The organism is Paenibacillus sp. JNUCC-31 (genome assembly GCF_014844075.1).
Taxonomy (GTDB): domain Bacteria; phylum Bacillota; class Bacilli; order Paenibacillales; family Paenibacillaceae; genus Paenibacillus.
On record NZ_CP062165.1, the window covers coordinates 4,842,273 to 4,899,943 of the forward strand.

At 47.2% G+C, this 57,671-nt stretch carries 51 protein-coding genes and 1 pseudogene (2 of these 52 cut by a window edge); 30 read left to right on the plus strand and 22 right to left on the minus strand.

What is annotated here, in order from left to right:
- The 6 genes from JNUCC31_RS20960 to JNUCC31_RS20985 all read left to right on the plus strand — a co-directional run.
- Positions 1–100: the end of an STM3941 family protein gene (locus JNUCC31_RS20960; protein ID WP_192264346.1), read on the plus strand. Its footprint begins 452 nt before the window's first position; only the last 100 of its 552 coding nucleotides appear in the window; the start codon falls outside the window, past its left edge; the stop codon is at positions 98–100.
- A gap of 57 nt (positions 101–157) precedes the next feature.
- Positions 158–1,024, plus strand: a complete 867-nt coding sequence (locus JNUCC31_RS20965; RefSeq protein ID WP_192264348.1) for an aldo/keto reductase — start codon at positions 158–160, stop codon at positions 1,022–1,024.
- A 182-nt stretch (positions 1,025–1,206) separates the two neighbouring features.
- The gene (locus JNUCC31_RS20970) at positions 1,207–1,617 is read left to right on the plus strand and encodes a GntR family transcriptional regulator (protein ID WP_192264350.1); all 411 of its coding nucleotides are present in this window, start codon (positions 1,207–1,209) and stop codon (positions 1,615–1,617) included.
- Positions 1,610–2,308 carry an ABC transporter ATP-binding protein gene (locus tag JNUCC31_RS20975; RefSeq protein ID WP_192264354.1) on the plus strand — a complete coding sequence of 233 codons (699 nt, stop codon included), beginning with the start codon at positions 1,610–1,612 and terminating at the stop codon, positions 2,306–2,308. The genes JNUCC31_RS20970 and JNUCC31_RS20975 overlap by 8 nt, the downstream gene beginning before the upstream one ends.
- Entirely contained in the window at positions 2,305–3,045 is a 741-nt protein-coding gene (locus JNUCC31_RS20980; protein WP_192264357.1) for a hypothetical protein, read from the plus strand. The genes JNUCC31_RS20975 and JNUCC31_RS20980 overlap by 4 nt, the downstream gene beginning before the upstream one ends.
- Before the next feature lie 147 nt (positions 3,046–3,192).
- Entirely contained in the window at positions 3,193–3,690 is a 498-nt protein-coding gene (locus tag JNUCC31_RS20985) for an LURP-one-related/scramblase family protein (protein WP_192264360.1), read from the plus strand.
- A 120-nt stretch (positions 3,691–3,810) separates the two neighbouring features.
- Here the strand turns inward: JNUCC31_RS20985 and JNUCC31_RS20990 are convergent, their stop codons facing one another.
- Together JNUCC31_RS20990 and JNUCC31_RS20995 are read right to left on the minus strand one after the other, a co-directional pair.
- A complete protein-coding gene (locus JNUCC31_RS20990) occupies positions 3,811–4,704 on the minus strand; it encodes a WYL domain-containing protein (RefSeq protein ID WP_192264363.1) in 894 nt (297 codons plus the stop codon).
- Positions 4,652–6,007 (minus strand): helix-turn-helix transcriptional regulator, encoded by a 1,356-nt coding sequence (locus JNUCC31_RS20995; RefSeq protein WP_192264368.1) that lies wholly within the window; start codon positions 6,005–6,007, stop codon positions 4,652–4,654. Before JNUCC31_RS20995 ends, JNUCC31_RS20990 begins: the two co-directional genes overlap by 53 nt.
- Before the next feature lie 423 nt (positions 6,008–6,430).
- Between JNUCC31_RS20995 and JNUCC31_RS21000 the strand changes: the two genes are divergently transcribed.
- The 3 genes from JNUCC31_RS21000 to JNUCC31_RS21010 all read left to right on the plus strand — a co-directional run bounded on the left by JNUCC31_RS21000 (position 6,431) and on the right by JNUCC31_RS21010 (position 9,370).
- The gene (locus JNUCC31_RS21000; protein WP_192264371.1) at positions 6,431–7,924 is read left to right on the plus strand and encodes a TROVE domain-containing protein; all 1,494 of its coding nucleotides are present in this window, start codon (positions 6,431–6,433) and stop codon (positions 7,922–7,924) included.
- Between the two features lie 79 nt (positions 7,925–8,003).
- On the plus strand, positions 8,004–8,810 hold the full coding sequence (locus JNUCC31_RS21005) for a nucleotidyltransferase domain-containing protein (protein WP_192264374.1): 807 nt from the start codon (positions 8,004–8,006) through the stop codon (positions 8,808–8,810).
- A 308-nt stretch (positions 8,811–9,118) separates the two neighbouring features.
- A complete protein-coding gene (locus JNUCC31_RS21010) occupies positions 9,119–9,370 on the plus strand; it encodes an RNA-binding protein (RefSeq protein WP_192264376.1) in 252 nt (83 codons plus the stop codon).
- Between the two features lie 184 nt (positions 9,371–9,554).
- Here the strand turns inward: JNUCC31_RS21010 and JNUCC31_RS21015 are convergent, their stop codons facing one another.
- On the minus strand, positions 9,555–10,475 hold the full coding sequence (locus JNUCC31_RS21015; protein WP_192273203.1) for an AEC family transporter: 921 nt from the start codon (positions 10,473–10,475) through the stop codon (positions 9,555–9,557).
- Positions 10,476–10,596: 121 nt separating this feature from the next.
- Here JNUCC31_RS21015 and JNUCC31_RS21020 point away from each other — a divergent pair, with 121 nt between their 5' ends.
- The 3 genes from JNUCC31_RS21020 (at position 10,597) to JNUCC31_RS21030 (ending at position 13,504) form a co-directional block, all read left to right on the plus strand.
- Complete coding sequence (locus tag JNUCC31_RS21020; protein WP_192264379.1) at positions 10,597–11,112, plus strand: mismatch-specific DNA-glycosylase; 516 nt, start codon at positions 10,597–10,599, stop codon at positions 11,110–11,112.
- 228 nt (positions 11,113–11,340) lie between these two features.
- Positions 11,341–11,913 (plus strand): RNA polymerase sigma factor, encoded by a 573-nt coding sequence (locus tag JNUCC31_RS21025; protein ID WP_192264382.1) that lies wholly within the window; start codon positions 11,341–11,343, stop codon positions 11,911–11,913.
- Positions 11,894–13,504, plus strand: a complete 1,611-nt coding sequence (locus tag JNUCC31_RS21030) for a DUF4179 domain-containing protein (protein WP_192264385.1) — start codon at positions 11,894–11,896, stop codon at positions 13,502–13,504. Before JNUCC31_RS21025 ends, JNUCC31_RS21030 begins: the two co-directional genes overlap by 20 nt.
- Positions 13,505–13,671: 167 nt before the next feature.
- Here the strand turns inward: JNUCC31_RS21030 and JNUCC31_RS21035 are convergent, their stop codons facing one another.
- Entirely contained in the window at positions 13,672–14,730 is a 1,059-nt protein-coding gene (locus JNUCC31_RS21035; RefSeq protein ID WP_192264388.1) for a LacI family DNA-binding transcriptional regulator, read from the minus strand.
- 264 nt (positions 14,731–14,994) lie between these two features.
- Between JNUCC31_RS21035 and JNUCC31_RS21040 the strand changes: the two are divergent.
- A pseudogene (locus tag JNUCC31_RS21040) lies at positions 14,995–16,313 on the plus strand (glycoside hydrolase family 125 protein).
- Positions 16,314–16,622: 309 nt separating this feature from the next.
- Here the strand turns inward: JNUCC31_RS21040 and JNUCC31_RS21045 are convergent.
- Positions 16,623–17,678: a Gfo/Idh/MocA family protein gene (locus JNUCC31_RS21045; RefSeq protein WP_192264391.1), complete on the minus strand. Its 1,056-nt coding sequence runs from the start codon at positions 17,676–17,678 to the stop codon at positions 16,623–16,625.
- A 74-nt stretch (positions 17,679–17,752) separates the two neighbouring features.
- On the minus strand, positions 17,753–18,640 hold the full coding sequence (locus tag JNUCC31_RS21050) for a sugar phosphate isomerase/epimerase family protein (protein ID WP_192264394.1): 888 nt from the start codon (positions 18,638–18,640) through the stop codon (positions 17,753–17,755).
- A 130-nt stretch (positions 18,641–18,770) separates the two neighbouring features.
- Here JNUCC31_RS21050 and JNUCC31_RS21055 point away from each other — a divergent pair, with 130 nt between their 5' ends.
- A complete protein-coding gene (locus tag JNUCC31_RS21055) occupies positions 18,771–19,658 on the plus strand; it encodes a helix-turn-helix transcriptional regulator (protein ID WP_192264398.1) in 888 nt (295 codons plus the stop codon).
- Positions 19,659–19,774: 116 nt separating this feature from the next.
- Here JNUCC31_RS21055 and JNUCC31_RS21060 read toward each other — a convergent pair whose 3' ends face one another.
- Positions 19,775–20,458: a serine/threonine protein kinase gene (locus tag JNUCC31_RS21060; RefSeq protein WP_192264402.1), complete on the minus strand. Its 684-nt coding sequence runs from the start codon at positions 20,456–20,458 to the stop codon at positions 19,775–19,777.
- A 361-nt stretch (positions 20,459–20,819) separates the two neighbouring features.
- Here JNUCC31_RS21060 and JNUCC31_RS21065 point away from each other — a divergent pair, with 361 nt between their 5' ends.
- A complete protein-coding gene (locus JNUCC31_RS21065; protein ID WP_192264405.1) occupies positions 20,820–21,737 on the plus strand; it encodes a PD-(D/E)XK nuclease family protein in 918 nt (305 codons plus the stop codon).
- 157 nt (positions 21,738–21,894) lie between these two features.
- Here JNUCC31_RS21065 and ald read toward each other — a convergent pair whose 3' ends face one another.
- Entirely contained in the window at positions 21,895–23,028 is a 1,134-nt protein-coding gene (gene ald / locus JNUCC31_RS21070) for an alanine dehydrogenase (protein WP_192264408.1), read from the minus strand.
- 190 nt (positions 23,029–23,218) lie between these two features.
- Between ald and JNUCC31_RS21075 the strand changes: the two genes are divergently transcribed.
- The 3 genes from JNUCC31_RS21075 (at position 23,219) to JNUCC31_RS21085 (ending at position 29,488) form a co-directional block, all read left to right on the plus strand.
- Entirely contained in the window at positions 23,219–24,889 is a 1,671-nt protein-coding gene (locus JNUCC31_RS21075) for a PucR family transcriptional regulator (protein WP_192264411.1), read from the plus strand.
- 690 nt (positions 24,890–25,579) lie between these two features.
- Positions 25,580–27,649: an nSTAND1 domain-containing NTPase gene (locus JNUCC31_RS21080; protein ID WP_192264413.1), complete on the plus strand. Its 2,070-nt coding sequence runs from the start codon at positions 25,580–25,582 to the stop codon at positions 27,647–27,649.
- Positions 27,650–28,327: 678 nt separating this feature from the next.
- The gene (locus JNUCC31_RS21085; RefSeq protein ID WP_192264415.1) at positions 28,328–29,488 is read left to right on the plus strand and encodes a hypothetical protein; all 1,161 of its coding nucleotides are present in this window, start codon (positions 28,328–28,330) and stop codon (positions 29,486–29,488) included.
- 79 nt (positions 29,489–29,567) lie between these two features.
- Here the strand turns inward: JNUCC31_RS21085 and JNUCC31_RS21090 are convergent, their stop codons facing one another.
- Positions 29,568–31,220 carry a sigma-54 interaction domain-containing protein gene (locus JNUCC31_RS21090; protein WP_323374336.1) on the minus strand — a complete coding sequence of 551 codons (1,653 nt, stop codon included), beginning with the start codon at positions 31,218–31,220 and terminating at the stop codon, positions 29,568–29,570.
- Positions 31,221–31,854: 634 nt separating this feature from the next.
- Entirely contained in the window at positions 31,855–32,778 is a 924-nt protein-coding gene (locus JNUCC31_RS21095; RefSeq protein ID WP_192264419.1) for a proline dehydrogenase family protein, read from the minus strand.
- A gap of 243 nt (positions 32,779–33,021) precedes the next feature.
- Here JNUCC31_RS21095 and pruA point away from each other — a divergent pair, with 243 nt between their 5' ends.
- Together pruA and rpoN are read left to right on the plus strand one after the other, a co-directional pair.
- A complete protein-coding gene (pruA, locus tag JNUCC31_RS21100; RefSeq protein WP_192264421.1) occupies positions 33,022–34,569 on the plus strand; it encodes an L-glutamate gamma-semialdehyde dehydrogenase in 1,548 nt (515 codons plus the stop codon).
- Positions 34,570–34,692: 123 nt separating this feature from the next.
- Complete coding sequence (gene rpoN / locus JNUCC31_RS21105) at positions 34,693–35,997, plus strand: RNA polymerase factor sigma-54 (protein ID WP_192264424.1); 1,305 nt, start codon at positions 34,693–34,695, stop codon at positions 35,995–35,997.
- 114 nt (positions 35,998–36,111) lie between these two features.
- Here the strand turns inward: rpoN and JNUCC31_RS21110 are convergent, their stop codons facing one another.
- Entirely contained in the window at positions 36,112–37,545 is a 1,434-nt protein-coding gene (locus JNUCC31_RS21110) for an aspartate ammonia-lyase (protein ID WP_192264427.1), read from the minus strand.
- Between the two features lie 324 nt (positions 37,546–37,869).
- Between JNUCC31_RS21110 and JNUCC31_RS21115 the strand changes: the two genes are divergently transcribed.
- The 3 genes from JNUCC31_RS21115 to JNUCC31_RS21125 all read left to right on the plus strand — a co-directional run bounded on the left by JNUCC31_RS21115 (position 37,870) and on the right by JNUCC31_RS21125 (position 41,145).
- Positions 37,870–39,147 (plus strand): methyl-accepting chemotaxis protein, encoded by a 1,278-nt coding sequence (locus JNUCC31_RS21115; protein WP_192264430.1) that lies wholly within the window; start codon positions 37,870–37,872, stop codon positions 39,145–39,147.
- A 202-nt stretch (positions 39,148–39,349) separates the two neighbouring features.
- Complete coding sequence (locus JNUCC31_RS21120; protein ID WP_192264433.1) at positions 39,350–40,195, plus strand: hypothetical protein; 846 nt, start codon at positions 39,350–39,352, stop codon at positions 40,193–40,195.
- A 242-nt stretch (positions 40,196–40,437) separates the two neighbouring features.
- Positions 40,438–41,145, plus strand: a complete 708-nt coding sequence (locus tag JNUCC31_RS21125; protein WP_192264436.1) for a stalk domain-containing protein — start codon at positions 40,438–40,440, stop codon at positions 41,143–41,145.
- Between the two features lie 108 nt (positions 41,146–41,253).
- Here JNUCC31_RS21125 and JNUCC31_RS21130 read toward each other — a convergent pair whose 3' ends face one another.
- The gene (locus JNUCC31_RS21130; protein ID WP_192264439.1) at positions 41,254–42,228 is read right to left on the minus strand and encodes a ring-cleaving dioxygenase; all 975 of its coding nucleotides are present in this window, start codon (positions 42,226–42,228) and stop codon (positions 41,254–41,256) included.
- A gap of 292 nt (positions 42,229–42,520) precedes the next feature.
- Here JNUCC31_RS21130 and JNUCC31_RS21135 point away from each other — a divergent pair, with 292 nt between their 5' ends.
- Positions 42,521–43,282 carry a YwaF family protein gene (locus JNUCC31_RS21135; protein WP_192264442.1) on the plus strand — a complete coding sequence of 254 codons (762 nt, stop codon included), beginning with the start codon at positions 42,521–42,523 and terminating at the stop codon, positions 43,280–43,282.
- A gap of 164 nt (positions 43,283–43,446) precedes the next feature.
- Here the strand turns inward: JNUCC31_RS21135 and JNUCC31_RS21140 are convergent, their stop codons facing one another.
- From JNUCC31_RS21140 to JNUCC31_RS21150, 3 genes are all read right to left on the minus strand, one after another.
- Complete coding sequence (locus JNUCC31_RS21140) at positions 43,447–44,241, minus strand: SDR family oxidoreductase (RefSeq protein ID WP_192264445.1); 795 nt, start codon at positions 44,239–44,241, stop codon at positions 43,447–43,449.
- 155 nt (positions 44,242–44,396) lie between these two features.
- A complete protein-coding gene (locus JNUCC31_RS21145) occupies positions 44,397–44,654 on the minus strand; it encodes a YqkE family protein (protein WP_192264448.1) in 258 nt (85 codons plus the stop codon).
- Between the two features lie 493 nt (positions 44,655–45,147).
- Entirely contained in the window at positions 45,148–45,795 is a 648-nt protein-coding gene (locus JNUCC31_RS21150; protein ID WP_192264452.1) for a peptidylprolyl isomerase, read from the minus strand.
- 255 nt (positions 45,796–46,050) lie between these two features.
- On the opposite strand from JNUCC31_RS21150, the gene JNUCC31_RS21155 reads away from it, so the two are divergent.
- Complete coding sequence (locus JNUCC31_RS21155; protein ID WP_192273205.1) at positions 46,051–47,262, plus strand: MFS transporter; 1,212 nt, start codon at positions 46,051–46,053, stop codon at positions 47,260–47,262.
- A gap of 188 nt (positions 47,263–47,450) precedes the next feature.
- On the opposite strand, the gene JNUCC31_RS21160 is transcribed toward JNUCC31_RS21155, so the two are convergent.
- The 3 genes from JNUCC31_RS21160 to JNUCC31_RS21170 form a co-directional block, all read right to left on the minus strand.
- Entirely contained in the window at positions 47,451–47,651 is a 201-nt protein-coding gene (locus tag JNUCC31_RS21160; RefSeq protein ID WP_192264455.1) for a hypothetical protein, read from the minus strand.
- Between the two features lie 29 nt (positions 47,652–47,680).
- Positions 47,681–48,064, minus strand: a complete 384-nt coding sequence (locus tag JNUCC31_RS21165; RefSeq protein ID WP_192273547.1) for a hypothetical protein — start codon at positions 48,062–48,064, stop codon at positions 47,681–47,683.
- Between the two features lie 82 nt (positions 48,065–48,146).
- Entirely contained in the window at positions 48,147–48,308 is a 162-nt protein-coding gene (locus JNUCC31_RS21170) for a hypothetical protein (protein ID WP_192264458.1), read from the minus strand.
- Between the two features lie 110 nt (positions 48,309–48,418).
- Between JNUCC31_RS21170 and JNUCC31_RS21175 the strand changes: the two genes are divergently transcribed.
- Both JNUCC31_RS21175 and JNUCC31_RS21180 read left to right on the plus strand, forming a co-directional pair.
- Positions 48,419–48,736: a hypothetical protein gene (locus JNUCC31_RS21175; protein ID WP_228469155.1), complete on the plus strand. Its 318-nt coding sequence runs from the start codon at positions 48,419–48,421 to the stop codon at positions 48,734–48,736.
- A gap of 164 nt (positions 48,737–48,900) precedes the next feature.
- Positions 48,901–50,802, plus strand: a complete 1,902-nt coding sequence (locus JNUCC31_RS21180; RefSeq protein ID WP_192264464.1) for a sensor histidine kinase — start codon at positions 48,901–48,903, stop codon at positions 50,800–50,802.
- A 76-nt stretch (positions 50,803–50,878) separates the two neighbouring features.
- On the opposite strand, the gene JNUCC31_RS21185 is transcribed toward JNUCC31_RS21180, so the two are convergent.
- Both JNUCC31_RS21185 and JNUCC31_RS21190 read right to left on the minus strand, forming a co-directional pair.
- Positions 50,879–51,121: an NHLP leader peptide family RiPP precursor gene (locus JNUCC31_RS21185; RefSeq protein WP_192264468.1), complete on the minus strand. Its 243-nt coding sequence runs from the start codon at positions 51,119–51,121 to the stop codon at positions 50,879–50,881.
- A gap of 54 nt (positions 51,122–51,175) precedes the next feature.
- Positions 51,176–52,123 (minus strand): hypothetical protein, encoded by a 948-nt coding sequence (locus JNUCC31_RS21190; protein ID WP_192264471.1) that lies wholly within the window; start codon positions 52,121–52,123, stop codon positions 51,176–51,178.
- 220 nt (positions 52,124–52,343) lie between these two features.
- Between JNUCC31_RS21190 and JNUCC31_RS21195 the strand changes: the two genes are divergently transcribed.
- Complete coding sequence (locus JNUCC31_RS21195; protein WP_192264474.1) at positions 52,344–53,081, plus strand: hypothetical protein; 738 nt, start codon at positions 52,344–52,346, stop codon at positions 53,079–53,081.
- Positions 53,082–53,134: 53 nt separating this feature from the next.
- Here the strand turns inward: JNUCC31_RS21195 and JNUCC31_RS21200 are convergent, their stop codons facing one another.
- Together JNUCC31_RS21200 and JNUCC31_RS21205 are read right to left on the minus strand one after the other, a co-directional pair.
- Positions 53,135–54,388 carry an acyltransferase gene (locus JNUCC31_RS21200; protein ID WP_192264477.1) on the minus strand — a complete coding sequence of 418 codons (1,254 nt, stop codon included), beginning with the start codon at positions 54,386–54,388 and terminating at the stop codon, positions 53,135–53,137.
- Positions 54,389–54,548: 160 nt separating this feature from the next.
- On the minus strand, positions 54,549–55,553 hold the full coding sequence (locus JNUCC31_RS21205; protein WP_192264480.1) for an LCP family protein: 1,005 nt from the start codon (positions 55,551–55,553) through the stop codon (positions 54,549–54,551).
- A gap of 191 nt (positions 55,554–55,744) precedes the next feature.
- Between JNUCC31_RS21205 and JNUCC31_RS21210 the strand changes: the two genes are divergently transcribed.
- Both JNUCC31_RS21210 and JNUCC31_RS21215 read left to right on the plus strand, forming a co-directional pair.
- Positions 55,745–56,296, plus strand: coding sequence for an undecaprenyl-diphosphatase (locus JNUCC31_RS21210; RefSeq protein ID WP_192264483.1), 552 nt, complete (start codon positions 55,745–55,747; stop codon positions 56,294–56,296).
- Between the two features lie 194 nt (positions 56,297–56,490).
- Positions 56,491–57,671: the 5' portion of a methyl-accepting chemotaxis protein gene (locus JNUCC31_RS21215; RefSeq protein ID WP_228469157.1), read on the plus strand. It continues 556 nt past the right edge of the window; 1,181 of the gene's 1,737 nt are visible here — the first part of the coding sequence; it begins with the start codon at positions 56,491–56,493; its stop codon lies beyond the right edge, outside the window.

Here is a 57,671-nt window from a genome sequence, read left to right on the forward strand (position 1 = left end):
TCAGAATAACCTCACCCTGCCACTGGATCAGCTGTATATCCTGATGGTGGAGCGTTGGAAGCGTGCTAATGAGGGGGGACAAGGAAGAGATGAGCTATGATCGGTTTAATAATGAATAAATAGGGATGATGAGTATTCTCGGATTGGAGGAATACAGATGATACATGGAAATCAGACGCGCACGATCCAGCTACCCGATGGGACAACACTGCCTGCAATCGGACAGGGAACATGGAACATGGGTGAGAAGCAATCCAGTCGGAGAGAAGAAGTTCAGGCACTGCGTTATGGTATTGAACGTGGAATGACGGTGATTGACACCGCTGAGATGTATGCAGAAGGCGGGGCAGAAGAGGTAACTGGTGAGGCGATAGTGGACTGTCGGGATGATGTATTCCTGGTATCCAAGGTGTATCCTCATCATGCGGATCGGAAGCAAATGATCACCGCTTGTGAGCGCAGCCTATCACGTCTGGGTACAGATCGCCTGGATCTGTACTTGCTGCACTGGCGTGGAGGTGTGCCGTTGGAAGAGACGGTCGAAGCCATGGAACAGTTGAAACAATCAGGCAAAATTCTGCGCTGGGGTGTCTCGAATCTGGACACAGAGGACATGCAGGAACTATGGAACATTCCTGGTGGTCATCAATGTGCCGTGAATCAGGTGCTGTATCATGCAGCTTCTCGTGGTATTGAATATGAACTGCTTCCCTGGCTGAGGGAGCGTCATGTTCCGTTCATGGCGTATTGTCCACTGGCACAAGGGGGGAGGCTTCGCAAAGAATTGATGGAACATTCAGTCATCCGTGAGATTGCGAAGGATCGAGGGGTCAGCCCTTCACAAATTGCGTTATCCTGGGTTATCAGGGATGGAGACGTAATGGCAATTCCCAAGGCTGTGCAGCTGGATCATGTTGCAGAGAACGCTGCAGCGATGGACGTTATTTTGAGCCAAGATGAAGTGGTTCGGTTGAATGAGGCATTCCCTCCACCGGAGGGCAAAATGCCTTTGGATATCGTGTAGATACCTTCTGGCTAGATCAATCACATCATACAATGAATTTTTCATGAGTAGCATCAAGAGCAGATCTCGGGATCTGCTCTTTTTTTTGCATATATATCAAAATAATTAAATGGGCTTTACAATACCATAACACTAGTGTACTATGTAACTAACACACAGATACAGAGAGGAGCGAAAACATTGTGAGCATCGAATTTGACAACAACTTGCCAATCTATCTGCAGATCATGCAGTACATCAAAAGACAGATTGTGACCGGGGTACTTAAGGCAGGCGATAAAATTCCTTCGGTTCGTGAGCTCGCGGCCGAATTACAGATCAATCCCAATACGGTACAACGGACATTTCAGGAGTTGGAGCGGGAAGAAGTGGTTGAAACGAAGCGAGGTCTGGGCCGATACGTGACAAGTGAGGAGTCGAAAATTATGACGATCAAAAAAGAGATGGCTGGTGAATTGTTGGAGCGTTTTCTGACAGGAATGCAGGAACTGGGCATTGAAGAACAGGATATCGTAACGATCGTGGCTGATGCTGTTTCAGAAGGAAAGCAATCACAGCATCGCGATGGAAGAGGAGGAGCAGTGAATGAGTAATATTCTTGAGCTGAACCATGTAAGCAAAATGTATGGAGGTGAGAAGGCCCTTCATGACATCACGCTTGATATCGCACCAGGCCGAATTGTAGGGCTGCTCGGCAGTAACGGCAGCGGCAAAAGTACGCTGATGAAGCTGGCTGCAGGATTGCTGCATCCCAGCAGTGGAGATGTTCGTGTCACGGGAAAAGCGGTTGGGTTGGAAACGAAGTCGTTGGTATCCTTTATGCCGGACCGCCCGTTGACCGAGAACTGGATGAAGGTACGGGACGCGGTTGCTTATTACCGCGATTTCTACGCTGATTTTGATGAAGCCAAAGCCAGAGAGATGCTTGATTTCATGAAGCTTGAAGAGGGAGAGCGGGTTCGACACTTGTCCAAGGGCATGAATGAACGCCTGCAACTGACACTGGCTCTTTCCCGCAAGGCTCGTCTCTATTTGCTGGATGAACCGATCGGCGGAGTGGACCCAGTTGCCCGGGGCAAAATTCTGGACGCCATTGTGAAGTTCTATGACGAAGACAGCAGTCTCATCATCTCTACACATCTCGTAACGGATATTGAACGGATTTTTGATGAAGTGATCTTCATCCGTGAAGGCGAATTGGTGATGCGGGAAGAAGTGGAGACACTGCGACTCAAGTACGGTAAAAGTGTGGATGAGATGTTCAAGGAGGTCTATGCGGAATGATGACATTGCTGAAGTATGACTTTAGAAGGAATTGGAATACGCTGTTGGCTGGGCTCGCTGTATTGATAATTGTTCAAATTGGGCTGGCATTGTTTTTTTCTGAAGTATCAGGGAGTATTATAGGCATTATTGCATATGTCGGAGCAGGTGTGGCCATTTATGTGAAAATGATCAAGACCTACAGGTCCAATATCCGTTCGTATAATCGCCGTCTTGTACCTGTAAAAGGACTGTCTCACATCTTGTCTCCGATCATATTCGGAACACTCTGCTGGCTGGGTCTAATAGTTGTTGCCGCCATTCACTACTTTATTTATAGTGCAACGCACACAGGCATAAACTTTGCCAGCTACATGAACGTTTCGGGCATTCATCTTTCGGAGATTCTTAATTTGCTGCTGTTTCTCTGGTGGGTAGCTTTGTTCAGTATCATAATCATCTTTCTCTCTATCTCCATTGGAGGCAGCTTCCGCTTTAAAACAGGACCTTGGATTAGTATTGTCGCATTTTTCCTACTCATCAATCTTATTAGCTGGCTGGAGAATCTCATCTTCTCGGGTCGCTTTAACCCAAACGAATTGTTTCAGTTCACGGAAGAAAGTACAGGGCTCTCCATTACGTCCAATCGAATCATATGGTCAGATGGAACATGGGCGAATATCATCTTTGAAATCATTGTGGCTGTGATTTTGGTTGGCGTTGCTGTATACCTGAATAATAAAAAAGTTGAAGTCTAATTTTAAGGTTAAGGTTAAGGTTCTGTCAGTTGAAGTTGAACTGGCAGATCTTTTTTATTTGAAGCAATTCCCAGTTCTTATACGTAAATAGGGATATATGTCTTTTACAATAAGGGAGAAGGTTTATTTCCTGTAAGGAGGGATTCCATGGAACTCTATTTTAGAGATAATTTCTTTAATGCGGGGTACACGGAGATTATGAACCATGAACAGGAACAGGCAGGTCATCTCGATTTGAAAAGTGCCTTTGGCTCATCGCTGGATGTATTTGATAACTCGGGGCTGATCTGCAGCGGTAAATTTTGCATGTTAAGTAACCGTTGGGATGTGACTTCAGCCGATGGAAGGGAATGGGGCGTTTTACGGGCGAGGATGAGCTTTTTCAGTAAAAAGTATGAGTACGATGCTGGAACGCGTGGGGTATATGAGGTTTCCGCTCCGGCGTTTTCACAGGAATATGATATTACCGGGATGGGCGGCAAAATCGTGGCAAGTTTCAGGCGTACAAGTGGTTGGTTCGGTTCAGGGGCTTTTGTGTTAGACAACCAATCAGAACATCTGGATACGTATGAATTGATTGCAGTTGTGATGGGCGTGCATGCAATTAACAAAAGAAGAAATTCCGCTGCCGGCAGCGGCGCGTAAGCTAATCATCAAAAGGGGTGTCCCGTCATCTTCATGACTATGGGGTAGCCCCCTTTGTGTATTATGGAAAATTAAATTATTGGAAAATCATCAGCAAATGGTTGGCAGAAAAAGATGACTTTATGCAGAGTCACTACCATCTACCTTAATGAAAGGCTCCTCCCCTTGCTGGCTCCGCACTCCTCCATAAGTCCGTTCAGACTGTACTTCAGGCTCGGATTCAGCATAACGTGCCAATACCTTGGCGGCAGTCTCCGACATTCGCTCTCGCAGCAAAGCATGGTCTGCAATCCGTACCCGTTTGCCCAGAAAACGCATTTTGGACAGCACATAATCCATCTCATTCCGCGGAATGGTCAAATCAATGCGGTACGTCTGCTGTGCTTCCACATATTCCACCTGCTTCTCGAAGCAGGAGAAGGCATACAGAATACGCGACAACTCCTGATTAAATTCCGGCAGGACTTCGATCGTCACGGTCGTCTTCCGATTTTCCGTTAATATAGCGATTTGAGCAGTGTATTGAGAAGCGATTTCGGGTTGAATGGGCTGGGCTTCCGCAGCAATAATACTGTGCAGCTTGGTCGACATCAGCTTGTTGTAGAGTGGAGCATACCAGAGCACGTACCATTCCTTTTTAACCATGGAATATTCGAGCTTGTAGGGGAATCCAAACTGATCCTGGCTGATTCGCCCATTGCGGCCACGTCCTGTCAAACGAAACCCCTGCTGATGCAGAATGATCTGCCGTAACGGTTTGAGCAGCGGGTGAAAGACGCTATTTTCTTCACTTTTGGCTTTTTCGGTGAGGTAATCCTGAAGATCCAAATTTTGCTCTGCCTCCAGCATGGCATGCATTTTGTGCAACGTATCAGGATTCAGCGCTTCTAGTGCGGCAGGGTGATTCAGCATCATGCGCAGCCAGGCCCGTTCTTGTGAAGTCCAGGTGAACAGTCCGGTTTCATTCAATCTGGTCATCATCTGGTAGTTGAACATCTTCTCGAACAGATTCATAATATTGCGCTATCTCCTTCCATTCCTTAATCATCTCCTGACGCAGCCTATGGGGTGCAATCACCTCGCAGCTTGAACCAAAGCTCCGAAGCCACGGCTTAATCTCGGTGGTACCGTTGACTTGAATTTCATACAGAAAGGTTTGTTCCGTTTCGGGTGTAATCGTTCCCCATTGACCTTGCAAACGTACCCGATCCAGAATGAAGTTACGCTGACCATCCCGTGGATGGAAGAATCGGGCTTGAACCGTTACCGTGTTCCCCGTATCCACCAGCCAGCTGTAGCGGCTGATCTCGGCCCACTGCTGCTTCAGTTCGTGCATATATTCGTCTTCGACCGAATCCTGTTCCTCCAGCTGTGTAATGCCTTCCATCCGGAATTTTACAAAGCCACGGCGTCCCTGATATCCAATCACATACCAGCGGCCATACTGATGGTCATAGACGACTTCCAGCGGTACGATCCGATTGGATCGTCCTCCTGCTTCCCGTTCAAAGCGTGGATTCGTATTCTGCGAGCTGTAACTGGATGGTCTTTTGGGTGAATAATAGAGAAACTGGACATGTTTTCGCTGGCGAATCGCACTAAGCAGGGTGTACAGATGTGCCTCGTCCAGAATGCGTGAATAATAGTGGTATTTGTATATAAATGGTTCGGTGGCTTCTTCCTGCGGATAGTTTGCGGTTATGGCTTTTTTGAGACTGTCCCGCAATAAATATCCCTGGACGGACGGAACCTGGGTGTTCGCCATGATATCCACAAAATCATACAGCTCCAGCTGTTCTTCCACGGTTAGCCCCGTGAGTACGTCCTGCTGCAAGAGATAACGATAAGGCCTGCCTCCGGGTTCCTTGCGGATCACCCCGACCTCTTCCAGATACTTCAGATCAGAGCGAATCGTCTTTTCGTCAGGCAGCGCCAGATCGTCTAGCAGGTCAGCGCAGCAGGCGTCCAGCAGTTCCATCGCGGTCAGGGCTTTATCCTGTAAGGTATGCAAAAGGACGGAAAGACGCTGAACCTCAGTCTCTTTCATCGACTTGGCACGAAAAAGGAAGAGCAGCAGGGGTTCTGCGGATTCCCCGTATTGGAAGCGCACGAGATCTGCCATCTCTTTGCTGTGTTCCGAACCGGTGCGTTGGTCCACAACAGTCTGCATGATTTCTTTTAATCGGCGTTGGGTTTTATCAAAGGTATGTACGGATATGCCGAGTCGTTCGGCATACTGTTTGCGGTTATATGCACCGCTCGTCAGGGACAACATGCGCAGAAACTGAATTTCTTTGTCAAAGCTCTCTTTAGCCATGAGCATTCACTCCTTGTTATCCCTTCATTGTAGCAGGATGAGTGACGCGTTTCATTTTAAACTTATGAAGTTTGGATCCATTTCATAATACCTTTGGGCTGCTTCAATCGTTACAAAACGATAATTTAATGAGGTATGAATTTGATTCGTCGCCATACTTTCGCCATGTTCGCTTGCAAATGTGTGAGGCATAATAAGATTGTGAAGCGGGGCAGCAACAAGCTCTGCGGATCAAGGTTCCGAGGCGCCAGGGAGGGTTACTTCGACTGTTAATCGACCAGGTCGTTGGTTCGAATCCAATCGCCGCCGTTCATGGCGGTGTAGCTCAGCGGTAGAGCGGGTATTATACCTTCCCACCTTTTTCCTCGGAACATTTTATGTTGGAACATGAATGAATTAGACTCACACCGGGAGGTCATGAGTATGAGTAGAGCGAAACAATTATTCAATCAACCTCAGCCAACCATGCGCAATCATGAGGGCTACGGAGCCTATGAGCGATTGGTGGAGGAACAATATATACAGCTGTTGATGACCAATACATTGAACAATACGTTTTATGCAGATGCACAGCAACTGATGGACGATGCGATGGTCAGTCATCAGGAGATGGCTGAGGTCGATGCGGGGTTTATGGCGCGGGCGCTGGTCTATGCTCGTAATGAAGGCATGATGCGGTTACAGCCCCTGTTTGGGCTGGCACTTTTATCCAAGGTGGACCCGGATCGGTTTGCGAAGGTGTTTGCCAAGGTGGTACAGACACCGGCAGACCTCGCCGATTTCCTGACCATTCTAAGAGGAACAGGTCGAGGACAGGGCGGTCGAGCGGTGAAACGTCAGGTGAATCTCTTTTTGAACGGGATCAGCGAATACTGGGCGATTAAATACAACGGACGCGGGCGTGGATACAATTTGGGCGATATGATCGCTACAGCACATCCCAAGCCGACAGACATGAAACAACAGGCATTGTTCCGTTATTTGCGCGGACATGAGGTAGATCTTGCGGATCTGCCGCAGTTACAGGCGCTGGAGAAGCTGAAGTCCATCCCAAACCCGGCAAGTCAGATGCATCTGATCGAAAAAGGTAAACTGCCGTATTCGGTGGTCACCTCGATCATGCAGCCGACACGTACGGTATGGGAGGCGTTGATGTCCCAGATGCCGACCTTTGCATTGTTGCGTCATCTGAATGCAATGGATCGGGCGGGAGTTTTTGAAAAAACCAAAAATATCGAATACGTAACGGGCCGTCTAACGGATGCGGAAGCCCTGCGCAAGTCGCGCATCCTGCCTTTCCGATTCGCCAGTGCGTATGAAATGATTGCGAGAGAAGAGCTTCGATATGCTTTGCGGGAGGCGGTGGAGCTTTCGATTGGCAACCTGCCAGCGCTGCCGGGAAGAACCGCGATTTTCCTGGATCGCTCCGGTTCCATGCAAGGGGATTATCTGCGGATTGGCTCGGTGCTGGCACTGGCACTTTATAAACAAACAAGAGGTAATTCGCTGTTCTGGCTATTCGACCATATGGTTGAAGATGCTCGTCCGAAGATGAATGAGAGCATTCTTTCCCAGGCTCACCGGATTCGCGCACAAGGTGGAACAGACACGGGGCGTCCTGTACGAGAGCTTCGGGATATTGGAGAGAAAGTGGATCAGATCATTATGATCACTGATGAACAGCAGAATGAAGGCAGTCCGTTATATGCCGAGCTTGAGCGTTATCGCCGGATGATGAATCCGGAGCTGAAGGCGTTTATCGTGGATATTGCACCATACCAGCAGGCGATGGTACCGCCACGGGATGGTAAAACCTTTTATATCTATGGATGGAGTGAAACGGTATTGACGTATATTGCAGAGACTGTGGCGGGATATGATACACTCGCAAACCGGGTGCGGGCGATGGAAATTTAATTCATTTGCAAGAATGACCCGTAACGGGGAGGTCACCCGTGAAATGATAACGTGATTGTGCTTAAAGGAGGCAATGGACATGACCCATGTTCATGAAGAAATGAGAGAAACGATTAGACAGCAGCTGAGGCAGATTGAACAGGAGGAGCAGGTGCGAATTATCTATGCCTGTGAATCTGGCAGCCGGGCGTGGGGATTCCCTTCACAGGATAGCGATTATGATGTGCGTTTTCTATATGTGAGGCCGCTGGAATGGTACTTGTCCATTGAGGAACAAAGAGATGTGATCGAACGTCCGATCAGCGATCAGCTAGATATCAATGGTTGGGATATACGCAAAGCTTTGAAGCTGTTTCGCAAGTCAAATCCACCGCTGCTGGAGTGGCTGCAATCCCCCATTCAGTATGATGAACAGTACAGCGTGGCAGAGCATATTCGTGCCCTATCGCCTTTGACCTTTTCACCGAAGTCCTGCATGTATCATTATTTGAATATGGCAAAGGGGAATTTCCGGGATTATTTGCAGGGTGAGCAGGTGAAGATCAAAAAGTATTTCTATGTGCTGCGCCCATTGCTCGCCTGCGGCTGGATCGAACGTTATGATGCGATGCCGCCGATGGGATTCGAAGAGCTGGTGCAAGAGCTTGTGCCTCAGAGCGCACCGCTCTATACGGAAATCCATGAATTGCTGCGGCGGAAAAAGGCAGGCGAGGAACTGGATCTGGAACCGCAGCTACCAGCCATACAGGCGTATTTGGCAGAGAAGATCGAACATTTTGAACGACTAGCCTCCCGGATGGAGAATGAGCAGATTATTCCATATGGAGAATTGGACCGGATCTTCCGTTTTGCGTTGCAAGAGGTGTGGGCTCCATCCTGCGATTAACGTACGAGGTCGTGCGTATTTGCACATCATGAGTCTGAACCGGTGGACCCACGTTTTATTACAGGATTGGTGGAGCATGAGACTTCTGATTCCTTTGGATGCAGGTTATAGGGCAGGTTTGGTATATCCAAGCCTGCTTTTTGTCTATTTTTTGTCAAAATACTATAATCGAGATAATTAAAATTAGGAGTTTTAACATTAATATAAATAACTTAAGCCCTATATGTTTCCAATCTGTTCTGGGTAATAATGAATAGTAAGTAAGTAATCATTGGAATCTCACCACGTAACGATAGGGGGTAACCTGTATGGCGTCAATTATTCTGCTGGTGAAACAGGCGGAGGACGATGAAAAGGTTATTTATCGATTCGGACCGAATGAGCGGAAAATGGGACTCATTGAGATGAATAAGGTCAAGGAAAGTGTGAAAGAACTGGAGCCTGTTCAGGTTGAGGGAGTGAGCTCAAGTTTTTATTTCAATCGGGCTGCTCAGCGACTGGTTCGATGTTTGTTCAGAGAAGGCGGCAAGTTTCCGGAACGGACGACATGTGAATCTTAGTTCTTTTAGGCTGGCAAGTCGTACAACGGGATTTGATCCGATGGAATATGCAGGTAACAAAAGAGGTTCAAGCGCATTCCCAGAATGGGTGCGTTTGGACTTTTTTGGTTGTACTGGCTTTTTCACAGACAAACTGGTCCACAACCCCATGGGGTTGTGGACTAGTTATTTTTAAAGTATGAGGTCAGAACGTCTTCGCAAAAGAAATCAGTGCGGTAATCGTAATAATATTAAGCAACGTCGAGATTAGAACCGTCTGGGCGGCAAAGTCGGGCTCGTTATCATATTCCTCCGCCAGAATGGACGCATTGACTCCGGTAGGCATGCCGGATGCGATAATAAGGGCCTGAGCAGCGATACCTTGCAAACCGAGCAGCAGCACAATGGAAATCCCGATGGCCGGGCCAATCAGCAAACGCAGAAATGTGCTAATATACACATCAAGACGATACAATCGAATCGGATATTTAACAATCTGTGCCCCGAGTGTCAAAAGTGCTACTGCGACCATACTTTGCTGCGCGTAAGTCAGCGGCATGGACAGGAAAGTGGGCAGTGGAATATTCCCCATATGAAACAAAATGCCAAGCAACAGCGCATAAGGAACAGGCATTTTGAGAAATCCGATGATTACCGCACGGTAGTTGCCTTTGAGCTTCGCACCTTGAATGGACAATACGCCGTAGGTGAAAGTCAGTAATGCCTGTAAAGACATGACCAATGCCTGGATGGAAGAGGCCAGCGGATCACCACGGAATACCAGGGAATTGATGGGCAACCCATAATTACCTGCATTGTCCAGCATGATACTGTTGTTGAAGGCGGCCTTCATGCCTTTATTCATCCGAAGTGTGCGCGCAAATACAGAACCTACAATATAGAGGATCAATACATATATCGCGTAAAAGAGTGTGACGGTTCCGAGCAACTCACCCGACATATCGGAGTGGTACATGCTCATAAATACGGCTGCGGGGGTAATACAATAGAAATTGATTTTGGCGAGGGTGTACAAGTCCAGCTTGAACACCTTTTGCATCCAGGACCCGACGGCGATCAAGAGAAAGACGGGCAGGACCACTTCAAGCATGATGTCTGCAATCATCAGTTCAGCTTCCTTTTTCATGAAAATTTCAGTCCGATTTCGAAAATACCTCAACCATTATATCATTTTATACACAGATGGAAGATGTAAATGACTAAAAAAGAGAAGGGGGCCTTTCATTATGATTCCAGATCATCTGGATTATGGTTTATCGATCTTGTTTATCGGTTTTAATCCGAGTATCACGTCTGGAGAGACGGGTCATCATTATGCTTATAAAGGAAACCGTTTCTGGCGCATTCTTGAGCGGTCCGGACTGACTCCCCGGTTATATGATGCACAAGAGGATGGAGAATTGCTGAAGCTGGGTTATGGATTTACCAATATTGTGGCCCGGCCGACAAGAGGCATGGAGGATATTACAAAAGAGGAATATGCAGAGGGACGGCAGATATTACGGCAAAAGCTGGAGGAATACCGACCGGACATCGCCTGTTTCGTCGGGAAAGGGGTATACACCCAGTACAGTCAGCGTGCCAAAGCGGAGTGGGGATTTCAGGACGACCCGGTCGTTAAGGAAATTCATGAGTTTGTTGCTCCGTCATCCAGCGGACTCGTGCGCATGTCAATGGATGAGATTGTAGCGATCTATTCACAGCTTGCCGATTTTGTATCGGAGAAGAATAGGGAAGATTGAGAGACAAGAGAGACGCGGCTGCGACGGAATGAGTGATTCAGAAAATTCACCCCGAAACTGTAGAGAATGTGCAGTAATAATAACAATATATTGGTATGCAGAGTTCGCCCATTCGGTTTCACCCGGTGGCGCGAATTCTTTTTTTTGGATAAAGTGAGAGGTTTCGGGAAGTGCTTCCGTCTATATAGTACAGAACCATGCATGGAAGCTGTAGAGAAGGGGGATTACATGACTCAACAGATACCAGAGGAGGAGCTCATTCAGCGTATTATTGCGGGGGACAAACAGCTATTTGCTGTGCTCGTGGATCGATATAAACATAAAGTATTCGGCATTTTGCGCGGAATGGGTGCGAGCCATTCAGATGCACAGGATCTCGCTCAAGATACGTTTCTTCGGATTTACCGCTATCTTCCGTCGAGACGGGAGGGAAGCAGTTTCTCATCTTGGGTATACACCATCGCTGTGAATCGGATGCGGGATTTTATGAGGCAACAGAAATCCGTGATGACTGCTGATCATCCAGCTTTGGAACAAACCAGTGATGAAACGCCTGAGAAACATGTACTGCATAAGGAGATGCAGCGTGAAATCTATCGCCAGATGGAGCAACTGCCGGAATCGTATCGGCTGGTGCTGCTGCTTAAATATACGAATGAGCTGAGCTACGAAGAGATTGCAGATATTACGGACATGAGTCCCGCACAAGTGCGTAATGCACTTTATCGAGGGAAGAAAACGTTGAAGAAACAAATGGAGCGCAAAGGAGGTTTATCGACGTATGAAGCCTATTCCAAATGATGAGGACCGGATGTGGGAACAGCATTTGTTCCGTGAAGAACCGGATGCGGACTTTACGCTTGAGGTGATGCAGAAACTGGATGGAATGTCTATGTTGAGCGCAGAAGACGGGAATCCATTTACGGAAAAGACCTCCAAATCCCATTGGATGCGCCGGTCGGGGATTACAGCGGCGGCCGTTGTGATCCTTGTGGGAGGTGCCTGGTTTGCTTTTGATCACACAGCAAAATCCACGCAACCCGCGGTAAATGCCGTAAATCAGCGGCTTCCAGATATACCTGTACCAGAAGAGATAAGATCTCATTATCTTACGGATGATTACAAACGTCTGAAACCACTTGGTCTGGTCATTAACCCGAAAATTCAAATTGTAGATCAGGGATATACGCTCAAGATTAGCGATGTCCTAGTGGATCGTTCACAAATTATTATTATAACAGAGCAAAGCAACCCCGACGGCAGCACGATACCGGTTGTTTATCCGGAGGCGGGAAGAATTCATGTTACAGATGAAGAGGGGAATCGTGTTGCTTCCATGGCGGTAGATACGAGGCTTAGCGGTGGGGAGTATCAAAGATTTGTATTCCAATTGAATGATGATATTCCAGATCAAATATTTGTACGGGGAGAATTAAGTTATTTAAAAATTCCTGATTATTATAATGTTCATACTGGGGAAATGAAAGCAAGTAATACAACGGTCGATTGGAGCTTCCAATTCAACATCGATATGACCAAAGCCAAATCACTGGCTGTTGAGGATACCATGAATAACACCTACACCACTCCTGAGGGTTTGAAACTGGATATGACTCAGTTTGTACGTACGCCAAATGGAACCAGGCTTGACATGAATGTAGGTTTGACCGATCAACTTCGTGCTAAAGTAGAAGAGGATTGGGCGAGTTATATGGACTTGATTTATCATATCGAAATCCCTGAAACGAACGAGTATCGCATATTTAATGGGAGCAGACCCAATGCCCGTCAAGCCAAGTTTCGGCTCCGAGATTTGAGTGGATTAATGGATGGTGGTCCATTAAAGTTATCGGAGACATGGGACCCTGCTTTTGTAACAGTGGATGCCAAAAATATTCGCTTTGTCCTGGATGGTTACACGATTCCTGTGAAGGAAGAGAACTCAGTGGTAGTTGATCTGGACAAGAGGCGTAAGGATACCAAGTTCTATACATTTGTAGAATTTGAACAGCTTGGAGATCAAATTGTATTATATGACTTCAATTATCGGCCAGTGGAGCAATCATTTAATCCGCCCAAAGGCAGTTTTGAAGGAAACTCATCACTTGTACTGGAGGGAAATGGAAGATTCCGAAATGCTTTCAATGGGGATAAATGGGTAGCGATTGATAGCGAAGGGACTGAGTACCCCGTCGAAGTGATGGGAACCCCGGATAAGCCCAACAATAACGAAGAGAACGTAGTAAATGATCTCAAATTGATCATCCGTGGTTTTTACAAAGAAAATGGAACGAAATTTACCTTAAAGAGAACCGTAGTTAACCGAGAGTACCGTGATGTGAATTGGGGAGTGGATCTTCCGTCGTATACAAGCCTGCCTTGGCAGAAATAACAGTCATGAGTGCCAAGGACGGAACGGAATAAGCTTGGATGAATAATAAGATTGTGATGAAAGGCCCCGCAAATATCATGCGAGGCCTTTTTGGAATGCAATAAGTTAAGTTAAGTTAAGTTAAGTTAAGTTGTACTGACGCTAAGAAGGTTGCCGCACGTTTTGAGTTACGCCGATTCCCGTGGAATCAAAGTAGTCGATAACATGACCGTTTCCTTTGGTGTACCTGGGCGTTCTATCCTGCGCTGCAAAGCTTCGATTGCACGCTGACCCAATTCCTCTTTACAGAGGTTGACCGTGGTCAGAGGCGGAGAGGATGCAGCCGAGGCATGCACATTGTCGATACCGATGACAAGACAATCTCCAGGTGTGGAGAATCCCATTTCCTGCAACTTATTCATCCACTGGAGGGCAATATCATCATTGACGCCAATCCAGGCATCGGGGCGCTCGTCATCCGGCATGTTTTGGATTGTTGCGGCCAATTGGTCGATCCATTCCCCGTTCTCGTAAGGAATATTCCATTCTCTGAATGTCGTCAACCGACTGCTGTCTGCGTGAAAATGGTTCAAGGCCAGTTCGATGCCAATCTTTCGCTGTGCGAAGCTGGCAGCACGACCATCATCCGTAATCAGACCAATGCGGTGACACTGCATCGACATTAAATATCTCGCCACAGTAATGCCTGCTTCCAGGTTATCATGGCTGATGGTATCACAGTTCAACAGGGGCTCCTGATGATCTACGAGCACAATGGGGCGGCCCGTCTGAGCCAGTCGTTGCAGGACTGCATGGGGGAAAGCCCCCATGGCGATGACTCCTGCACACCGTTCCCAGTCTAAATGGGGAGCGATTGCCCGTTCTGGCGGCGTGTGTTCATCAGCGACTCCCAGAGAGGGAGATACAATGGCATGATGCCACCCTCTTTCATTACAGGCAGAGATCATGCCGGAGAGGACGCGCTGCCAGTAGTGCGGTTCCCCCCGGTTGAGCTGATTCATGCAGATGAGGGCAAACGGCGGCTCAGATTGTTCTTCGTTGATTCCAGTGGACACAGTGCCGCTTCCTGGGGTGCTTTGGCGATATCCCAGGGCACGTGCTAATTCCAGCACACGGACACGTGTCGCTTCGCTGACACCTGTCTTGCCGCTGAGGGCGCGGGAGACAGCATATTTGGATAATCCAAGCTGGTCAGCCAGCGACTGGATGGATACTTTACGTGACATTTCATTACTCCTTCATATGTAAACGATTTGATAAATTCAATGAGTCAATTCCAATCTATATAAATTGAACTAAACATTTACACGAGAACGGAGAGGACAGAATTATCCTGGATGAATTGACGATCATCTTCCGGCACAGTACACTTACAAATAATAATGTTATTATAATTTATCATAACGAAAATAACAACATGGCACAAATCATTGAATGAAATTCGAGGCAAACCAATATGGAAAATTTTCATCTCAAAGGAGACGACATCCATGGAACAGTTCAGATTACCGAGAATCCCCATGCCGCATCGGAATTGCCGCAAGCTGTGCAGAACATTCTCACCGAGGCCGAGGAACGGCTGCAACATAGACCAAGATTGCTGGCACAGTTCCGTAACTGTTTTCCTAACACCCTGGAAACGACGACAAAACTATTGGATGACGGAACAACCTTTGTAATTACAGGAGATATCCCGGCCATGTGGCTGCGTGATTCCGTAGAGCAGGTGATGCATTACGTCCCGCTCGCAAAGGAAGACGAACAGCTGCAACGGATCATTGGAGGGCTGATCAAACGGCATACATTCTATGCGGATATCGATATCTATGCCAATGCGTTCAACGAAACAGCTAATGGATGGCACTGGGATGCCAACGATGAGACAGAGATGTCGCCGTGGGTGTGGGAACGCAAGTTTGAACTGGATTCACTCTGTTTCTCCATGCGCCTCGCTTATGCGTATTGGCGTGAGACGGAATTGACAGATATATTTGACGAGCGTTTCAAGAGGGTGATGGAGAGCATAGTAGGTCTGTGGAAAACGGAGCAGCGGCATGGGGAGCACTCGCCATATCAATTCATGCGCCGGAATTGTCCAGCCCACGATACGCTCCGCAACGAAGGATTAGGGATGCCGGTAAACTATACCGGGATGATCTGGTCCGGCTTCCGCCCCAGTGATGATGCATGTGATTTTCATTATAATATTCCAGCGAATATGTTTGCAGCGGTGACTTTGCGTCAGATGGGGGAGATCGCGAGGTGGGTGTTCCGGGATGAACAACTGGTGAGCACAATGGCTCTTTTGGAAGAAGAAATACGGCATGGTATTTCCCTATACGGTACGTACCGTTACCCGGAGTATGGGCCGATTTATGCCTATGAGACGGATGGTTACGGCAACTTTTGCCTCATGGATGATGCAGGTACGCCGGGACTTATGTCGATTCCATATTTCGAGTATGCTTCTACTGAGGACATCGTGTACCGGAATACACGCCGCTTTATTTTGAGCAAGGAAAATCCGTTCTATTATGAAGGACAAGTAGCCAAAGGCATTGGCAGCCCCCATACTCCGCCCGGATACATCTGGCATATGGCGCTGTCCATGCAGGGTCTGACCGCAGACAACGATAAGGAAATGCTGGAGATGATTGAGCTGCTGGAGAACACGGATGCAGGCACCGGGTACATGCATGAAGGTTTTCATTCGGATGATCCGAATACGTTCACAAGGCCATGGTTTGCCTGGTCGAACAGTCTATTCTCGCAGCTTGTGTACAAAGCAATGAAAAAAGGAATCCTATAAAATGATGTAAGTTCAAAAAAATAACTGCCTGCAAAGCAGCCGTTCCGGTTACGAATCGTTCTTTCGATCGCTGTTATCCCCGGATTTCCTGATTGCCTTTTGCAAAGTCGAAATCCGGTGATAAAGGCGAACGCGCTGCTTCTCCAGAATCGATTTCGTCCCCTGCACTGCGTTTGATATTTCGCATGACATTTTTTTTGCCAACATCATTTTTAGAATAGAAGAGTAAGCAGACAAAAAGCCCAAACTGCAAAAGATTCGCAGTTTGGGCTTTGGTTTATGAGGAGGGCTATTCGGCTCACGGCTTCATTATACAGTCTTTAGCAGATCAGCAATGAACACCTTTTGACCTGTGCGTGCACTTTCAAGGGATGCAAGCACCATGGCCATGCTGAACTGGTTGTCACTGCAATCGGTCTCAGGCAGTTGCCCCGATTCCAGGGCTGCGAACATGTCTTCGAGGCAGCCATGGTGCCCTGTCTTCTCCATCACAGGCTGTTGCCCTTCAATCCGCTCACACGGCTGGAAAAAGGACGGTTTGCCTTCCGCATCCAGATGCTGCGCCGAGACCACTTCAGCATAAATGTCATCATGCCCATCCCAGATCGCAGTTCCTTTTTCTCCGGTTACGCGCCAGGATGCCTCCCATGAAGTAGGCACACCTTCTGTGCACCAGGACCCTCGATAGTCAAACACGGAGCCGTCGGACATTTCAAAAATGCACAACGCCATCGCATTGCCTTTGTACCACGACCCTGGAGGATTGAATTCGTGACAGTAGACCGAGACCGGATTCGCACCGAGAATATATCGCGCCTGGTCGAAGGTATGTATCGCCATATCCAGGAGTAGTGGACTATCCATCAGGTCACGGAAACCACCGAAATGGGGTCCAAGGAAGAAGTCTGCTCCTGCATAACCGACTTGACCAATGGTTCCGTCGGAAATCAACTGCCGATAGGCGCGAATGCGCGGATCGAAACGCCGATTTTGCATCACTGCCTGAATGTTACCTGTACGGCGTGCAGTCTGAACAATATCTTCACAATCAGCGAAGGATTCCGCCAGAGGCTTTTCGCCAAATACATGGCAACCCTGTTGTAACGCCGTCATGGCAATTCCATGATGGCTCGCTGGTATGGTGACATCGAATACAATATTGGCATCGGTTGCGCGAATGGCCTCGCTGATATCCGTAAACGTGGGACAGGAGAGGCCGTGCCGTGCAGCGAGGGCGACAGCAGTCTGTTCATACAGATCGACAAGCCCTACAATTTCCGTGTCCGGCCTTTGCATGGCGTAATCGACCCAAGTGTTGGACATGGCCCCGCAGCCAGCCACAACCACCCGGTAAGGATGACTCATCTTATCAGCTCCTTATGCTTCTGATTTTCTATGCTCATGCAATAGAGATCATGTACCTCAGTGTTATCCCGTTTCTATACCGGATTGGGAACGAAATCTCCACCACGGCATTGTTTCAAATATCGTAGGGCGTGCACCTGTCCGGTCATTTCGAGTTCATCTTTGTAGACAGGATCATGCCAGCCTTCAATGTCGATCGTTCCCTGATATCCGTTTTGACGCAGAATCGTAATGATGTCGGACCAGTTGGTATCCCCGAAGCCGGGCGTACGGTGCCAGACAAATTCACGTGGGCCATGAACGCCATATTCCTTGACGATGTCCCAGGCGATGGTGGCATCTTTGCCATGCACATGGAACACTTTATTGGCCCATTTGCGCAGCTGCGGAATTGGGTCGATCAGGCTGGACATCTGGTGGCATGGCTCCCATTCCAGTCCAATATTATCATTGGGGACCGCATCGAACATCATTTCCCAGGCCGTCGGATTATGCGCGATATTCCAATCACCCGTCTGCCATGTACCACCCATATCACAATTCTCAAAAGCAATGCGTACACCCCGGTCTGCTGCCCGGCGTGCCAGCTCTCCAAACACTTCCTTGAACCTTGGAATCGATTGGTCAATCGGTTGATCGGTCAATCGTCCGGTGAACCCGGAGACGATATCCGCTCCGAAGAGCTGGGCGTGGTCAATAGCCCGTTCCCAGCTGGCGAGTGTATCGGCATTATCCCCGGTTCCGGTGAGCGGATTTCCAAATACACTTACTGCAGAGATGATAATACCTTGTTCGTCCACGATTTCACGAACATGTTTGGCTGTTTCGGCCAGGTCCAAATCACCAGTCGTTTGCCAGAAGGTCAGATTGAATGATTCAAAGCCATGTTTCATGATCTGTGGGATGACGCGGACTGCGTCGTGCCCGCCTACGAGGGTGCCTATGCGTAACGGATTATTCATGGTTGTATTTCACTCCAATATTGGCTTATAGTACTTCGTGACACACTCATTATAGCCGGGCGTCTGCCGGATGGCTCTATACAATCTTGTGCAATATTAGTCTGATCTTGTGGGGGAAGGGGGAGAATGTATGCTGGATCTGAAAGCGCTTCACGAAAATACCCGAATTGATCATAAATCGTACCCTTTTCAGTTGTTCCAAAACCGCTGTCGAGAAATGAAGGCGGAAGAGTGCATTTTATACCTGCACTGGCATGAACACTTTGAACTGATTGTCATGCGACGGGGCAGCGCACAATTTCATATCGATAGCAGGCCTTATGTGGCTCACGCAGGTGAGGTCATTATTATACCTGGAGGCGCATTACACGTGGGGTATGCACTGGAAGATGGAGATGTAGATTATGACTCAATCGTGGTCAATCCTGCCTTATTTCATGATTTTACGCATGATCCCGTTCATTTGAAATATGTGGCACCCTACTTGGAGGGAAGGGTCAGGTTTCCGGTGAAACCGGTGGAGCAGGATATCATTTGCCAAGGCTACTATTCCCTGTTGAACGAAGCCGTGGAAGAGATGGCATTACAGCCACCAGCCTACCAACTCGTTGTAAAATCCAAGCTTCATGCCTTGTTCACGCTGCTTGCCCGAACATTTATGCCACACCAGCTTCCTGACAAAACGACCGGATCGTATTTCCCCAATCGGGAACGATTCAAGCATTTGATTGAGCAGATTGAAGCGGAGCCGACAGGGAAAATGTCGGTTACCGAGGCCGCTGGCCAGGTGGGGCTGAATACGTATCATTTTTGCAAAATGTTCAAAAAACTGACCGGACGTACCTTCGTGGAATATGTGAACGGGTGCCGAATGACGAAAGCGGAACAGCTGCTGCAGGAGAGCAGCCTGACCATTACCGAGATCGCCGCCCGGGTTGGCTGCGAGAATGCCAATTATTTTACGAAGCTGTATAAACAATATAAGGGCATGACCCCTTCCCAAGGGCGCTTGAAATAGCAGACTCAGCGTTATCTCTGCACAAACAAAAATCCGGATACTCGCCAATCCCTGGCGTTGATCCGGATTATTTTATGGAGATCAGAACATGAACATGATCTGTTTATGCAAAGGTTTTATTTCATGAATTTCGAGAATAATCGGTTGGCTTTTTTGGAGAGGTCGTCCATTTTGACATTGGCCTGATCCAGCTGATTGTATCCCCATTTGATCGTTTGCAGCATGCGTGGAGATATGGGCGTACCTTTGATCCGTGGATAGATATTGTGATAGGCCCAGACGAGATGCTCCCAGCGATTGTCATTGCCGTCCTGAATGTACTCGGATACGTCGATGACTTTACCGCGTCCGTTCTGGAGAAGTACATTTTTCAGGTGAATGTCCCGCGGATTCAGGCCACGGCTGCGTACAGCTTCGCGAGCTTCGTCCACATCGAGCATCACCTGCTCGGGGACCGGGATTCCTTTTTCCAGACATTCCAGCAAGGTATCCCCGGGTTCAAAACTGATCACAAGAATATTCCGGCCGCTGCCGTAATAGGTGGGGAAATAGGGCAAGCCCTTAAGCTGCTCATATACCTGCTTTTCATTTTCCAATTTGTCCAGGGCATGATCTGAGTACATCTTGAAGGCGTACTGCGGCAAGCCGTCATACGTAAATACTGCCGCATCCGTTCCTGTGCCAATGCAGTTCAGTCCTTCTACATGGCCAATGATGTTCACGAGCTCATTCCGGTCGCTTCCGATGACTTGGATTTGTTGTAATGCTTCTTCCGCCTGGAACCAATCCGGTCGATTCATGGGTGGTGCCTCCTTTTAGGATATGCCTGTACCATATTTTTTCATATAAGATGAACTTATGAAGTTTACACTTGGCTGCTCCGCGTGCAGAATAATCCTTGTAGTTGACGTTTTAGTGTAAGTCTAAGGCTCATCTTATATCAAAGCAAAATCCTGTACTCTATTTAGTATATTATGCGTTCTCCAGTGTGATTTCATCTTTTGGTGATGTTACTATATAAACGTTACGGATTGAATCGGAAACGGTTGCGGTCAGAAGAAAATAACGGAAGGATGCTTGCGGCATTTTTGTCATTTCCTATATACTGTGAGCATTAAGGGATCTCATGCAGATCCGGCATACAGAAAGGCAGAATATCTTATGGCACAATACCCGCAGTGGTCTTATTCGCAGTCGCGGGCGAGTATGTTCGATGAGTGCCTGCGCAAATATTATTATCATTATTATGGAGCCCATAACGGCTGGAAGGCAGAGTCGGCTGATGAGATGCAGGTGCGTCTGTATCGGTTGAAGCAGCTCAGTAATCTATACCTTGTATTCGGTGACCTCGCCCACCGGATGTGTGAATCGGCAGTACGCAGCAGGGAGGAAGGCAAAGATAAACCGCGTGAGCACTTTCTGGAACAGACCATGCGCAAACTGCTCAATCAGGCGTATGTGGAGTCCATGGACCAGGATCAGTGGCGGCTGGACCCCAAGAACCGGGTGATGTTGTCTGAGATGTATTACGGGGACGACACGTTGAATGACCGAATAGCGACGATCAAAGAGCGAGCTTCGGCCTGCGTCGGTAACCTGTATCAGACGCTCACGTGGGAGGACCTGTCCCGCGCGAGTACGGATATTTTGGAGATTGAGAAATGGGATACCATGATGCTGCACGACACGCGCGTGTATGTAAAGATGGACTTGTTATATCGTCGCAGCAACGGCAATATCGTCATAGTGGACTGGAAGACAGGCAAGGAGGATGATTTCTCGGATCAGTTGATGCTGTACGCATCCTATGTGAGGGAGCATTATCGGGTTCCGCTGGAGCAGATTGAGCTGCGGGTGGAGTATCTGTTAACCGGAACACACCGAGAGTTTACCGCAACGGAAGAGGATATCCTGAAGGTGGAGGAGAATGTGGGGCGGTATATTGTTGAGATGCGCTCCTGTGTGGATGATGAGTATTACAATCGTCCCAAGGACGTCTCCTATTTCACCCCAATGCCTTCGCGCCGTGCTTGTCGGGATTGTAATTTCCGCGAGGTGTGCAGTGAGCGTGCTGTGTAGGGAGCTGAAGTAACTGAACAAATAAGTCTTTAAGAGCGATTTCATATGTGTAAATAAAACAAGAAGCGCCAGCCTGGACAGGATCTGCCCGGACTGGCGCTTCTATACGTTCCACAGGCCGGGCAACATGGCGCCGGGTGGAACGGTCATCCAAAGATCATTGGACCGAGGCGGTATTCTCCAGCGCCTGTCCTGCGGGAACATAGGCATGCCCGAGATCCCGGGCAACCGCCTCATAGGTGATATGTCCATTCAGCACGTTCACCGCGCTGCGAATGGACGCACTGCCGCGAATCGCGGCCGCTGCACCGTGGTTCGCCAGCTGCAGCGCATAAGGCATCGTGGCGTTGGTCAGCGCCACCGTAGACGTGCGCGGCACGGCGCCTGGCATGTTCGCTACCGCGTAATGCACAACACCATGCTTCACGTAGGTTGGTTCATCGTGGGTCGTGATATGATCAATGGTCTCCACAATTCCACCCTGATCAATCGCCACATCCACAATGACCGAACCGGGTGTCATGGTGGTGACCATCTGCTCGCTGACCAAGGTTGGCGCCTTGGCGCCCGGAATCAGCACCGCACAGATCAGCAGGTCGGCAGCCGCAACAGCCGCCGCAATATTGGATGGACTTGATACGAGGGTATGAATCTGATTACCAAAGATATCATCCAGCTGGCGCAGACGATTCAGATTCAAATCGAGGATGGTCACATCCGCACCCAGACCAATCGCAATTTTGGCGGCATTTGTGCCCACCGTGCCACCACCAATAACCACAACCTTGCCACGGCTTACGCCGGGTACTCCGGATAACAGAATGCCTTTGCCACCTTCCGTTTTCTCCAGCAGCTGCGCTCCAATCTGAGCCGACATGCGTCCGGCTACTTCACTCATCGGGGTGAGCAGAGGCAGCGTGCCGTTCACCTCCAGTGTCTCATACGCAATAGCGGTTACCCGGCTTTCAATCAGTGCCTTCGTCAATGCAGGCTCCGCTGCGAGGTGCAGGTAAGTGAAGAGAATCAAGCCGGGACGAAAATAGGCGTATTCGCTGGCAAGAGGTTCTTTGACCTTGATAATCAGTTCTGCGTCTGCCCAAACGGATGAAGCTGTATCCCGAAGCTCTGCGCCGGCTGACTGATATTCCCTGTCTGTGAATCCACTGCCGAGCCCGGCGCCTTGTTCAATCATCACCTGATGGCCGGCTCTGACAAAATCAGCAGCTCCGGCCGGGGTCATTGCTACACGATTTTCATTGTTTTTGATTTCTTTCGGAATTCCGATTCTCATCGCCATGCACCTCGTCCATTTAATGGTTGTTAGCTTATACTACAAGTTTATGACTTGGATAATGGTTTTGCACCTTACTTCATGTCTATCTTTTATGAATTTGAATCAACAAAATGTCGAGAAAAGACTATTCAGGACATTTGTCCATGGCTTATAATGTAAGAAAAAATGACACTACGAGGGATCGATATTGAGAAATGACCGTGTTTTTACGATAAAGGATATCTTGGCTCGCCCCGTTTTTGCCAAAGCGCGTCTTGCTGCTGGGAAAGAGGGGACATCCCGTCAGGTTGGCTGGGTCCATGTGTTGGAGATTACCAATGTTTCTCCATTTGTAAGTCCCCATGATCTTATTTTATCCACAGGACTATGGCTTCAATCGGAGGAAGGGCGTGAAGAATATCTGCTCCAGTTAATTCGGAGCGAAGCGGCGGGGTTATGCGTGGAGTTTGGCACGAGCATTCATGGTATTCCCGAAGAATTGATTGAACTGGCTGACAGGCATCAATTTCCGCTTATCGTGTTTGAGCAGCCGGTCCGTTTCGTTGAGATTACACAAGATATTCACGCTTTGCTGATTAATCATCAACACCAGCTGCTGAAGAGCCTGGAAACCTATTCCCGTCAGCTTCAGCAGCGAACATTACAGAGTACAGACATATCTGCTCTGCTTCACCTTTTGCATGAATACGCGGCCAAGCCGGTTGTGTATATCTCGTCCATGGAACCGGGCAGTTTCGTGCCAGAGCTGACTTCGGACACACAGCAAGCGATCTACACATGGTATGAACAGGAGGTGGAGCATCTGGATCTCAATGATTCGGACACCGAGTTGTGGTTCCATCTGGACGAGGAACAGGTGTTGCTGTGTCACCCGGTCGTATGTTTTGGTCAGGTTTTTTCCGCTGTCGGCATGATTGTGCATCCTTCAGCGCCCGTCGAATATCTCAAATTGTTACTCGATTATACAGCGAAGGCAGCAGCTGCACTGACTCTGCGTTCCCAGTTTCTGGAGGAGAAGATGGTGCGCAACCAGAATGAGCTGATTCAGGATCTAATGAACGGCAACATTCTTCATGAGGAGCAGGCTCAGACCCGAATGGGACTCCGTTTGCTGGTCAAGGGACAGTACTGGTTTGCAGGCGGGGTTATTGAGATGGAGCACCGTCTGAAGGGAATTGGGCGTGAGCGAATGGAATCCAACCATCAGGATATTCTGGTTCTGCTGCGATCCTTGCTCAAAAAGAACAATCTGTCCAGTCTCATCATGCTGAAAAACAATCAGGTTTATGTATGCTGTGCCAAGGAAGAGAGCAAGACATCCACGCGAAATCAACTGGTCAGATTGTTAGAAGGCATTCTTGGTGATGTAAAGAGATTTGCGAATCGTAACCTGAAGCAGGTTGTGATTCATGCCGGATTTGGCAAAATTCGCAACCGCTTGACAGGCATGCCTGATAGTCTCCGGGAAGCTTATCAGGTGATTGAAGTTTCACGCTCCGTAGATCGGCTGGAACATATTCATTTTTACGAACGTATGGGTATATATCAAATGTTGAAAGCATTGCCCCAATCGTTTCTTCAGCCCTTTGTCAATGACCATTTGGGCGTTTTGATTGAGCATGATCGGACCCAACATCTAAGGTTGGTGGAGACATTGGATGTCTTTTTGCAAAACTTCGGCTCCAAGCGGGATGCTGCTGCCCAATTATTCATACATCGGCAAACCTTGTACAACAGATTGGAGAAGTTGGCAGAATTAATGGGACCTGACTTTATGGACCAGGAGAGAAGAATCTGTCTGGAGATGGCGCTGCTTGCTCATGCCATGATCGAGGATGAACAGGATTTTTCAACTTGATGGACCAGGTTGGAAAGACAATCCAGACTGTGCATATCATTGTATGACCTGCACAGTCTAGCAATTTTTACTGATGCGACGAGCGTGACGTAAAGCGGTCGGTAATACGGTTTTGCCAAGAGCTGGGCGGCGCCCGTGATACAGCTTGGGTTGACCGGAAGAGGGAGCAAGCGACAATGAGGTGGGAGTGACCAAACGATATGGTGAAGAGCCTCGGTCGGGAAGATTTCCCGTTTCCATAGTTTTGGATAATACTCCGCTTTGATGTAACCATTCATCAAGCCGCTCAAGGCTGATTCCAAGTTGTCCGCTCAGATTATAAATATCGAGATTTTTTATCACACATATCCGCCTTTCCTGGAGTATCGGGCTGTATTGGTTATGAAAGGGAAGCATGAAGTTCGAAATGGATAGATGCTCATAGACTTCAGCAATTTGCATCACGCAAAATGCCCAATGGATGGGTGTGCCCGATCGGCGGAATAATCGATTATGTTGAACAGTGGCGTGTGAAAGGTGTATGTAAACCGGTTAAAGGTTAGCACACCGCTGTTTGGTGCAGTTTTCTATAATTTGGATTTTAACTAGATTTTATCACTTCATATGCAACTGTGCGTCTCAATATAGTCTCATTTTTGTCGAGAAAATAAAGGTTGTGGAACGTACCAGTATCTAGTACGGAGGACGCTGATGGGAAACAGTAGTGAAGTTCAATACGATAGATATTATGGTCATGGAAAACGATTCATAGGTCGAGTCAAGGAACTAATGGAGCTGGACCGATGGTTCAGCAATCCGGAAGCTCCTTTAACCATTTTTTCAGTTACGGGTATGGGTGGGATTGGTAAATCCTCCTTGTTGTCTGAGATGTTGTCCGTTGCCCGAAACCAGGGGGCGACCGCCATATGGATGGATGGCAGATCATGCGGCTCAACACCGTCGGTCTTTCTGGAGTATTTGTCCTCTACATTGGGCCTGGAGACTATGGGTACTGATAGTAGGACTCGGTCCTTGAGTCTTCTTAGTCAGACTTCGGGACAGAGACGGCTGGTCCTTGCTGTGGATAACTATGAGGAACTGGCACTTCTGGAAAGTTGGTTCATGGAAGTGTTCGTATCCAAGCTTCCGTTATGCGGTGTACTCATCATTCTGGCTTCAAGACCGGAGCCCGCTTCAGCGTGGCGAACACATCCAAGGTTGCGGCAGCGCCTTGTAAAGATGCCTCTTTCACATTTTACGGGTGAAGAAGTGTCCGAATATATTGCGGTAGCAGGATCACTGAACAAGGGCATGGCAGGGACGATTGCACGTATGACGGATGGACACCCGCTGGGACTGGCGCTTGCCGTTGAAGCTGCGGATCAGCGTAGGCATATTCCTCTTTCCGAGTGGACCGAATTATCACAGATGATTAGCGCCAGGCTTCTGCTAGAATTGACGCTTCCCCGTCTGCATCCGATGGTAGAGGTATTAACGTTGCTGGAAACAGCGAATCAGGAATTGTTGGCATCCGTGCTGCAGACCGAGGTGACGCTTGAAGAATACAACGTCCTGAGACGCATGTCGTTCATTCGTTCCGGACCCAATGGGCTGGCGCTGCATGACATGGCCAGATTGCATCTGCTCCGGGATTTTCGGCAACGTGAGCCACAGCGATTGCAAGCCATCCGGTTGCGAATTGCGGGGGTGCTCAAGCCGCTCCATGAACAAGCAGATCCGCATGAGAGACGTCAGATAACCAGGAAAATGCTCCTTTTGTGTCAGGAATCCATGCTCCAGCACCGGAAATATGCTGACGTGTCGGCAGATTCACTGTTCTCTCCATTGGAAGTAATGAGAGCGGAGGACTTGCCATCATTACAGAAATTGCTCCAACAGTGGTGTGAGTATAGCGTTGAGCCTTGGCAGGCACCTTCTTATCCCGCCTTTTTGGATGAACTTGCACATCGGTATCCTGAGGGGATCGTATTGATGCGTGACAAGGATGGCGAGCCGATTGCGATGTTCATTACAGTGCTTGTGCACCGGGAGAGCAGTGGGATGCTTTCCAACTATTTTCCGACCGAAATGCAGGAGTGTTTCACACCGGAGGAGCTGAACTGCGATCCAGACCAGACGGATACTCACTTTGCAGTATTGGCGGCAGCAAGGGACGATGTGCCTGGCTACAAACGTGAAGAACTGGTGGGTTATATGTCACTGGATCGCTTGTCACTCCTGGGAGAAGGGGCAAGAGTTATACTGGTCGCAACCAATCCGCATCTCAAGTTATTTTTGCAGAGCATTGGGTTCCGGATCAGAAGAACACGAACTCGCTTGTGTGACGTGTATGCAGATCAGGCGGATGTACTGGATCTGGATTTGCGCAGTGGACAATTCGGTGACTGGGTGATGTCCTTGCTGGATCCGGATGCAAAAGCCAGTGGGGTACCGCAGAGGGCATCGGGTGTGGATCGGTTACCTTGGTCTGAGCGTGATGTGCGCAAATTGTTGACTCATCTGCATTCTCCCGGAGAATTACATGAGTATGCAGCACGAGTAAGTAATATGGCGGATGGACTTCAATTGCAGATGCATGTGCTGGACTTGCTGGAGGGGCGGGTTCACGGTATATCTCAGCAGGATCAGATGCTGTTATATGCAGCCTATTGGACACATGCTGGCAATCCAACTGCCGCAGCACAGGCTTGTTCGATGAGTCGTGCTACGTTCTATCGACATCTGCGAACGGCTTTGAACCGGTTGGCGCGAGTTTTGTAACCTGTCAGAAAGAATAATACGGACCCATGAAAATAACTCCATCGTCCGCATCAGTTTTTTCATTTGTTGAAATAAGAGAATCATCAACAGAAACATCTGTTTTGTAAAATTCATACTTCTTGCCTTCAAAATTAATCCAGGATGCTGGGTCGTCTCCTTTAGGTGGATTATTTGCAGAATGATTTGAACAGCCAATTTATTTAGGAAGAGAATTTCCCGCCGAATGCCATGAAATGGTTAGACGGATAATTGTGAACTTCTCAAAGACTCAGACTTTGCACGTAATTAGACAGTATAGAAAGAGATAAATTAAGCATCGGCAATTTCTCGGTAATTTAAGTGTTACGGTCAAACACAGCCTGGAACTAGCCAATAATAAACAATAACTTAGTTGATAAGTATAGTTTCTCGCATGAGAGTCGCCTATAAAGCGGCTTTTTTATTTGGAACAAAATCTTTTCTTGATTACCGAATAGGATATATCTACTCAATTTTCATCCATTAATCGTAAACTAACCCGCAGAATAATTAGATATGCTCTTGGTTAAATTAAATTCCGATATATTGGGGGAATTTAACGATTTCTATTTATTGGAAGAAATTCAGATGAGATCGCCCCACTTTACTTTTAAAACTGACAAAGCATGAGAATTTAAAAACCAGAAATAGGAGCGAGTCATGATAAAACCAATTGAACTGATCACTCATCCCCCGTTCAACCCAATTCACGATAAGCTCTATAATCCATTTGAGTTACTTGAACACTTTAAACCGGAAAATGCACTTAGTTTACCTGCTACGCCCGATTTCCAGTGCTTTTTATATTTTCATCAACAAGGGGGTACTACCATCTCGGACCCCTACGCCGCGATGATGGAAGCTTTGCATGACACCTCAGTTGTACGGGAAATGAACGCATTTCTGAAAACAGAGATGCAGGCAGGGCGCCGTCCAGTCGCAATCATGGGTGGGCATCAAGAGCCACGCGGCAGCAATGCATATTGCGAGGTTGCACGAATTGCTCAGAAGCTTTCTGAATCTGGTTTCATCGTCGTTAGTGGTGGCGGACCAGGCTGCATGGAAGCGACCCATCTTGGTGCACTTTTCGCAGGACGCTCCGCAGAATCACTTACTTCTGCAATCAATAGATTGGCGGAAAAACCATTTGATGAATTTCCAAAAAACATGCATCACCTCATCGGTAAAGATGGAAGGACAATCAATGAAGATTTGTTAAGTGATCTCCACGCATGGATGCTTCCGGCTTGGAAAATTGCTAATGAACTTAAGGACCAACTCAACCCTCTCAATCGTAGTTTGGCATTGCCGACATGGCATTATGGTCATGAACCATTTACGCCGTTTGCGACCCATGTCGCGAAATACTTCCTAAACAGCATACGGGAGGATGTTCTCCTGACGCTTGCTTCATGCGGTATCGTTTTTTCCGAAGGGCGGGGAGGCACTATCCAAGAAGTGTTCCAAGACGCGGGCCAAGTCTATTACCGCGACAAAGATAACAAAGCTCCTATTACTTCAATGTTGTTTCTTGATAGCAAGTTCTGGACAATTCCGGAAGTCCCAGATGGTAAGCTGCACATGCCAGTGTTGGATTTGCTTCATCAACTCTTTGTAGTTACAGGGAATATGACAGAGGAGGAATTCAAACGCTATATCCGGCTTGTCGATGATGCTGAAGAAGTTGTGAACATCATCATTGAAAATGCACCGTCCGCGAGCGAAGTCGTGCATAAACTTACCAGGTTCGGCATCAGTAATATCAATTCAGAGCTCATGGCCGAAAGGGCTGAGACTCTTGTTAGTCAAAGGAGGAAATAATGCGGTGGGAGCTCACTGTTAGTGGGCTCATTTGTTATGTTGCAGTTGGGGATTCATTATTACGAGAAGAAGAGGCTGGTCATAGACCGAGCCTCTTCATGCGGTTATAGAGCGTTGCTCTGGAGATGCCAAGCTGCCGGGCGAGCGTTCTTTTGTTGCCTCCGGCGGCTTTCAGATATTGCAGCAGGAGTTCTGACTCATAGGAATCGAGCTGTTCCTGATAGGACCCGGGGGATATCTCGGCAGATTTGATCTGGGGGTCTCCGTCACGGAGAGTAACGGGCTCATCCAATCCTTTAGCGTTTGCGGCCGATCCTGATTTCAACTCATACGGGGAGTGGAGCTGCACCGTCTCGTCCAATACGGTTGTTACATGCTCGTTGTCTGAGATGAAGGTGTCCGGCAGATATTCAGGCTTGACTTCACCGTCCGTGGTGAGAATGGTGATTCGCTCAATCACATTTCTTAATTCCCGCACGTTGCCCGGCCAGTCGTACTGGAATAACAGCTTGAATACCTCGGGCGGAATCAATTCAATATGACGGTTGTACAGCAGCGAAAACTCTTGCAGGAACGTCTGAGTCAACTCATAAATATCTTCCTTGCGCATCCGCAGGGGAGGGATGACGAGGTTAATGACATTCAGTCGATAGTAGAGATCCTCCCGGAACTGATTTTGGGAGATCATGCTCAGCAGATTCTGATTGGTGGCTGCGATAATCCGGCAACTTGCGTGTTTCATGCGTGTTCCGCCAACAGGGAAGTAACTCTTCTCCTGCAATACGCGAAGCAGCTTCACCTGAAGCTCCAGCGGCATTTCACCTATTTCGTCCAAAAAGAGCGTCCCGCCTTCGGCAAGTTCGATTTTCCCCTTTTTCCCCTTGGGATCAGCTCCTGAAAATGCGCCCTTCTCATAACCAAATAACTCACTCTCAAATAATGAAGCAGGAATGGCCCCGCAATTAATGGCGATAAACGGTGCGGTCTGCGGTTCACGCAGGTCGTGAATGGCTTTGGCAAATAGCTCTTTGCCTGTTCCGCTCTCGCCAAGAATGAGCACGGTAGCAGAAGTGGTACTGATTTTGCGAATGGTGTCCAGACATTGTTTCATTACCAGGCTACTGCCCTTGATTCTGGCAAAAGGGTCAGAGTCCGGACGCAGACGGGCAACGGCCTTCTCCAGATGCTGGACTTTGGATGTCATATGTAATAACTCCTGATGCAAGCGGATTTCGGTTGTTATGTCCACTTCAGCGGCAACCGCGCCTACAATGCGTCCATCCAGTTGCACCGGACGTGCATTGATCAGAGCAAAAAGATCGGGTCTTGGTTGGTGTTGCTTTCGGTATACCGTTTCGCCGGTATATAGCGTTTTGAGCGATTGGAGGCGTTCTGGCGGAAAGAAGTCTGCTGCCGGTTTTCCGATGATTTCTTTTTTGTTAATGGAAAAAACATGCTCCGCACCCGATGTCCAGTAGGTTACCTTGGCTTCTTCATTGATCAGTGTCAGAGCCGAACCTGCCGTTTCCAGCGTTGTCTCGAAATAAGCTTCCATAAGGCGATGGGCGTACATTACGGCTTGAAGAACATCGGTAACAGCAATATATCCCAATGTGAGTCCCTCATCCTGTATCAACAAATAGGGACTTGTGTCGAATAGAGGAACAGCCTCTTCCAACGTTGTAGAGGAAGGAATGATCGTCAAAGAGAAGTCTGAATCCAGGGTACTCATATCTGTACGTAATAAAGACATCAAACCTGGAAGTAAATGTTTCATCGGTATCACCTCAGTTAGAGCATAACTTTTGGAAACTACACCTGTTAAATAGCTGCATGGAAGTTATCTGTGAAAAGAAGGAGTGGAACACATGTTGATTATTCATATTATAGCTTTCAAAATGAAGTGTGTATATATTTTTTGACATGGAGCGTACATCTTATAACCGTAGAAGTTAGCAATAGGGATGTATTCAAAATAGAACACGCTTTCAAATTTATAGTTTAGTCATAACAGTTAAATATAGAATGAGAATTGGGATTTGTGGTTGGTTATTTGTTATAAAACTTGACATTGGATGTTGATGTGCAGCGCTATACGATGGCCATTGTATTAACCGACCCATTGACAATATTCAATTCTTAGAGGAAACGGATGGTGTCCAGAAAAGTAGACATTTCAATTTGAGAATGCTCATTTTTTAGACATTACAAAGTGAACTATTGGATAGGTAAGGTCCGATTCTCTGCAAAACGATATGTACAAAAAAGAAACCATGTGCCTGGAAAGAAAATGGCCATGGTTTTTATCCTTGTCGTTGTTCATCTATAGTTGTTCATCTATATATGTTGATTCAGTTGAAGAATAACTATCTGAACATGTTTTTGACGACCATCCAGAGATTGGCTGGCTTCTCGGCAAGACGGCGGGTGTAGTACGGGTACCACATGGTGCCGTAGGGCACGTAACAACGAATGCGATATCCTTCCCTAGCCAAACGTTCCTGTTCGCTCATGCGCAAACCGTACAACATTTGAAATTCAAATGCATCGGGGGAGATTCCCCGGTCCTTTGCGTACTGCTTGGTCCAGTTAATAATGTTGTCATCATGGGATGCAACCGCGGTGTATACCCCTTGATCGAGATGATTTCGAATCATGGTTTTGAATTGATCAATCACTTCAGACGCATTCTGATAAGCTACGGATGCAGGCTCCTTGTATGCTCCCTTGACCAGACGCAGTCGAATTCCTTCCCGAATCATGTCCCGCGTATCTTCCACGGTACGATGCAAGTAGGCTTGCAATACCGTACCTGTATTATCCAGTCCCTCCGAGTGTAGACGGCGCACGATATCCAATGTCGCTTGAGTAAATGGGCTGTCTTCCATATCGATCCGTACAAACAGATCATGTGTCTTGGCCTTGACGGCAACAGCACGGATATTGTTGTAACCTTCATCCGGGTCCAGTGCAAGTCCCATCTGGGTTGGCTTGAGCGAGACGTTGGAGTCTGCGCCCTGACGGGCAATGCCTTCCACCAGTCGTATATACTCATCCCGGTACAACGCGGCTTCTTTTAGTTGGGTAATGCCTTCGCCCAGATGATCCAATGTCGCCATAATGCCTTTGTTGTTAAGTGTCCGAATCTCTTCGAGAGCCTCTTCCAGTGTATTGCCAGCGATGAACTTGCCTGCGAGCTTTTTGCCATATTTGATGGACAGATTCTCCACAGCTTTATTACCTGCAACGGTCAGCAGCGTTTTGCGGTACATTTCCGTTCCGATACTCATCGGGATTTCCTCCTTATGGATCATGCTTCTTCATAACCAAATTACCAAGCAATAATCATGCCAAAGTTGGTCTGGACGGGAACAAAGCGGACATTTATTTCAAAAAAATATTTTTCTCAAAAAATATTCCTTCTCCAATCGGAGTTGGCATGGATTTTGCTACATATATTGGGTGATGAGTAAAATGCATGGCAGCTCAGGCTAACAGCCAGCGAACCCCACATTCTGAAGGAGGAATCATTGATGAACATCCCTTTTGTTAACGAACCATTCACACCCTTTGCGGTCCCGGCTAACCGGGAAGCATTTGAGAACGCGTTGCGTAAGGTAGAAGCTGAGCTTGGGCAGAAATACTCCATCATTATTGGTGGGCAAAAAATAACAAGTACCCGCACGTTAACCTCGGTCAACCCTGCGGTGAAAGAACAGGTCGTCGGAACGATCTACCAGGCAGATCAGGAACTCGCCGAGCAGGCGATCCAGACCGCTGCGGAAACATTCCGCACCTGGAAACATACGGACCCGAATGAACGTGCCCGGTATTTGTACAAAGCGGCTGCGCTTATGCGGCGGCGCAAGCACGAATTCTCGGCCTGGATGGTATATGAAGCAGGCAAGACATGGCCTGAAGCGGATGCGGATACAGCGGAAGCCATTGATTTTATGGAGTTTTATGCGCGTGAGATGCAACGGTTGAGTGAGCCTCAGCCGCTTACGCGGATTGCAGGCGAAGATAATGAACTGAGTTATATTCCGCTTGGTGTAGGGATTGTAATTCCACCATGGAACTTCCCGCTCGCTATTATGGCAGGTATGACCTCGGCTGCGCTGGTCTCCGGCAACACAGTCGTATTGAAGCCTGCGAGCACAACACCGGTCATTGCGGCCAAATTCATGGAATTGCTTGCGGAAGTGGGTGTGCCTGATGGCGTAGTGAACTATTTGCCAGGACCGGGCAGTGAGGTTGGTGATTACCTGGTAGATCATGCGCTTACCCGTTTTATCAGTTTCACAGGCTCCAGAGATGTCGGCCTGCGGATCAACGAACGTGCAGCACGCACCGCTCCGGGACAGAAATGGATCAAACGAGTCATTGCAGAAATGGGCGGCAAGGATTCCATCGTTGTGGATAGCGACAGTGATCTGGAATTGGCTGCGGAATCCATTACAGCTTCAGCGTTTGGCTTTTCCGGACAGAAATGCTCCGCGTGTTCTCGCGCCATTATTCATAAAGATGTATATGACGAGGTACTCGAAAAAGTGATTGAACGGACCAAGCAGCTAACCATGGGCAGCCCGCTTGAAGTTGGTAGTCAGGTTGGCCCCGTTATCGATGATAAAGCATACGCCAAAATCAAAGAATATATTGAGATTGGCAAAGGGGAAGGACGCCTTGTATGGGGCGGCACTACAGGGAATGGGGAAGGTTATTTTATTGAACCGACCATTATTGCCGATGTAGACCCGCAGGCGCGGATCTCACAGGAAGAGATTTTTGGACCCGTGCTGGCTTTTATCAAGGCAGACTCTTTCGAAGCTGCGCTGGATATAGCCAACAATACGGATTATGGTCTGACTGGTGCGGTAATTTCGCGTAATCGTGAACATCTGGAACAAGCAAGACGGGAATTTTTTGCGGGCAACTTGTATTTTAACCGTAAATGCACAGGCGCTTTGGTGGGCACACATCCATTTGGTGGATTTAACATGTCGGGGACAGATTCCAAAGCAGGCGGTAGAGACTATTTGCTGCTGTTCACGCAAGCAAAGCTGGTATCCGAGAAATATTAAATTTGAACGGTTGGGTTTGAGCCCGCTGACAATCATTTAGTTTCTATGCTATTATTCTGAAAAAATGATCTTTTGTTCGTCGGCATACTGAGGTTGCTTGAGCAGCACTAAGGAGGGAGACGGATGTTAGGCGTTCAGTTGGTACAGGAGGGGCGTATTCGATTATCCATTACGCCGGAGATGAAACAATCCATTCATTTGCTAACCTTGTCAGGTCAAGAATTGGCTCGTTATTTGCAAGACATCGCAGATGAGAATCCGGTGCTTGAGCTGGAAGAACCCCCTGCTCTGCGCGTCCGGCTCCCTCGTCGAATGAATCAGGGGCAGCTCTATTCTTACGATCCATTGCTACAGGCAAGAGGGGCTGAGCCTACGCTCGAACAGCTGCTGACGTCCCAGCTTCGCTTGCTGGGTCTCCCTTCTGCTCTGAAAACAATAGCTGTATATCTGGCTGGTTGTGTGAATGCTGATGGTTATCTGGCCATGGAGCTGGAGGAAGTTGTACTGGCAAAAGGGATATCCATGGCTGAGGCTGAAGCTGCTCTGGACATCCTCCAGTCGCTGGACCCGGCAGGAGTGGGAGCCCGCAATTTGCGTGAATGCCTGTTGCTGCAGATTAGAAGAGACCGGGCTGCCAATCCGCATGCGGAACGGATGGTGGAGGAGAGACTGGAGGAGCTCATTCGATTCCATCCCGGCAGAGCAGGGAACCGTCTGGGAATTACCTCGAAGCAAGCGCAGGCAGCGTATGACTATATTGCCCGTCTGGACCCGAAACCTTGCCGATCGATCGGGTGTGCGGAACGCCTGCATTACATTATTCCGGATGCTGTTGTGGATATCAGGAACAATGAAGTTTCTCTTCGCTTGAATTCAGCAGGTATACCGCGTGTATCCCTGAACGAGGCTTGCTGCCGTTGGATTCGAGACGCCAATGCAGATGAAGTCTGGTCAGGTCGGGCAATCGAAGCGAGATCAATCATTCGCAGTGTGCGCATGCGCCGCAGAACGTTGATGAGTGTGCTGACTGCAGTGATGAGTGAACAGGAATCCTTTCTTCGTGAAGGAACTGCCAGTCTGAAACCGCTCAATTTGGCGGCGATTGCCGAGGTTGTTGGTATGCATGAATCGACGGTGAGCCGTGCGGTAAGTGGCAAATATGTTCAGACGCCTCATGGTGTGTATGAGCTCAAGGCTTTTTTTGCTTCCGGAATTGAAAAGGTGAGCGGAGAAATGACCTCTGCGCCATCGGTGAAGCTCAGACTGAAAGAACTGATTCGTTCCGAACAGGCGGAACGCCCATACTCGGACAGTCAGCTTACGGCGTTGCTAGAAAAAGAGGGGATCGTCATATCCCGCCGCACAGTTGCGAAGTACAGGGAGGAGCTTCATATATTGCCCTCGCTAGAACGGAAACGCTGGGCATGAATGAGCCTTTGATTCGGAATATAGGCTATAAATAAAACCCCCGCGGGCCGTGGTAACGGTCTGCGGGGGTTGTTCGTTCCGATTTAACAGCGATCGGAAGGTTGTTTCAACAGCCTACAATCGTTCCATATTACGCAGGAAGTGTTCACCGGCAATCCCTGGTGTGGTCATTTGCTCCGGATGCAAAATTTCTTCCAGCTCGATTGGTGTCAGCAGACCCCGCTCCAGAATAATCTCCCGCAACGTAAGTCCGGTTTTCAGTGCTTCTTTCACGATGGAAGCTGCTACATCATAGCCAAGATGTGGATTGAGCGCTGTAATTACACTGAAGCTCTGTTTCATGATCAGCTCGCAGCGTTCACGGTTCGCTTCCATCTCTTCCACGGCATAACGGGTGAATACATCGATGCCGTTATTCATAATTTTCAGCGACTGTAGCAAGTTGAACGCGATAACCGGGCCCATAACGTTCAGCTCGAACTGACCCGCTTCGCAGGCCATGCAGATCGTATGGTCGTTCCCCATCACCTGGAAGGATACCTGATTGATGACCTCAGCCATAACCGGATTGACTTTACCCGGCATAATGGAAGAACCAGGCTGACGGGGCGGCAGGCGCAGTTCGTTGAATCCCGCACGTGGGCCGGAAGCCATCATTCGAATATCATTACAGATTTTGGACAGGCTGACCGCACATACTTTCAGCGCAGCTGACAATTCCAGGTATGCATCTGTATTCTGCGTGGCATCCACGAGATCTTCAGCCGTATGCAGATTTAATCCGGTCACATCGGACAGATGCTCCGTGACCTTGACGATGTATTCGGGTTTGGCGTTAAGGCCTGTACCTACAGCTGTCGCTCCCAGGTTAATGGTGAGCAGGCGGCGATTCGCGAATTGGAGACGCTCTATATCACGTCCGATTACGCGTGCATAGGCACCGAACTCTTGTCCGAGCCGAATAGGTACAGCATCCTGAAGATGTGTCCGGCCTACCTTGACTACATCATCGAATTCCTGTTCCTTTTTGTGGAAGGCAGCCTGTAGACGCTTCATTGTATCCAACAACGTTTCGGATAGCCGATAAGCCGCAATGCGCAGTGCGGTTGGGATCACGTCATTGGTGGATTGGGACATATTCACATGGTTATTGGGATTGCAGTGGAAGTAATCTCCCTTATTCTGCAATAGCAGTTCCAACCCGCGATTCGCGAGAATCTCGTTCATATTCATATTCATGGAGGTGCCAGCACCGCCCTGAATGGAGTCTACAATAAAATGATCCAGATGATGGCCTTTCATCATTTCTTCAGCAGCCATGACAATGACATCGCCGATTTTGCGCGGCAGCATTCTCAGCTCCATATTTGTGATGGCTGCAGCTTTCTTCACCGCAGCCAGAGCTGTAATCAGCTCCCGGTGAACCGGAACGCCGGTAATCGGGAAGTTTTCTACAGCCCGTACCGTCTGTATTCCGTAATAGGCATACTCAGGAATTTCTTTTTCTCCAATAAAATCTTTCTCCGTCCTTGTGGACATTGTAGACATTTCGTTCGCCTCCAGTGGCATCCAAAAATAGGTCAGCTTCAGCAATGCCGAAGCGCACTCAGTATATCATTTAAGCAAAATGGATGCCAACCTAAATGATTTCACCCGAATTGCCGATAAATAATTTAAATTAAGGATATCACCCTTGGCTGAATGGTCATTCAGCTAAACTCGTAAAATCTGTCTTATCCATTATGCTCCACTTGAATGAAGTCATGCATGGGCATCAGGACAGCCATCAAATTGTCGTTTGCAGTGATCTAAATCACATGTTATTTGGTTATCTACTGGTAAAATAGGAAAAAAGGACTATGAGGTGTGCATATGAAATGGACTTTAGGCGCAAAAACCGTCGCAGGTTTGGTACTAATTTCACTTATTACGTACGGAACTAGCGGCTTTTTTATATTTTTTCTCCAGGATTGGCTCTCATTCTCCATGCCAAGCTGGTTGTATGTCTCCATCGTTCTTGTCATGGGTGTCTGCTGGAACGGAATTTTGGGGTGGTTTGCCTCTCGCTGGTTGACTCGTCCAATTGTGCATCTGTCCCGTGCTGCACAGCAAGTCTCATCGGGAGACTTGACGGTCGAGATTCCGCAGCGGCGTACAGAGGATGAACTTACTGTATTGTATGATGCTTTTCGTGTAATGGTTTCCAATCTGAGAAGTATCGTGAACGATATCTCGGATAGCACACGAACAACTTCACAGAATGCCCAGTCACTTAGTGAAGCCATTACCCAGGCAGCGGAGCAGATCGAGATGATGTCGGATGCCGTGGATCATATTGCAGTGGGTGTAGAAGAACAGAAGATGACTTCCGAGCAATCATTGGTTACAGCAGGGGAGATGCTGAATGATTTTCAGCGTATGCACAGTCAGTCGATCGGCATGACAGAAATGTCCGGCCAGATGGAACGGTCGGTAGATCACACGAAGCAGACCTTTTCTTCTTTAATGAAAGGAATGGACGAGCTGGCCGAGTCCCACAACCGTTCCCGTGACATCATGTTGTTGCTCGAGAAGGAAGCCTCCGATATTGAAGCCATTACCCAGTCGGTCAAAAACATTGCAGAGGAAACAGGGCTGCTTGCCCTGAATGCTTCCATTGAGGCCGCACGTGCGGGAGAAGAGGGTTCAGGTTTTGCTGTGGTGGCCCAACAGATCCGGAAGCTGGCAGATGAGAGCAAACAATCAGTGCATCGGATTAATGAACTGATCAGCCGCGTACAGCAACGAATTAAGGACACAGCTCAACTGATTCATGAACAGCATGGCTTGGTTATTAACGAGTCCGAGCGTACAATCTCTGTCGATCAGACATTGCAAGAGCTAACGGGCACCGTGGAAGTGTTCATGAAAGGCGCACATGATATCGGGTCCAAGATTGCAGAACAGACGGGCCGCGTGGAACAGACGCACGGTCATGTGAAAAAGATTCAGGGAGAAGCCGGATCGTTCTCGGATGAAGCGAGACGGATTATGGATGCAGCGCATGAAGAAACGGCAATCATGGAGGAAATATCGTCCTCGGCTGAAGAGCTGAGACAGCTAACCGATCGATTAATGGACAAAACGAAAGCATTTCGGATGCAGCCTTAGGCTGTTCCGGAATGCTTTTTTTTCGTACTTCGATATCGTTATTTTGCTTATTATGGTTAAAGCCGAACATTCTTTCGTAAAAATAAATATTCGTAAAGTTTTTTTCTAGAGTCTGAACAAAAATCTATACAAAATCTGAACAATTGACCGATAATGACGATATAATAGAATTAATCCATTATAGAAGAAGGAGCCCAGCATATTGAAAACTTGGACAGGTATCCTGCTGATGATTATTTTGGCGGTAGCTACGATTAGTATAACCTCAGCTGCCAGAACCATGAATGAATCGCAAAAACAGCTTAACATAGATGATCAATCCAGCCAGACCACAGCGGTCTCGGCTTCCAATATAGAAACAATGAATGAAACAACATTTACAACGAAAGAAACAACTCCCGTTAAGGAGGAGTATGTTTCGGTTGCTCCAGAGAATGAAAATGTAAGATTATACCCCATGAAAGTTGAAGGTTCAGGATATATATATAACGGAATGGCGCTGGAAGTGAACGGAAAGACTCGGGAATTCGGCGAATGGCAGGGTGAAGGTGGATCTTATAAACCCGAAGTACACGAGCTGGATCTGAACGGAGATGGCAAGAAGGAGATTGTTGTGTTGTTTACAGCCGGTCATGGAACAGGCATTTATTTGGGCGAGGCGCATATTATCGATCCAGGTACGCTGGAAGAGATGAAGATGCAATCACTGGATGCGATTGTGAAGCAGCATGTGGAATCGAATGTCCGTGTGGCGCCAGATCAGATTATGATCAACGTTACCGTTGACGGGGTTCATGCAGAACCTTCTCTGGTGGAGGAAGACACTAGCGAGGGAGTGTATAACGAAGAACTCAAGTTCGGCGGTGTTGTTTATTACAGTGTGGAGAATGGAAAATTGGTTGTATCGGCATCCGGCGCTTATGGAATAGGTTTATATGATGGTGATCTAACCTTTGCCTATGAGTATAAAGATGGCGAATGGAAGGCTGCAGATTTGAAGTATAGCAAGGAAGAGTACGAAGAGGAGTACTATGAATCGTTTGATTGAATCAATTAATTAGAGAAGAGCGGACTACAGTAGCAATGAAGAAAATATACACCCATTGCCTTAATGGCATAGGGAAAAGGGTGAGGCTGAAAAAATCGTAAACATTTAGCCTCGCTTTGTGCTATCCAAATTCATAGTTTATTCCAGAAATTTTCCTTGAAAAGATTGACATTCTTACTTTAGTCGTTTAAATGTATAAAGAATGGGACTCATCTATTTCATACTTTCAGGAGGTATAGTTTATGAAGAAGAAGGTCGTATTGGGCTTAATGGTGGGTACACTAACACTCGGTATCGGTACCGGGGCATTGGCAGCAACAGGTCTTGAACCGATCAAGGCATATCTCAACAGCAAGATATCTCTGAAAATGAATGGGGCAACGGTAACAGCCAAAGATCCCAATGGCAAGACAGTTTTACCGATTACGTACAATGGAACAACTTATCTGCCTGTACGTGCAGTAGGTGATCTGTTGGGTACTGAGATCAGTTATGACAGTGCCAGCTCCTCCGTTATTATTGGCGGCAGTAATGGATCAGCTCCAACGGAAACGAACAAACTGACATTAAGTTCGCTCGGAGAAACCGTGTTGGGAACGTCTGACTGGCATACCAAAGATCCCGCAGATACTTCCTATAAGGGCAAGGATTACAAAGATGTTTATTTGCATGACGATTCGGTCAAGCTCGGAAACAGCTTTCAAATCATGACACAAAAAAAATATTCCAAATTACATCTGGAACTGGCAGCAGTAGGTGGTTCCCAGGAAATTAAAATAATGGATGGAAATAATACAACCCTGAAATCTGTATCGCTTGCTGCGGAAGATGGTTTGATTGGTGTTGATGTGGATGTATCCAAAACGGACTTTGTGGTTGTCGAGATAGTGGAAGAGACGCCTGATTCTTCCCTGTTTGTGCCCCTGACTACATCTTATTTGATCAAATAAAATGACTTTTTGGGATCGTGAAAAACGATTATCCTCTGAACATCAGCCGGGTTTCTCGGGATGATGCACAGCGATAATCGTTTATTTTTTTTCTATTCGAATCGTTGATTATCGAATCATGGTATCCAGCGGTTTCAGTTTGGATTCGATCTCAGCCCGGCGGTCTTCAAGGAATGGGGGCAACGCCAGGGATTCGCCAAGATGAGCCATTTCTTCATCCGTATCGAAGCCGGGGCCGTCGGTTGCAAGTTCGAACAGGATACCATTTGGTTCACGGAAGTACAGAGAGCGGAAGTAGAAACGGTCTACGAAACCGGAGTTCGGGAATCGGAAGTTATGAACCCGTTCCACCCACTGTTTCAGTTCTTCTTCATTATCCACCCGGAAGGCGACATGGTGTACACTGCCGCGTCCAGGACGCTCCTGAGCAAGGTCGTTTCGTTCTTCGACATGAACCTCGGAGCCGCTGCCGCCTTCACCGGATTCGAAGACGAGTACAGCGGGTTGACCTGCGACAAAAGCAGGATACGTCCCTTTTTGACGGAAGCCGAGCAGTTCTGTGAGGACTGGAGTGGTAAGGGATGCATCTTTGACGGTAAGATGCACAGGGCCCAAGCCTACAATACCATATTCAGCAGGTACGGGGCTTTGATCCCAAGGTTTGCCTCCAGCAACACCTGCATCGTGTTCATCGGAGACAAGAATCAGGCGCTGTCCTTCGAAATCGCTAAACGAAAGCGTGGCGCGCCCTCCGCGCTCAGTGATTTCTCCATGAGGCACATCGAATTCATCAAAACGTTGCTGCCAGTAAGTAAGAGCTGCATCACTAGGAACACGAAGTGACGTTGCCGAGATGCTGTTCATGCCTTCGCGGGTCTGCCCGGCCATTGGAATTTCGAAGAAGGTAAGTTCGGTTCCGGGATTCCCTTTTTCATCGCCATAGAAGAGGTGGTAGACCGAAACATCATCCTGGTTGACTGTTTTTTTGATCAGTCGCAGCCCCATGACGTTGGTATAGAAACGATAGTTCTCAGCGGCGTGTGCAGTAAGTGCGGATACATGGTGAAGTCCTTTGATTTGCATAATAATTCCTCCTGGTTATATAGGTTCAACTAATGAGTATTTACACTGGCACTCCGATGACAGAATAACCTTCCGATCGATGTGATCCCCAGATTTTTTTGATTCCTTTTCGCAAATAAAGTTACTAACTTTTAGTTTGTTTGGTTGTTGAATTTATCTTAACATAAAGATATTTAAATAACAATCCTTTTTTAGAATTGCATCTGGACACTTCATTCATTCAATGCCAAAATGAAAAAGTTAACATTAAAGAGATATATTGTGTTGTGAAATGGGAAGGAGTAAGAAACACATGACGTTTCCACAGTGGCTTGACCCTTATGATACAGAGCCCTTTTTGCTGTTTTCCACTTCGCATCTATGGGCGATCAGCCTGACTGCTGTACTGATTATACTGATGTTCCTGCTTCGAAACTGGCTACGTTCATTGTCACCCAACACACGCCGTATCATTCGTATTACCATGGCTTGTGTCATGTTCGGCTGTGAGAGCGTTCTTCAGCTCTGGTATGTATATGGGGGTGTTTGGAGTCTTCAGACTTCATTGCCGCTGGAACTATGCAGTCTGTCCCTTCTGTTAGCAGCGCTACTATTATTGGTACGCAGCCGATTGCTTCATTCTGCATTGTTGTTCGCAGGGATAGCAGGAGCCTTGATGGCGATCGTAACGCCTAACCTCGGATATGCTTATGCGCATTTTCGTTTTATTCAATTTTTTGCTGCTCACGCCTGTATTATTCTGGCGTTGTTCTATATGACTTGGGTGGAACAGATGCGTCCCAGCTGGAAATCGGTGTTGGGTTCCATGATTTTCGTGAATATGGCTGCACTGATCGTATATGGCGTGGATGTCCTGCTTAACGCCAATTATATGTTCCTCAGACATAAACCGAATACGCCTTCCGTGCTCGACATGTTGGGTCCATATCCTTTGTACATTCTTGGGGAAGAGTTGCTGGCTATTGTGATATTTTCCCTGATGTATTTGCTGATTTTTGCCATTCCGGAGCGGCTGAATAACCGGGTGAAGAGAGGAAAGAGTTCAGCACTCTAGTTAAAGGTATCCTAAACCCATGGGTAATCAAGTAAGCAACGGGAGTTTTTTCGTATTTCTATAAAATTATTATATTCAAACCAAACATCCCGCAGCAGTCTGGATAGCCAGGCCGTTTGCGGGATGTTGGAGCTGTTAACTCACAGTGAGCAGAATATGAATTCTTATCCACGTAATAAAGATTCCGCTCCATCCACGTAGATCCGGGTACCGGTCACATGGGAAGATTCATCTGAGGCGAGGAAGAGCACCAGATTGGCCACCTGCTTCGACGTTCCGGGTTCACCCTTGAGCGGGTGTTCATGACCTTCCGGGAATTCAACAGGAATCTGTACTTCTTTCAGATCGTCTGAAGGATAGGTATTGTCATCGATGTTGGTATCAATGGCGCCCGGACATACGGCGTTGACACGAATCTTATACTGGGCAAGTTCCAGTGCAGCCATCTTCGTAAAAGCCGTTTGCCCTGCTTTGCTGGAGGCGTAGGCAGAGAACCCGATGCCAGAGAATACACGGTTACCGTTAATGGAACTTGTAATAATAATGCTTCCTCCCCGGTTCTTCAAATGGGGGATGGCATACTTCACAGTTGCAAACGTGCCGCGCATATTGATGCCCATCGTCTGGTCCCAGTCCTCAGGTTCCATCGTTTCAATCGGAGCCATCGTGCCGTTGATGCCGGCATTGGCAAACACGATATCCAGCTGTCCGGCTTTCTCTACCGCCTGATTGATGGCTTTCTGTACATTGTCCGGTTTGGATATATCACATTCAATGACGTGGGCTTCTCCGCCTGCGTTCTCTATCGTCTGTTTGGTCTTCTCGGCATTCTCCGGGGTCCGGTCCAGCAAGAACACTTTGGCTCCATGTTCAGCAAAACGAATGGCAGTAGCTTGACCGATACCAGATCCACCCCCGGTCACAACTGCAACTTTCCCTTGCAAACGTTGTTCAGTCATCCTGATCCCTCCGATTCCTATGAATTGTCAGTATTACTCTCTATCTCTACATACCCGGCCCTGACAAGGTGAATCAGTTGAAACCATATAAAAAAGGACCGCTTAGCGGCCCTTCATTTGCATCCTGGATGATAAACCATCGGTTTGCTGCCTATTTACTTATGTTTCTTCCAGTCCATCGAACTGTTGTTCAACAAGTACTCAAAATCATTATCTTTTCGCTTCTGTTCCGCTTTACGGACTTCTTCAGCTTGCTGGCGTTCCTGCTCTTTGCGGTCTGCCTCGGCAGCCTTGGCTTCGTCCGCCTGAGCTTTCAGTTTCTCCAGTACATCACTGCTCAGCAGGTCCTTCAGTGTGGTCGGTTTATCCTGTGCTGCTTTGGGAGCAGGGGTGTGTTTTTTTGATTTTGCCATGGGATAATCTCCTTTCAAAAACATGAATCAGCTTCCATTTATATTTCAGTAGTCATAGTATATCAGGTTCACGTATCCCATTCCATGAAACGAAAGAACAAAAGCAGGAAATAGAGGGTTACGTGACGAATGAAAGCGGGTATAAACTCATATATTATTACCGATACTGCGACTATTCCCTGAAGAAAGGAGTCGTTGTTCGTGGAAGTAAACCGCAGTTTACTGAAAGGGCTTGCATGGGGTGTAGCTTTCAGCTGCCCACTATGGATTGCGATCATCGGATGGTTGCGTTTGATGGGATGGATGTATTGAGAACAGCGGGTTGCAGAGCTGCTGCATATAGAGTCGTGCCAGATGAGGGCATTTTTTATAAAGCCATTTATGTAAACGCTAACATTGAATAAAGCTCTGCCTTGCGGGAATGCGCAGGACAGAGCTTTTGTTTGTCTTACAAGTAAAACGTAGAGCTGATGATGATTGGCTGTATTAGCAATTAAGGCATTTTCACCGGTTCTGGATACTCCAGACCGTGGGTGTCAACCGTGACTTTTTTCATCACCTGATCGTTAACCGGTTTGTCATGTTCGCCTATTGGTTGAGCCGCAATGCCATCAACAACGTCCATACCTTCTGTTACTTTACCGAATGTGGCATACGCATTATCCAGATAATCGGCATCCGCTAACATGATGAAAAACTGGGAGCCTGCGGAGTCCAGATTATCGGATTTACGTGCCATGGAGATGACTCCACGGGTATGATTCAAATGATTTTTGTGCCCATTGGAAGTGAATTCACCCTTAATGGTATATCCGGGACCGCCTAGACCATTGCCGTTCGGATCACCGCCTTGAATCATGAACCCTGGAATGACCCGATGAAAGATCAATCCGTCATAGAAACCTTTATTCGCTAATGAGATGAAATTGTACACGGTATTGGGCGCAATCTCAGGATACAGCTCGATGACCATTTTTTGCCCGTCTTGCATTTCAATTGTAGCCACTGGATTTGGACCTTCAGGCGGTGCGGGGACAGCTTCCGTTGCGCCACTTGAAGGGCGTCCGCAACCACTAATGACGATAAGCAGCATCGCCAGAACGAGCGACACAGCTGTTGTTTTTTTCCACCGAAAAGACATGAGAACGTTCCCCCTTGCATCTCTGCATAATATATTTAGTCAGAATTATTCTCGGATAATCCCTCAACTATCATACCGTTTTTGCGGACAAAATGGCAATGCAAGGCAGATGTTAAGGACAGCAAGGGATGGTGTAAATGCTTACAGAGGTGTAAAATAAGGAAAATGCTTCCGCAGCAGGGACGTACGGGTCTGTTCCGTCCGCTCCAATACACGGCAGTCCCGGCGTCAGTAACGGAAAGGACGTGCGGGTATATGGACTTCTCGTGGAAGCGTAATCTGGTGATTTTGTGGATTGGTGTGTTTTTTTGCAGCACCGCTTATTCAATCTCCATCCCATTTCTGCCCTTGTTTCTGAGTGGCGATCTGGGCGTTCGTGATCACCTGGAGTTCTGGTCAGGACTTGCCTTTGGCATCACATTTCTGGCAAGTGCACTGGTGTCTCCCTTCTGGGGATCACTGGCTGACAAATACGGACGCAAGCCAATGCTGATCCGGTCGGGATACAGCCTTGCGGTTTTGTATTTGATCAATTATTTTGTGCAGGACCCCTATTCGCTAATCGTGGTTCGTTTGTTTCAGGGACTGCTGGCGGGGTTTGTTCCGGCGGCCATTGCGCTGGTGGGCACCAACACACCGGAAGAGAAGACAGGGTATGCACTGGGTATCATGTCTACAGCCGGGGCAACAGGGGGTATTATTGGCCCGTTAATTGGCGGGGTGGTAAGCCATTATTACGGTAACCGGAATGCGTTTTTATTTTCAGCCATCGTGGTGTTGGTCTCCGCTCTGATCGCGACGTTCTGGGTAAAAGAAGAGAACTTCAACCGGAACAAAGCCCGTTCCCACGTGATGGATGATATTCGGGAAGCCAGGGCCAATCGATTATTTATTACGGTGCTTGGCATGATGGGCATATGTACGTTCTCTGTCATGATTCTGGAGCCATTATTGACCGTGTACGTGATGGAAATGGGCATTCAGCCTGATCGTGCCTCTCTCAGCTCGGGTATTATTTTCTCCGCAGTTGGTGTAGCAACGGTCATTATGGCACCGCGATGGGGTAAAATTGGTTCGCGAATCGGATATGGCAAAGTGCTGATCATTGGCCTCGTTGGTGGGGCGATTGGTAACCTTCTGCAGTTTTTCACTACAGGTTATATCGGATTCGGCATATTGCGATTTGTGTATGGGCTGTTTTTCGCTGCGGTGTTCCCGGCGATTAATGCGATGATTGTGCAAGTGACTGAACCTGGCTTCCGTGGCAGAGCATTCAGCCTGAATCAATCAGCTTCTCAGATCGGTACGATGGCAGGACCGATTATCGGTGGTGTTCTCGGTGGCTGGCTGCCGATTCGCTGGATTTTTATCATCAATGGAATTGCACTCCTGATTACCGCCATTGTGGCGAAATGGGCCAGACTGGAACATAAATTGCCGGGAATGGGCAAATCTTTGTCGAAATAAACGATAATGATCCATGGGCAAAAGAGTAGAAGATATGTAGAGAAGATGGCTCCGTAAGTTACGGAAGTCATCTTTTTCTGTGCGGATTTTTCCATTCTTTAATAATATAAAAACAAAAAGAAACCTCGGTGTGAAGAGGTTTCCTGTGTTAGTATTTGGAAGCCGATTCCAAGCCATTTGAATGCAGCCTACTTTCGGTTTCGAGCAGATGCATTCTTCGAAGATTGTTCTTCCTTGGGAATGGCATGCTCCACAGCATCAAGCTGATCCTCATCTTTTAATGCTCCCGGGAAAGATTCTTCCGTGAACAGTCCGAATCCCGGATCAATATCCCGTTCGGTCACCAGGTTATCAGGCTCGTGTACATCTCGTTTGTGTTTATCCTTCATCGTGTTTGCACCTCCTTATCAGGCTAGGGTTACACGTGTTCGCGCCGTGGTGGGTTATCGCCCTCAGGTTTGGCATCTGCACCGGCACCGTTCAGCAGGTCTGTACCGTGCAGCGCATCCGGATCGGGTGCAGCTGGATCAACCGGACTGTCCGGTTGCAGAAGATCGGCATCAGGTACGGATTCAAGCGGCGTTTCTGCCAAGCGGGAATCCAATTCCTGTTCCTTCACAGCTGTCGCAGCTGCAGGCGGCATACCCACCATATCCTCGGTATTGATTCGTCTTCCGGAAACTTCATCAAAGGTATCCATATCTCCTTCAGGAACCTCCGTTTCCGGTGGAATATCACGTAACCTCTGATATCGGTCGTAATAGCGATCGCTCTCTTCATTGCTGATCGGTTTGTCTGACATAAGTAACACTCCCTTTCAGTGGGTTATATTCAATGGTTGTTTGTTTCAGTATGATTCCCTTGAGTTGCCAAAAAGCTACGACTTAAAATTTGGGAAATACATACTTGACCAGAAAGTACAGGAAACCGAAAAAAATAATGATATAAGCTGCATATTTGATAAATGTGGAAGCGACTCTGCTCGAGTCTGACTTATGTTGAATGTCTTTATGTTCTACCTCTACCGTTTTGTGTGGCTCGTTCATTCGAATCATCTCCTTAAAGGGTAAGTGTTTGCTTTGAAGAACCATTACACCTGGAAGGGAAGCTTGAATCGCCATGGGTGGTTTGCAGCATTTGATGTTTTCCCTATGTTATGATTAGACATGCAAAGTTGAGGGAGGGATTTCAATTGGATTGGTATACGCTAGGCAATATGATCACTCGAATCCGAATTGGGCAGAAGGCATCTACGCCTGGTTTTTCCCGTACCGTTATTCGCCGTCCAGATGGGCTGTTCTGGGTAGGCGGAATATGGTCAGGACAGGTTGTCCAGTTACGGGATTATCTTTTCTCAGATATATGGACCATCTATGACGATGAGGAAACGGAGCAATGGTTGGAATTCCGTACCGACGTTGAACAGAAAGAGCGTGAAATGATTGAAAACCAGTTCGAAGATTTGCGCGGTTAACAGAAAGAATCCTCGAATTTCCGATAGAGAAATGGAAAAAGAACGATATATTTACTAAAATATGAATTTTCATTTTCCTCCAAGAAGGTGACACGTTAAACCATGGCGAATGATAAATGAGAGGACTTGGGGTTAGAGAAAATAAGAACTTTGAGGTGCTGTAAATGAAAAATGTGCCCAAAGCTATCAGCATCTTATGGATGAGCCTGTTGATTATGCTCTGCTTGCCGCACGGGATAATCTCAGCAAATGCAGGAGAGGTTAAGAGACCTGTATCCATTACGGGATGGGAAGTAAAATGGGGGAACGCAAACGATCAGGGGTTCATTAGCGAGGTTCAAGGTTCGGACGAGATCTGGGAGAAGCAGAGCGCCGAAAAGATGGAATACAGCATCATTGATCCACCTTCAGGCTCGCTTTGGACTCGTGTGACTATTCCTGAAATAAGCGATGATAGCTCGGCAATTCGCTTTGAGAATATTAAAGGGAATCATATTGTAATCTACCTGGAAGATCGTAAGGTGTATGAGAACTATCATTACAATTATGATAACAATGCTGTATTGCTTCCCTTATCAAGTGAAAATTCTGGTGGAGCACTATATGTCTGGTCCGAGAATGAGAAAGGCAGACTTGGCATCTACGGAACGGTTCAGGTTGGGTCGTATGCTACATTGCAGGAAAAGTACATTCACAATGGATTACTTGATGTGATATTGGGGGCTACCTTTGTATTCACAGCCATTACCATGCTGAGCTGCACATTTTTCCTGGGCAAATTTCATAAAGGATTGTGGATTTCGCTATGCATCGTAATGGGTTCCATTGGAACAATGATCATCACCTATTCGCAATTTTTATACACGTTCTACCAGGTTTACGGTAATCTATACTCCGTATTGTTTGACTTGGCAATGCTGATGGGCATGCCTGCACTCTGTTATTTTTTTGAACAAATTATCGGACCAGGTCCTTATGGCATCTTCACCAAACTGAGAAAATTCCAATTTATCTATTCCATAGTTGCTGTGGCTGCCCTGTTCATCAGTTTTATTTCCAGCGGTCAGTGGGACATATTCTACAGTGTGTTGGTTCAGAACGTGATTGGATTCATTCTCGTAGTCCTTTTGAGTATATTATTGATCGGCACAATCACCAAGGCGTTACAGCGGAACAGGGAAGCCATTTTGCTTGCTACGGGATTCGGCACATTTGCCTTAATCAGTGTTGCTGAACTACTGTGGTATTACCAGCGAAATGGAACCTATCACCTGATCTGGTGGAAATGGTCGATGGTTGCCTTTGTAATTTCTCTTATTGCCATACTGGGAAGTCGATTTGCTGAAAAACATACCAAAGTGCTTGAATATTCCAAAGAATTGGAGTTGTTCAATAATGAATTGCAGCGCTCTGAGAAAATGGAGATTATTAGTGAACTGGCAGCTTCGGTTGCCCATGAAGTTCGTAATCCGCTGCAGGTGACTCGAGGGTTCCTTCAACTCATGACGGAGCAGGAGGACAACAAAAACAAGGGATATGTGCGAATTGCTCTGGAGGAGCTGGATCGGGCTTCTGGCATTATTACCGATTTTCTTACGTTTGCCAAACCCGAGTTTGATCATATTACCTCTCTGAATATCGGGGATGAGTTTAACCATATTGAAGGCATTCTTGTACCAATGGCTAATCTGGAAGGTGGTAAAATTACAACCGATATTCCTCCGAATCTATGGATCAGAGGCAATTCTTCCAAGTTCAAACAGGCTTTTATCAATATAATTAAGAACAGTATTGAAGCTTTGCAGGGACAAGGTCAGATTGATATCTGGGCCTATGCCCAGGATGGGTTCGTCAAAGTGCATGTCAGGGACAATGGGGAAGGCATGGATGAGGAAGCGCTGGTCCGGCTTGGAGAGCCATATTTCTCAAATAAAATTAAGGGAACGGGTCTTGGGATGATGGTCACCTTCCGAATCGTGGAGGCCATGCATGGGCAGATCAGCTTTACAAGCACAAAAGGGGTAGGAACGGAAGCTGTTGTATCTTTTGCCGAGTTCGTCGAATGACACTCGGCAGAAGCGTACAATGGCTTTTTTCGTTCACTACCCCATGTGTTATGAATACACGTTCAATTAAGCTTGCTTAACTTCTCCATGGTCCGCAGTTCACGTCATAATTCACTTTGGATGGATTGGGAGGAATCACGAGAACATAATCGTTCTGTTGTTCTTCAACAGTACGAACTTGAATGTGTTCAGGAATATCAATGCCAAATGCTTCACGAAGCGCCTGCTTCGGATTGGAGTGCAGCTGTTGTCTAAAGTGCTCATCTGTCCAGGCTTTCTCAATAATATCCTCATGCAACGTTTTTTCTGATACCATCATCGTCAACATTCCCTTCATATTTAAAATTCAACTGAACCAGCTCGCCTCTTGTGATCAGGAACCATGATGCTGCTCGCTCATCCAGTAATGAAACCCGCCTTGAAGTAGCATTTTCTTGTGCTGTTCAATGTTCTGAACAGCCTGTCCCAAAATGCTGCATAAGTAGGAATTAAACGCTTCGAGATGCGGAATTCCCAAGTTAGAAGATGTTAATTTCATGTTATATTGTCTGGCGATGTTAACATATGAGTTCATGAATTGAGTATTGTACACATTATCATGTACACATTCGCTTACAGGATGAGCCGGGTAAGGGTGTTCCAATGCTGTGGATATGTGGGAGAGGAAGCTGTTGTAATTTCCATGCACAGCATCTTGTTTCGTATCTGTGAAGTCATCTGTCATCTGGAGTGTCATCAATGCAATATTGACGGCAGAACATACCGAAGTAATGCGATGCCCTTGTTCCAAAAGAAGGAGTGAACCAGCTGTTCCAAGCTGAAGTGGGGCGGCTTTTTGTGCGATTAACAACGGGCTTCTCTTGAAATAATCAATGGAGTTCTCACCGGTGACACTCATGGCCCAATCCTCGACGTACTGCCTGAAATATGTCCAGAATGGAGAAGATAGGCTGAAAAGCTCCGAATATGCACAGAGGGCGTCCATATAGTATAGATTACCCAGTGATAACTTCAGTGTCGTATCTGCGGGGCGTTCATCCATAACTTCGTCCTGATTTAGAAAATATAACATATGCATGAGACAGGCAGTACTCAGTCTGTGTGCTTTCGCTTGGGGGAGTCCATCCGAGAGATGCATCCACAGCGGAATAATATAGCCAATATAGCTGTGACCCGAATCTCGTAACAAAGGATTGACCAAATGAATCTGTTCTAGTGCATGTTCTGACATTGGTTCAGGATATTTCTGTACCAGCTGCTCTGCCGCAGCGAACACCACCTCCACATCGGATTTAAACGGATCAAACCATTCTCTCCGCATCGTTTGGTTACGCCCTTCCCGTGATAAAGTGATTAAGGACTATTTGACTAGATCATGAAGTTACTGTAAGTATACCGGAAATGAATTGAAAAAAATAGGAGGTTTAGTGATGAATTGTGAAAAAAATAATGACTTTTTGTATTTTTATGGCATAAAAAAGGGGAAGTTAGGCTCAAACTAAGAGAGCATAGGATTTTGACATATGAAAGGCGGCAGAGAAATGAAATACAGATGGAAAATGTGGATGGCAGCCGGACTGGCAGCCATATTTATATCAACAACAAATGGACATATGGCGTTTGCTGATTCGAACAGAATTGTTGAGGAGCCCCATGCGGTGATATCTTCCACCTCCACAAATCAGACCAAGCCTTGTATGCAGGCAAGCCATGGCCTGTTTATGATTGGGGAGACCGCAGATTTACTCGGTATTGGGCTTCGGGACATGAAGGATCAGATGGAGCTTGGCAAAACGCTGACTCAGATTGCCAAAGAACGCAAGGGACTTAGTGAAGAACAATTATTGGAGAAGCTGAAGCCGTCGCTTTCTCAGCGATTGGATAAAGCTGCTGAAGAAGGCTGTCTCACGAAAGAGCAGGCAGCAGCAGCCAAAGCGGGTATGGATACCAAGCTGAAGAAGGTAATCAATACACCTCTGCGGGAATTAAGACGTGAGTTTGTTCACCATGGCAGCAGACGTCCGATGATGGACAAGGGAGCTATTGCGCGCTTTATCGGCATCACTCCAGAGCAACTTCATCAGCAGCTTCAGAGCGGGGAGTCGCTGGCTGAAATTGCTCAGGCAAAAGGCATCAGCGAAACGCAGCTGGTGGACAAGCTGAAGGAACAATTGACAGGTGACCTGAAGAGATTCGTCAATCAGAAAGGGAATGCACATCATGCTCCCGCTCCTCAGGATCCAGTACCCGGACGATCGGCTTCTACAGAAGTGAAGTGAGAAAAGAAAGAGCGTCTTCCACAAGGAAGACGCTCTTTTTCATCCAACGATGTCTAACTGGTTTCTGGGCTGCGATTAGAGCGGGCTGATGGATGAAGCTCAGGTGAACTTCTTTTGCCCAGAGCAACAGCACTTTCTTGCAGGCCCGGATGAATACGTTTTTTACGATACAGTCCGATGGTGAAGCGGGACCCGGGAAGTTTTGAAAGTCCCCAACTGATGGCAAGAGACAGTGCGGCAGTTACGACGAACGACAGTAGTGTTATGGGCAGATGCCAGCCACTGATCTGGAGCGGTCTGGTGACATAAGCGATTCCATAGATGACCAGTGCATGAACAAGGTACCCACCGAAGGAATATCGACCGATCCACGCCAGAAGACGTTGAAATGGTCTGTCTTTGTCACGCAGCAGTACAAGAAGTCCATAGAACATGAACAGCTGCGCCATAATAATCAAGAATGTCGTCGGTTTCAGATAGGTTGAAATATTCAGGTTGACGACATCTCCTGATCCCCGCAGCACATCGTAACCTAACCAGATATACATTCCAACGAACATACAAATCATCCAGGGCAGCACACGTGTAGTCCAGCTCCTCCAGCTATCGACCGACCAGGCACATACGGCGCCAAGCAAAAAGTAGAACGAGTACATAATCCATGAATAGGAACGATATTCCAGCAAACTCGACCAGGGTTGGGTTAAGGCTGTTGTCCACCCGCCCATATCATAGTAGGACCACTTCATCAGCAATGTGTACAGCGCTGACGCGGTGACAATCAGCACAATGACCGATTGCGTGGGATTAATACGGCTGAACTTTCCGATAGATCGTTGAATGAATTTGGCTCCTGTAAGAAACAGGGGGAACAAAATATAGAATTGGAACACCATAATGACAAACCACAGATGGTATCCTGTCTGTGGCAGGAACAGTTCGCGAACAAGACTACGGAAGTCCGGCGTACCCGAAAGCCAGAACTCGGGGGTGAATATCCGTACGGACAACCAATAGATGAACGTCCATACCACAAAGGGCACATAGATATCCCCAAACCGTTTACGAATAAACCGGGGGTAATCCGGTTTGGTGTGGCTGTGATGGTAGAACAAGAGTACTCCAGACAGAAACACAAATGTTGGCGTGCCAAAACGAGTCAGATGATAAATCATGATCAGCATGATGGAATCCGGTTGTTGAATATCAGGACGATATATATATTCCGCGATGTTATGCTGCATCACAATGGCGAGAAATGCGAGGCCTCGCAGTTGGGTCCATTCCATGATTCGCGGTTTATTCACGTGTATTCCTCCTTCGTGGTTCCGGAATTCATCATTTAAGGGTACCTGCTGAACATTAAGGCTGCATTAAATGGGGAAAATAGGTATAAGAAAAGACGGCCTTAGCCGCCTTTAAATCAAAATTTATTGCTAAACTTGCTTCTTTTTGTTTTCATCCAATTTAGTTTAAGTCTTGTATTTTCGTCGATTGATCCTCTGAAGATTTCGCATCTTCCTCAAATAAATTCTGAATGTAGCTATGGAGTTTCGGTTTATTTACACCAAGTACCTGAGCAGAACCTACAAGCTCGTTCGTTAACAGCTTGTTTGGGGGAATCTGTTGTTTATCGATTTCATTCACGTTGATATCGAATCCGAGCGAAGCCAATTTTAACATCTGCGTTGGGCTGAGGTCTGTTTCAACATAGGGAGCGATGGCTTCCAATATTTCAGGGATTTTGAATAGTGAAGTTGTGCTTTGCATCTTCTTGGCCAGTTCAGTCATGAAAATCCGCTGCCGCTCTGTGCGGGTAAAATCGGAGGTGGCATCATGTCTGAAACGGACATACTGGAGAGCGGTTTTTCCGTCCATATGCTGCAGTCCCTTTTTAAGATCAATATCGTACATATGCTTGTCTGCTTTACTGGTGTAATACATGTCTTTCTCCACATCAATGTCAATCCCGCCTACAGCGTCAACCAGTGCCATAAACCCGGTGAAGTCCGTGTAGACGTAATGCTGAATGGGAATACCGAGCAGGTTACCCACGGTTTGTTTGGTCAGATCAGCACCCCCATAAGAAAAAGCTGCATTAAGTCTGCTCTTTCCATGGCCTGGAATCTCAACATAGGTGTCCCGCAGAACAGAGAAGAGGTGGGCTTTCTTGGAGATCGGATCAATGGAAGCGACCATGACGGAGTCTGAACGGCCGGCATCATCCCCCCTGGAATCTCCACCTAGAAGCAGGATGTTCACCCGTTCTTTCCCGTCCCATTTAGGAAGTGGTGTGGATGGGGATTCTGCGTTTTGATCTGTCCCTGAAGATGAATCGGAGGGAGAAGTCGTACCGGAAGCGGTCGAGATGCTATTGGCAAAATGAACGATCGAATATCCGTAGTATACAATGACACCCGTTACGGCAAGTGCCAGGGTCAGGGCGGTCCCCCATAACCATTTCTTAAGCATAATCTTCACCTTTCTATGAATGAACTGATATGTAACCCAAACTATTTTAACAAAAAGAAAGAGAAATGTCCCCTTTGATTTCGAATGTTCGGTTGGGAGCAGGAATATTTGACAAATAGTTTGTAGCTATTTATCATTTATCATGTAAAAAATAATCATGGTTTTTGTAATGGAGGTATTAAACGGCTATTATGAATCAATCCATATTTAATTGGATCAATCAGTTTGCAGACCGAATTCCGTTCCTGGACTGGTTTATGGTTACATCGGCTGAATATGCCGTCTGGGTTATGATTGGACTGCTTGTCATTGTATGGTTTCTCGGTGAACCTTCCAAGCAACGAATTGTATTTTATGCATGTGTAGCTTCGATTGTAGCGCTTAGTCTGGCCAAATGGGGAATTTCACCTATGGTGGGTCATCCGCGGCCATTTATGGAAGGTACGGTGAATCAACTGGTACCGCATGTACCAGATCCATCTTTCCCAAGCAAACATGCTTCTTTTGTTTTTGCTCTAGCTGCGGCATCTTTCTTCATCGGACGTCGCTTTGGATTATGGATGTTGTTGCTCGCTTTACTGACAGGAGTATCACGTGTATATGTAGGTGTACATTATCCTGGGGATATTCTGGGTGGGTTCATTCTGGGTAGTTTGGTCAGTGTAATCTTGATTGTTACGCGCAATTACACGAAGTCGGTTCCCGATTTTTTCATCAACCTTCATCGTCGGATTTTCCGTTAAAACGCAGAATATGTAGGTTAGGAAGGGAACTTTCGCTTACGAAGCCTTACGTTTTTGGTACGCCAAAGACGTAAGGCTTTTTGTGTTTATTTCGAAGTTAACTGAAATTTATAAAAATCGAATTCGAATATCTACAATTCATGGCGATCTGTGTCGATATACTATAAATATGTACTAGTTGAGGAGTGGGGAACATGAAAGAGCCGCAGGGAAGCGTAACGGGAAAATTGAGATTAACAATTCGGATGAAATTACTGACCGGGTTTCTGGTGGTAGTGGCTTTACTGGCTGTAGTCAGTATTTATGCGTTGACCCAAATTCACGATATGTCCAAAAAGGCCGATGAAATCGACAAGATGTGGATGCCCAGTGTAAGCCTGCTCGGGATGATGAATGGCGACATTTCCGACGTTGAACGGCTTGCTCTTGCCGTAATCGTTGAAACGAATCAGAGTGAAATTACCAAGATGAATGAAGCATTGGAGCAACTTCAAGCCAAGATTGAGAATGAGCGCAAAGAACTGGTCCCACTCATTTCTGGCAGTACCGAAGCAAATGAACTGTACAATACGTTTAGTACGAACTATGAGGCTTATCTGGCGAAAATGCCAGTATTTATTGAATTGGGCAGGGCTAACAACTTTGAGGATGCCAGCAGATTGCATTCAGAGGCCTATCCGCTTTGGTTTACAGCGAATGATGCCATTGCTCAATTGATTACGATGGGAAATACATTGTCGGATCAAGCTACGAATACATCAGTTGAGTCCGCTGAACAAGCATTCAATGTTATATTGGCAGTAACCATTGTTGCTTTCCTGGTTGCCATGTTTATTGCTTTCTTTATTGCGAGCATCATTTCAAATCCAATCAAGAAGATGAATGCAGCAGCCATGCTTATTGCCAATGGTGACTTGACCAGTGAGAAGATTGTTCTCAAGAACAAGGATGAACTGGGAACGCTGGCGGATTCCTTCAATATAATGACTGGCAACCTTCGCGCAATGATTCAATCGGTATCGTTCACATCCGAACAGGTAGCAGCCTCTTCAGAGGAACTCCTTGCGAGTGCAGAGCAGAATACGAAGGCTTCGGAACAGATTTCCGAAACGGTTGAAGAACTGGCCGTAGGTACTTCTGATCAAGTGGACATGGTGAAGCGGTCTTCACAGGCAATGAGTGAGATGGCGCTTGGTTCGGAACAGATCGCCGAGCTTGCCCAAAGTGTATCCGTATCTGCCGTTGATGCAGCGAATCAGTCTGCCGAAGGAAACATGATTATTCAGCAAGCTGTTGAACAGATGGGTTCTGTTCGCAATTCCATTGCATCACTGACAGAACTGGTTACAGGGCTGGGAGAACGTTCTGCAGAGAT

Coding starts and splice junctions, on each gene's coding strand:
- JNUCC31_RS21140 (WP_192264445.1), bottom strand. CDS start 44,241: ATGACTGAACAACGTTTGCAAGGGAAAGTTGCAGTTGTGACCGGGGGT.
- JNUCC31_RS21000 (WP_192264371.1), top strand. CDS start 6,431: ATGAGTAGAGCGAAACAATTATTCAATCAACCTCAGCCAACCATGCGC.
- JNUCC31_RS20965 (WP_192264348.1), top strand. CDS start 158: ATGATACATGGAAATCAGACGCGCACGATCCAGCTACCCGATGGGACA.
- JNUCC31_RS21060 (WP_192264402.1), bottom strand. CDS start 20,458: ATGAATCGACCGGATTGGTTCCAGGCGGAAGAAGCATTACAACAAATC.
- JNUCC31_RS21160 (WP_192264455.1), bottom strand. CDS start 47,651: ATGAAGGATAAACACAAACGAGATGTACACGAGCCTGATAACCTGGTG.
- JNUCC31_RS21185 (WP_192264468.1), bottom strand. CDS start 51,121: ATGATGGTATCAGAAAAAACGTTGCATGAGGATATTATTGAGAAAGCC.
- rpoN (WP_192264424.1), top strand. CDS start 34,693: ATGTTAGGCGTTCAGTTGGTACAGGAGGGGCGTATTCGATTATCCATT.
- JNUCC31_RS21080 (WP_192264413.1), top strand. CDS start 25,580: ATGGGAAACAGTAGTGAAGTTCAATACGATAGATATTATGGTCATGGA.
- JNUCC31_RS21015 (WP_192273203.1), bottom strand. CDS start 10,475: ATGATTGCAGACATCATGCTTGAAGTGGTCCTGCCCGTCTTTCTCTTG.
- JNUCC31_RS20995 (WP_192264368.1), bottom strand. CDS start 6,007: ATGGCTAAAGAGAGCTTTGACAAAGAAATTCAGTTTCTGCGCATGTTG.
- JNUCC31_RS21055 (WP_192264398.1), top strand. CDS start 18,771: ATGCTGGATCTGAAAGCGCTTCACGAAAATACCCGAATTGATCATAAA.
- pruA (WP_192264421.1), top strand. CDS start 33,022: ATGAACATCCCTTTTGTTAACGAACCATTCACACCCTTTGCGGTCCCG.
- JNUCC31_RS21090 (WP_323374336.1), bottom strand. CDS start 31,220: ATGAGTACCCTGGATTCAGACTTCTCTTTGACGATCATTCCTTCCTCT.
- ald (WP_192264408.1), bottom strand. CDS start 23,028: ATGAGAATCGGAATTCCGAAAGAAATCAAAAACAATGAAAATCGTGTA.
- JNUCC31_RS21115 (WP_192264430.1), top strand. CDS start 37,870: ATGAAATGGACTTTAGGCGCAAAAACCGTCGCAGGTTTGGTACTAATT.
- JNUCC31_RS20975 (WP_192264354.1), top strand. CDS start 1,610: ATGAGTAATATTCTTGAGCTGAACCATGTAAGCAAAATGTATGGAGGT.
- JNUCC31_RS21045 (WP_192264391.1), bottom strand. CDS start 17,678: ATGAGTCATCCTTACCGGGTGGTTGTGGCTGGCTGCGGGGCCATGTCC.
- JNUCC31_RS21150 (WP_192264452.1), bottom strand. CDS start 45,795: ATGTCTTTTCGGTGGAAAAAAACAACAGCTGTGTCGCTCGTTCTGGCG.
- JNUCC31_RS21205 (WP_192264480.1), bottom strand. CDS start 55,553: ATGCTTAAGAAATGGTTATGGGGGACCGCCCTGACCCTGGCACTTGCC.
- JNUCC31_RS21130 (WP_192264439.1), bottom strand. CDS start 42,228: ATGCAAATCAAAGGACTTCACCATGTATCCGCACTTACTGCACACGCC.
- JNUCC31_RS21180 (WP_192264464.1), top strand. CDS start 48,901: ATGAAAAATGTGCCCAAAGCTATCAGCATCTTATGGATGAGCCTGTTG.
- JNUCC31_RS21110 (WP_192264427.1), bottom strand. CDS start 37,545: ATGTCTACAATGTCCACAAGGACGGAGAAAGATTTTATTGGAGAAAAA.
- JNUCC31_RS21170 (WP_192264458.1), bottom strand. CDS start 48,308: ATGAACGAGCCACACAAAACGGTAGAGGTAGAACATAAAGACATTCAA.
- JNUCC31_RS20980 (WP_192264357.1), top strand. CDS start 2,305: ATGATGACATTGCTGAAGTATGACTTTAGAAGGAATTGGAATACGCTG.
- JNUCC31_RS21190 (WP_192264471.1), bottom strand. CDS start 52,123: ATGCGGAGAGAATGGTTTGATCCGTTTAAATCCGATGTGGAGGTGGTG.
- JNUCC31_RS21005 (WP_192264374.1), top strand. CDS start 8,004: ATGACCCATGTTCATGAAGAAATGAGAGAAACGATTAGACAGCAGCTG.
- JNUCC31_RS21195 (WP_192264474.1), top strand. CDS start 52,344: ATGAAATACAGATGGAAAATGTGGATGGCAGCCGGACTGGCAGCCATA.
- JNUCC31_RS21135 (WP_192264442.1), top strand. CDS start 42,521: ATGACGTTTCCACAGTGGCTTGACCCTTATGATACAGAGCCCTTTTTG.
- JNUCC31_RS21010 (WP_192264376.1), top strand. CDS start 9,119: ATGGCGTCAATTATTCTGCTGGTGAAACAGGCGGAGGACGATGAAAAG.
- JNUCC31_RS20985 (WP_192264360.1), top strand. CDS start 3,193: ATGGAACTCTATTTTAGAGATAATTTCTTTAATGCGGGGTACACGGAG.
- JNUCC31_RS21025 (WP_192264382.1), top strand. CDS start 11,341: ATGACTCAACAGATACCAGAGGAGGAGCTCATTCAGCGTATTATTGCG.
- JNUCC31_RS21020 (WP_192264379.1), top strand. CDS start 10,597: ATGATTCCAGATCATCTGGATTATGGTTTATCGATCTTGTTTATCGGT.
- JNUCC31_RS21035 (WP_192264388.1), bottom strand. CDS start 14,730: ATGTCACGTAAAGTATCCATCCAGTCGCTGGCTGACCAGCTTGGATTA.
- JNUCC31_RS21125 (WP_192264436.1), top strand. CDS start 40,438: ATGAAGAAGAAGGTCGTATTGGGCTTAATGGTGGGTACACTAACACTC.
- JNUCC31_RS21145 (WP_192264448.1), bottom strand. CDS start 44,654: ATGGCAAAATCAAAAAAACACACCCCTGCTCCCAAAGCAGCACAGGAT.
- JNUCC31_RS20990 (WP_192264363.1), bottom strand. CDS start 4,704: ATGAATCTGTTCGAGAAGATGTTCAACTACCAGATGATGACCAGATTG.
- JNUCC31_RS21050 (WP_192264394.1), bottom strand. CDS start 18,640: ATGAATAATCCGTTACGCATAGGCACCCTCGTAGGCGGGCACGACGCA.
- JNUCC31_RS21165 (WP_192273547.1), bottom strand. CDS start 48,064: ATGTCAGACAAACCGATCAGCAATGAAGAGAGCGATCGCTATTACGAC.
- JNUCC31_RS21030 (WP_192264385.1), top strand. CDS start 11,894: ATGAAGCCTATTCCAAATGATGAGGACCGGATGTGGGAACAGCATTTG.
- JNUCC31_RS21065 (WP_192264405.1), top strand. CDS start 20,820: ATGGCACAATACCCGCAGTGGTCTTATTCGCAGTCGCGGGCGAGTATG.
- JNUCC31_RS21175 (WP_228469155.1), top strand. CDS start 48,419: ATGATTAGACATGCAAAGTTGAGGGAGGGATTTCAATTGGATTGGTAT.
- JNUCC31_RS21155 (WP_192273205.1), top strand. CDS start 46,051: ATGGACTTCTCGTGGAAGCGTAATCTGGTGATTTTGTGGATTGGTGTG.
- JNUCC31_RS21210 (WP_192264483.1), top strand. CDS start 55,745: ATGAATCAATCCATATTTAATTGGATCAATCAGTTTGCAGACCGAATT.
- JNUCC31_RS21095 (WP_192264419.1), bottom strand. CDS start 32,778: ATGAGTATCGGAACGGAAATGTACCGCAAAACGCTGCTGACCGTTGCA.
- JNUCC31_RS21085 (WP_192264415.1), top strand. CDS start 28,328: ATGATAAAACCAATTGAACTGATCACTCATCCCCCGTTCAACCCAATT.